The organism is Pseudomonas donghuensis (assembly GCF_000259195.1).
In the GTDB taxonomy this organism is placed as follows: Bacteria; Pseudomonadota; Gammaproteobacteria; order Pseudomonadales; family Pseudomonadaceae; genus Aquipseudomonas; species Aquipseudomonas donghuensis.
The window spans coordinates 1-57174 of the sequence record NZ_AJJP01000155.1 but is presented as its reverse complement, the minus strand read 5'-3'; the positions used below and the strand labels follow the sequence as shown (position 1 = coordinate 57174).

Sequence of the window (57174 nt, the reverse complement as noted above, 5' to 3'; positions counted from 1 at the left end):
CCAGGTAGGTGTCGTAGAGCAGGGTCTGCACCTGCTCGGGGTCGATGTCCAGGGGGAACACCAGCTCCAGGGTCGCCACCCCCTGGGCACTGCCGCCGAGGGTGACGTTGCGCAGGTTCTGCGAGATCAGTTGCGAGTTGGGCACGATGACGATCGAGCGGTCGCTCAGCTGGATCTCGGTGGCGCGTACGTTGATGCGGCGGATGTCGCCCTCGACCCCGCTGATGCTGATCAGGTCGCCAACCTTGACCGGGCGCTCGGTGAGCAGGATCAGGCCGGAGACGAAGTTCTTGACGATCTCCTGCAGACCGAAACCGATGCCTACCGACAGCGCGCTGACGATCCAGGCCAGGTTGGTCCATTTGACCCCCAGCGACGACAGGGTCAGGAGGATCACCAGGGCATAGCCGATGTTGGCGAACAGGGTGCTGAGCGAGGCGCACATGCCCGGGTCCATGTCGGTCTTGGGCAGGAACTCGTTATCCAGCCAGCGGCGCAGGGTGCGGATCAGGTAGATGCCCAGCATCAGGGCCAGCGCCGCATTGAACAGGTGCCCCGGAATGATGTTGAACTGGCGCAAGCCGGCGCCGCTGAGAAACGCGGCGATGTTGCTGATCAGTTGGCCGAGGGTGGTCCCGATACCACCGACGAACAGGGTGATGACCGCCAGCAACAACAACCCAGCCCGACCGAAACCGCAAATCAGGGTCTCGATCTGATCCAGGCGCCGGTCACCGATGCCCAGCAATTCCTTGAGCGCCTTGCCGCTGGCCTGCCTGGGCGAGAACAGGTATTCGCAGCCGTCCTTGAACGCCTGCATCAGCAGGTAGAAACCGGCCAGCAGGATAAACACCCAGACCACCTCATAGGTGACAAAGCGCGCCAGCGACACATAGCCGGTGAGCAGGGCAATCACCGAGGTGAGCATGGCGATGCTGGCGATGGTGTAGATCACCCCGGCCATGGTCGAGGCGGCTTCCGGCGCGTCACCGGCGGCAGCCATCGCCCGGCGGGTGCTGCTGGTGCGCACCAGCAGGGCGATGATCAGGCCGGTGATCACCGAGGCGGCGATGCCGCGCCCGGCAATGACCAACGGGTTGCTCATGCCGGCGGCGTTGCAAATCTGCACCAGGGTCACCAGCACCAGCAGGGCGCCCGCCAGCCAGCGGGCAAACGGCTGCAAGGCCAGCGCTACCGGGTCGGCGATATCGGGTAGCCGCCAGGAGGGATGCTGGGTCGACAGCAACGCCCGGCTCAACCCTGTGATCAGCACACAGGTATACGCGAGCTTTTCGAATTCCTCCGAGAATGTCGCCAGCATGGCAGGCAACGGCAGGTGGCGGGTGCAGGCGTAAAACAGCAGCTCCAGGGCAACGCCGGTGGCCAGCAGGGTTGCCAGTACCGAGGCCAGGGCCAGCGAGCTGCGGCGCAAGCGGCCCTCGGGCACGCGGTTCATGCAGGCCCAGGCCAGCCAGCGCTCCACCAGCCGGCGGCCCAGGGTCCAGACCAACAGGGCGAGCAACACCAGCACCACGGTGGAGACGCGCTGGCCGGGTTGCCAGACGGCCCCGGCGGTGCTGCCAAGCTCAGCGAAGAACGCCTGCAGGCGCTGGCGGTCGTCGGGCAAGGGGTTGAACACCGGCAACCAGAATGCCGGGTTGAGCAGGCTGTGGGTGCTCAGGGTCAGTTCGCTTTCGAGCATGGTGCGGCGAATGCCGGCAATTTGCGTCAGCAGGTTGGTGGCACTTTCCTTCAGCGTCGCCAGGGTGGTGAGGGTGGCATCCAGGCTGTCCTTCTGTTCGGTGAGTGCCTTGCGTTGCGCGGCAATGTCCGAGGTGCTCGCTACCGGGGCGTCGACCTGCGCCGGGCCCAGCACCTCCAACTGCGCGCGCAACTGCGCCTGTTCAGGTAATAGCGCAGTGGACAGGCGGTCGATATCGACGATCAGCGCCTGCAGTCGATCCTGCGGGCCTTCGAGCTGGTTGTAGTTGTTGGCTTGGGAAATCTGCTGCTTGAGGCTGTCCAGGCGCAGTTGCAAGGCTTGCAGGTCGTTCTGCGTCACCTTGACGGCCGGCGCGGCAGCCGTGGCGGTTGCAGGCGCGGGTGGTTCGGCGGCCTGCCCAAGGGCACTCAGCTGCAGCAGGGCGAGGGTGATGATGCCGATGATCTTAAAAGCATTGCGCATGGTAATGCCCGGTTCGGTAATTGATCTCCCAGCTTTTGAGGGTAGGTCATTACAAGGTATTTGCGCGGGGCATCGGTTGAGGGAAAGCCTTCATTGGCGCTGCTGTGAGGGCTTGCGGGTATGAGAGCGCCGTTCAACCGCCACCACGGCGTTGGCCAGGGCTACCACGCCAGCTTGTAAAAAATATTAATAAGTCATGTCCTTTTAGCCCCGTTTATCAGGGACTTTCAATAACCGATCATCTCGACATCCGTCCCAGGCCTTGCGAGGTGCTCAGCATGTCCCTTGATTTTCAGTTCGATCATTTAGCCTTCAACACATCCGCCGACGGCGATCTTCAGGCTGCGCTGCAAACCTTGCTGGGCGTCGAGCCTGGGCCGAGGCCGGCGTTTCCGTTCCCGGGGCACTGGTTGTACCAGGGTGGCCAGGCGCTGGTGCACCTGATCGAAGGTGAGCACACGCGCTTCAACCACCTGGCCTTGCGCACCGCGCATCCCGCGTCGGCCGTGCTTGAGCGGGTGCGTGCCAGCGGCTTGCCGTACCAGGTCGCGGTGTTGCCGCAAGAACGTGTCTGCCAGGTCTTTGTCAGCCTGCCCGGCGGTCTGGTGCTGGAGCTGGACTGCCCGCTCGACCGGGACGACATCGGCATCAGCCACCACTACCAGCACAGTACCCATGCCCCGGTCTGAATCCAGGGGCCGCCAGCCATTAAAAAAACCGTGCCTCAGGCCCGGATTAGATCGTTTTTCAGCCTGACCGGGCTTCCCTATAGTCCTCGCATCCCCAATCGGAGCACTGCGGTGCTTCTTCGATGCGAGACCACTATGAACAACAAGACAAAGCTCGATCAGGGCGCAGGATCCGGAACCCGGGTGGTGTGGGGTGGCGAGCAGGGCGGGCACCCCTACAACGCTACTCAGACGCCCATTGTGTTGAGCGCCGCCTATGGCTATCAGGACATCGATGCCTGGTATGACGTGGCGTTGGGCAAGGCGCCGGGCTTTATCTACAGCCGCATGAGCAACCCCACGGTCTGCGTGCTGGAAGACAAGCTCTGCGAACTGGAAGCGGCCGAAGCGGCGGTGGCGTTCAGCTCCGGGATGGCAGCGATCAGCGGCGTGCTGCACAGCTTCCTGCGCCAGGGCCAGCGCGTGGTGTCGACCCGCGACAGCTATGGCGGTACCAACAAGATTTTCGAAGAGTTCCTGCCACGCATGGGCGTTGAGGTGACGCTGGTCGACACCCTCGATACCCAGGCCATCGAGCGCGAAGTTGCGCGTGGTTGCGCGCTGCTGTACCTGGAAACGCCGACCAACCCGACCCTCAAGGTCCTCGATATCCAGCGCCTGGCCGCAGCCGCCAAGCGTGTCGGGGCGCTGGTGGTGGCCGACAACACCTTTGCCACGCCGCTGAACCAGAACCCCCTGGCGCTTGGCGTCGACGTGGTGGTGCACAGCGCTACCAAGTTCCTTTCCGGCCACGGCGATGTGCTGGGTGGCGTCGTCTGCGGCGCCGAACCGCTGATGGCCCAGGTCCGCCATTATCGCGAGATCAACGGCGCCGCGCTGGACCCGTTCTCGGCCTACCTGATCATCCGTGGCATCAAGACCCTGGCCTTGCGTGTCCGTCAGCAACAGGCCAGCGCGCAGGTGCTGGCCGAGTACCTGTGCAGCGAAGCGCTGGTGGAGTCGGTGAATTATCCGGGGCTGGCCCAGCATCCGGGGCACGCCATTGCCTGTGCGCAGATGCGCGGCTTTGGGGCGATCGTCAGCTTTGTGCTCAAGGGTGGCATGGAAACGGTGGTGCGTCTGCTGCCACACCTCAAGTACGCCCACCGCGCCGGTAACCTGGGCGCGGTCGAGACCATCTACGGGCCGGCGCGCACCACCAGCCATGTGGAAAACACCCTGGAGGAGCGCCAGGCCCTGGGCATCTCGGAAGGGCTGGTACGCATTTCTGTCGGTATCGAAGATACCGACGACCTGCTGGCCGACTTGCGCAATGCCTTTGCTGCGGTGCGCCGCGAGCAAGGCCAGGGTAAACCGGTACAGCCGCAGGCTCAGTGCCCCGGGGTTGAAGCCTAGTTGAGCGAAGACGTTCGATCTAACCGTCGCTCGGTCTCTTCATGAAAATTCAAAACAATAAAACCTGACGGCCATTCAACGCCTGCTGCCCCGTCCGGGGTGGCAGCGAATGTCCCTTTCATGAGAACAAGAAAAATGCAGACTCAGCTCAAAGAAGGCCAGCCCGCATGCGGGGCCGAGTTTCACAAGCAGATGCAGACCCGTCACATCGTCATGCTGGCCCTGGGTGGCGTCATCGGCACCGGCCTGTTTCTGACCACCGGCTACACGGTTAACCAGGCAGGGCCACTCGGCGCGGTGATTGCCTACATCATTGGCGCCGTCATGGTCTACCTGGTGATGGTCTGCCTGGGCGAGCTGGCAGTACAAATGCCGGAAACCGGCTCGTTCAGCAGTTACGCCACCCGCTACCTGGGCCCCGGCACCGGCTATACCGTGGCCTGGCTGTACTGGCTGACCTGGGCCGTGGCAATCGGTTCGGAGTTCACTGCGGCGGGGATCCTCATGGTGCGCTGGTTCCCGGACACACCGGTATGGAGCTGGAGTGCGCTGTTTGCCATCGCCGTGTTCGTCAGCAATGTGGTGTCGGTGCGCCTGTTTGCCGAAACCGAGTTCTGGCTGTCGCTGATCAAGGTCATCACCGTGTTGACCTTCATCGTCATCGGCGGCGGGGCCATCTGCGGGGTCTTCGAGGTTCAGCAGCTACAGGGTGTTGGCCTTGGCAACTTCACCCGCGAAGGGTTGTTCCCGACCGGATTCTTGCCGATTGCCATGACCCTGCTGGCGGTGTCGTTCGCCTTCTCCGGCACCGAGCTGATCGGGATTGCCGCCGGTGAAGCCCAGGACCCGCAAACCAGCGTGCCCAAGGCCATTCGCACCACCATCTTGCGCCTGGCGCTGTTTTTTGTCGGCACGATCTTCGTCCTCGCCACGCTGCTGCCGCGCGAGCAGGCCGGCCTGGTGGAAAGCCCGTTCGTGGTGGTGTTCGAGCTGATCGGCATTCCCTATTCGGCGGACATCATGAACTTCGTGATCATCACCGCCTTGCTGTCTGCCGCCAACTCTGGCCTGTACGCCGCATCGAGGATGCTCTGGACCTTGAGCGACCAGGGCCACATGCCCAAGTGCTATGCGCGCCTGTCCCAGCGCGGTACGCCGGTCAACGCGATCATCCTGAGCATGGCCGGGGCGCTGGCCTCGTTGCTCAGCAGCGTGCTTGCCCCGGACACCGTGTACCTGGCCCTGGTCTCGATCTCCGGGCTTGCGGTCGTGGTGGTGTGGATGAGCATTGCCGCCAGCCAGATGGCCTTCCGGCGGCAGTACATCGCCGGCGGCGGCCGGGTGGAAGATCTGCACTTTCGCGTGCGTGGCTACCCTTGGGTGCCGCTTGGCGCCTTGCTGTGCTGCTTGCTGGCGTGCGTCGGCATTGCCTTCGACCCGGCCCAGCGAATCGCCCTGTACTTCGGCCTGCCGTTCATTGCCTGGTGCTATTTCGTCTACTGGGTCACGCGCAAGAAGCGTGAACAACGCCTGGGCATCAGCGCTGCAGTCAAGGGTTCTGCTGGCGCGGCATGAGCGGCCGGGGCCATAGTGAGCGCCGATAATTGCCGATGAGGTTGCCTTGATGAGTCAAAAATCCCTACCGCCGCTGAACTGGCTGAGGGCGTTCGAGGTCTCGGCGCGCCACCTGAACTTCACCCATGCGGCAGAAGAGCTGTTTCTGACCCAAGGCGCGGTGAGCCAGCAGATTCGTCAGCTTGAAGGGCACCTGGGGGTGGCGCTGTTCAAGCGCCTGCCGCGTGGCCTGGGCCTGACCGAAGAAGGGCAGTCGTACCTGCCCGTGGTGCAGGACGCCATCAGCCGCCTGGCAGTGGGTACCAATGAGATCTTCGGCCAGCACCACCGCCGGCCGCTGAAGGTGCGCGGCAGCCTGAGTTTTCTTCAGTACTGGTTGGCGCCGCGGCTGGCGGAGTTTTGTCGCGAATACCCGCACATCGACATCCGTTTTATCAGCAACCTCTGGGTCAAGGCGCCCGATGGCGAGGACGACCTGGAGATTCGCTGGGGCTGTGGCAGCTGGCCCGGGCTGATTGCCCAGCGCCTGACCTGGGATGTGCTGCAGCCGGTGTGCTCACCGGCGCTGATGGCCCAGTCACCGATCCATCAACCTCGCGACCTGGCCCGGCATGCCTTGCTGCATGTACTGGGCTACGAAGAAGGCTGGGGCTATTGGTTGAAACGGGTCGGTGCCGATGAGGTGGATTACTCCCGAGGCCTGCAGTTCGACACCCTGGTCTCGACCTTGCGCATGGCGGAACTGGGCCAGGGCGTGGCCCTGGCGCGGTCGTCGCTGGTGGAAGATCAGCTCAAGGCCGGACAACTGGTCGCCCCCTTCGATTACCGCATAGAAGCCAGCGAGTCCTTTTATCTGGTGCGCGCCCAAGGCGAGGCGTTGTCAGCCGATGCCGCGGCGTTCTCCACCTGGTTGGTGGCGCAAGCGCATCGTCATCTGTCGTACTGATCTGGAGTGAACATGCACTATGTAAGCACACGGGGCGCAGCGCCCGCGGCGGATTTTCGCAGTGTGGTCCTCTCGGGGCTGGCCACTGACGGCGGGCTGTATGTCCCGCAAACGGTTCCAGTGTTCACCCAGGAGCAGATTGCCAGTTGGTCCTGGCTGCCGTTCGATGAGTTGGTCTGGCGTGTGGTGTCGCCGTTCGTTGGCGAGTCCCTGGACGAAGGCACGTTACGGGCGTTGCTCAGCGACAGCTACCGCGACTTCAGCCACCGCGCCATTACGCCGCTTCAGCAAATTGGCCACAACGAATGGATTCTTGAGTTGTTTCACGGCCCGACCCAGTCTTCCAAGGACTTTGCCGCGCAGCTGCTTGCGCGCCTCGCGGCGCATTTTCTCCAGGAGCTTGGCGCCAGGGCGCTGGTGGTCGGTGCCACCAACGGCGATACCGGGCTTGCTGCCATCGAGGCATTCGCCGCCTACCCAGGCATGCGCCTGGCGGTGCTGTACCCGTGTCACGGGGTGCCGGCGCAACAGCTGCACGCCCTGCAGCGGGCAAACCCGGAGCAGGTGCAGTTGCTGGCGGTGGAGGGCAGTTTTGACGATTGCCAGACCCTGCTGTCGCGCCTGCTGCGCGACTGGCCATTGCCCGGGCTGATACCGGTGTGCTTCAACTCCAGCAACTGGGTCGGCGTGCTGGCGCAGATCGTTTATTACTTCCATGCCGCCTTGCAACTGGGCGGCGGCACCCGTCCTGTCGCCTTCAGTGTGCCGGCGGCCAGCTTTGCCGAGATCTACGCAGGCTTCATCGCGCAGAAAATGGGCTTGCCGATCAATCAGGTGATCGTTTCGACCAACAGCAACGATGCCCTGCATCATTTTATCCAGCGTAACCGCTACTCCATGCGCCAGAGCAACCGGACACTGGCGCCGGCCATGGACTTCTCGCTGTACTCCAACCTGGAGCGCTTTATCTGGGAACTGTATGAACACGACGGCGCTGCGGTCAGGTCGTTGATGGAGCATTTTGAAGCGTGCGGCGAACTGAGTATCGGCAATCCTCAATGGCTTCGCGCCCGCGTGCTGTTCGACTCCCACGCGGTCGAGGAGGCACAGGTGCGCGAAGAAGTGCTCAAGCTGTTCCATGAAACCGGCGCGGCGGTCGACCCGCATACCGCCGTCGGTGCCCTGGCAGGGCGCCTGCACCGGCGCAGCCTGGGGGCGCCAATGGTCACCCTGGGGCAAATCGCCCCGGCCAGATCAGCGGCGCTGCTGGCAGAGCTGGGCGCCTGGCGCGACAGCGTGGCCGCGCCGCCCGAAGCCCTGGCGCGACCACCGTACCTGCTGCCGGGGGACCTGGCGGGCCTGCGCCAGGCCTTGTGCGTGAGCCAACAGGAGGGCGCATGAAACGCATCCTCGACCCGCTGGACGAACGCATCCTGGCCGAGCTCAGCGCCAATGCGCGCATTGCCCATGCCGAGCTCGGCGCCAAGGTCAACCTGTCGCGCAATGCCGTGCGCCAGCGTATCGAACGCCTGGAGCGCGACGGTGCGATCCAGGGGTATACGCTGCGCCTGGGCGATTCGCGGCGGGCGGCCTCGATGATCAGCGCGGTGATCTTCGTCTACCGCCATGACCGCATGCGCGGTGAAGAGGTGCTGGCCGGGTTGCGCTCGATCCCCGAGATCGTCCAGTGCGAGGTGCTCAGCGGTGAGTTCGACCTGATGCTGCGCGTCAACGCGGCATCACCCGAGCGTGTGCACCGGGTCTGGAAAGAAATCGCCGCCATGGCCGGCGTTGAAAACACCGTGACTTCGTTCGTGCTGTCTGCCGAGCACTAGGCGCGGCACAGCTGCGCGTCGCGGTGCAGATTGACCAACGAATACAGCACTTTGCCCTATTCAACTGCCCAGGCCGACCTCTTAGGCTGGTTCCATCAAACAACGCCTGAGACGAGAGCTGTCATGACTGAATATAAAATTGCACTGGTGGGTTTTGGTGGGGTGAACCGGGGCCTGGCCCAATTGATTGCCGAGCGCAATGCGGCCTGGCAAGCCGCCCTGGGCTTGAGCCTGAAGATCGTCGGCGTCACCGACCTGTTCCTTGGCTCCATCGTTGATCGCAATGGCCTGGATGCCGGGCAACTGGTTGCGCTGCCGGCCGAAAAGGGTGCCTTCGCAAGGCTGCCGGGCGGTACTGCCGAGGCCTTCAACGAGACCGTGATCAAGCAGTCCGGCGCCGACATCGTCGCGGAGGCCACCTTCACCAACCCGGTCGACGGCGAGCCGGCTGCCACCTTCTGCCGCTGGGCACTGGAAAGCGGCATTCATGTGGTGACCACCAACAAGGGCCCGATCGCCCTGCACGGCAGCGAGCTCAAGGCCCTGGCCCGGCGTCACAATGTGGCCTTTGAGTATGAAGGCGCGGTCATGAGCGGCACGCCGGTGATCCGCCTGGCCCGGCAAGCCCTGGCGGGTGCCGAGATCCAAGGTTTCGAGGGCATTCTCAACGGCACCTCCAATTACGTGCTGACGTGCATGAAAGAGGGCCTGAGCTTCGACGCGGCGGTCGCCCAGGCGCAGCAACTGGGCTATGCCGAGGCTGACCCCAGCGCCGATGTGGAGGGCTACGACGTGCGCCTGAAGGTGGTGATCCTGGCCAACGAACTGCTCAACGCGCAGTTGCGGGTCAGCGACGTTGCCTGTTCCGGCATCAGCGCAATCACTGCCCGCGATATCGCCCAGGCGAGCGAGAACGGTCACTGCTGGAAACTGATCGGGGCGGCGCAGCGCGAGGCGGATGGCTCGATTCGCGCCAGTGTCGAGGCCCGGCTGTTGCCTGCTGCCCATCCGCTGGCGGCCATCAACGGCGCGACCAATGCCGTGTCTTTCAACACCGCGCTGGTGGGTGCGGTGACGGTGTCAGGCCCGGGGGCAGGGCGGATCGAAACCGCCTTCGCCCTGCTGTCGGACATCATCGCCCTGCACACCACCGACCGTCAGTAAGCGGAGCACCGTCATGAGCGTATCCAAGCAAGTCAGTGTCAAGCTGGTCGATGCCAAGCAGATCGATGTCTTCAGCCCTTTCGACGGTCGCCGGGTCGGCAGTGTTGCCAACCTCGATGCCAGCGCCGTGCCTGGCATTCTCGAACGTGCCCGTCTGGGCGTACGCGAGAGTGCGGCGATGCCTCGGCATGCCCGGGCACGGGTGCTGGAAACCGCGGCCCGGCGCGTCGAGGAACAGGCGCACGCCTTTGCCGGGCTGATCGTCGCCGAAGCGGGCAAGACCCTGCGTCAGGCCGAGAAGGAAGTCAAACGCTGCGTCAACACCCTGAAGCTGTCTGCCGAAGAGGCGCGGCGCAACGCCGGCGAGGTGCTGCCGTTCGACGCCTACGAGGGCTCCGAGTCGCGTCAGGGGTGGTTCAGCCGCGAACCCTTGGGGCTGATCGTTGCCATTACCCCCTACAACGACCCACTCAACCTGGTCGCGCACAAACTGGGCCCGGCGATTGCCGGCGGTAACGCGGTGATCCTCAAACCTTCGGAACTGGCGCCGCTGTCGGCCTTGAAGTTGGTGGAGTGCCTGGTCCAGGCCGGCTTGCCTGCCTCGGTGGTCACCGTTGCCACCGGTGGCGTCGAGTTGGGCCAGGCCCTGGTCGAGCTGCGCGAGGTGCGGATGATTTCCTTCACCGGCGGCTTTGCCACAGGTGAGGCCATCGCCCGCAGCGCCGGCTTGAAAAAACTCGCCATGGACCTGGGCGGCAATGCCCCGGTACTGGTGCTGGACGATTGCGACCTGGCACCGACGGTAGAGTCCTGTGTGTCCGGGGCGTTCTGGGCGGCGGGACAAAACTGCATTGGCACCCAGCGCATTTTTGTACAGCGCTCGATCTATCCGGCGTTTCGCGAGCGCTTTGTCGCCTTGTCGCGTGCCCTGGTGCTGGGTGATCCGGCCAAGCGGGAAACCGATGTAGGCCCGATGGTCAGCGAGCATGCGGCGCGGCGCACCGAGCAGTTGGTCAATGAAGCGCTGGCTGAGGGCGCTCAGTTGCTGTGCGGGCACCTGCGCCAGGGGTCAAGCTATGCGCCGACGGTGCTTGAACAGGTGAGCCACGACAGCCGGATCTGGCAGCAGGAAGTGTTCGCGCCGGTGGTGATCCTCGAACCGTTCGATATGCTGGAGGATGCCGTCGCCCTGGCCAACGCGCCGGAGTACAGCCTGCATGCCGGCCTGTTCACCCGCGACCTGTCCAAAGCCTTGCAACTGGCCCGCCAGCTGCAAGCCGGCGGGGTGATGATCAATGACTCGTCGGACTATCGCTTCGACGCCATGCCGTTTGGTGGCTTCAAGTACGGCAGCCTGGGCCGCGAGGGGGTACGGTTTGCTTACGAGGACATGACCCAGCCCAAGGTCGTGTGTATCAACCAGCCCGGCTAGGCCCGTCAGAACACTAGGGTAACCCGCAGCCCGCCAACGTCACGGTTGTGCAAGCGGGCCTGCGGTTTGGGATGTGTTTGGATCTATGCTCAAGCGTATGCTAGCCAAGCGCCAGGCACATGCATGGATCGAGCATGTGGCGGCCACCTTGTTTCTAACTGGCAGAGAGGAATGCGCATGACCATCGATTGGAGCAACTTCACCCCCTGGACGGCATTGCTCGGCGGTCTGTTGATCGGTGGCGCGGCCAATTTGTACATGCTCTTGAATGGGCGCGTGGCGGGTATCAGCGGGATGCTCGGCAGCCTTCTGGAAAAACACGGCGAAGGCAAAGGGGAGAAAGCGCTGTTCCTCCTCGGGGTGGTGCTATCGCTCTTGCTGTGGTGGGTGTTCGCCGAGGGGCCGGTCGTGCAGTTTGAGACCGGTTGGCTTGGCTTGCTGGTGGCCGGCGTTCTGGTCGGGGTGGGTACCCGCTACGCCGCCGGTTGCACCAGCGGGCACGGTGTCTGCGGCGTGGCGCGGCTAGCGCCTCGTTCACTGCTGGCCACGCTGTGTTTCATGTCCGCAGGCTTTGCTGTGGTGTTCATCGTTCGTCATCTGCTCGGAGCCTGATCATGCTACGGCTTATGGCCTTTATTTGCGGCGTACTGTTTGGCCTTGGCCTGTTGCTGTCAGGCATGGTCAATCCGGCCAAGGTGCTGGGTTTTCTGGATCTGGCCGGGCAATGGGATCCATCACTCGGGATGGTCATGCTCGGTGCGATCGGGATTGGCTTGATCCCCATGCAATGGGGCCGCAAGCAAACACGCTCGCTGCTGGGCGCGCCGATGTGCATGCCGACGTCGCGGACCCTGGACCGCAGGTTGGTGGGCGGCAGCCTGCTGTTCGGCATCGGTTGGGGGATTGCCGGTATTTGCCCCGGGCCATCACTGGCGCTGTTACTGAGCGGCCACTGGCAAATCATTATTTTTGTGCTCGCGATGCTGGCGGGCATGGTGCTTTTCAATGCCCTGGAAAGCCGGCGTACGCGCTGATCTATTGCAACAGCAGGCCTGCCCACATCGAGGTGATAATCAGCAGCTGTCCAACAATGACATAAGCGCCGAACCTGGGCCCACCGCTGGTCCAGGCCAGCACGCACTTGGTCAGCGTATTGCTGCTCATGGCTGTCAGTGCGGGGATCGCGATGTCTGCCACTGGCAGTTGCCCTGACTTCACCACCGAGGCGATCGACGCTGCCGTTGCATGCGCATCGGCCAGGCCGCTCAGCAACGCGGCGATCAGTACACCTTTGTGTCCAAGGCTGGCTAGAAGCGCCGATGAGAGCAGGGTGATGCCGGTCACTGCCGCCGTGACCACAAGGGCGACCTTGAGATTGAAAGCGCCGTCCCCAACCTTGCTTGCAGCCGGCACAAGCGAAGGATTCCAGGGGGCTAGCAGCAGGGAACCGCAGACCACTGTCGTCAATGCCGCCAACAGCATCGGCGCCCATAACGCCCCCACGTACGCCGGGTCGACGGCCCCCAGCACCAGACCGAGCAAGGCAACAGTCGCCAGGTTGGAAAACAGCGCTGCAGCGCTGAGCGCTTTGACAGATGATGGTTCCCTTCGGGCTAAATGCCCCATCAGGGCGATGGTCGCCGAGCCAGAAGCAAATCCTGATGCAATGGCACTCAAGGTATAGCCATAGCGCTCGCCCACCATGCGCATGGCAATATGGCCCAGTGCCCCGGCCCCCATCAGCAGCACGGTCAGGGTGCAGATGGTGCGCGGATTGATGGCGCCAAACGGGCCGAAGAAGCGATCTGGCGTCAAGGGCAGGATGACCAATGCCCCAGTCAGCAGGATCAACCCGTCGCGAACTTCGGTTTCGGTCAATTGCTGGAGGGCAAAACGGTGCAGTTCTTGCCTGAGCGCCAAAACAACCGTAAGCACCACGCCGATGGCGATCGCCAATTCTGGCTGCTCATGACACAAGGCACCGAGCAGCAAGACGAACAGCAGGGCGATTTCACTGGTGATGCCTGGATCCTTGCCAGCGTGTTTCCAGTAGGCGACGGCAATGATGAGAGCCAGCGCGATACTCATGACAGCCACTAACATCGCCCCCGCGACGGCCATGCAGACGTAGCCCAGCACCGAGGTGATGGCAAAGGTCCTGAGGCCGGCAAATGCGCGATGCTCGCCGCTGCCTTTCTTGCGTTCACGCTCAAGGCCAACCAGCATTCCTATGCCCAAGGCTGCAGCGAGGTGCGTAATGTCCAGGGTTTCAAGCATGATGGCGGCATCGAGGCACAGGGGAGGGCAGGCGTGCTAACCGCTTGGGTTGAGCTGCAGTCCTTCCCGGATTATAGCGTTGTCGCCGGGCCTTCACCGTAGCGTTGACTTACCAACTACCTGCGCACGCTCAGCTAGCATCGTCAGGGAGTGCGGGGCGTTGACTCGAGCATGGAGGCGATCGACGAAGGTTGTCGCTTCTTCAAGACTTTGAAAACTCACCCTCCAGACATCCAGGTGCACCCACCAACGGTTCTGACGTGGATGGCTTTCAATGTAGATGTTCATTGAGGCTACTCCGTTCATTCAGGGCGTAATGGCGACCTTCATGACGCCGTCGCGTTGATGGGCAAACAGGTCGTAGGCGGCTTCAATGTCGTCCAGCTTGAAGCGGTGGGTCACCAATGGCGCCAAGTCAATGCGTGCGCTGGCGATGACTTCCATCAAGCGTCGCATACGCTCCTTGCCACCGGGGCACAGCGTGGTAACGATGTTGTAGTCACCCAGGCCGGCCGCAAAGGCATCGAGGGGAATGCGCAAGTCTGAAGCGTAGACACCGAGGCTGGACAAGGTGCCTGCGGGCCGTAACACCCGCAGCGCGGATTCAAACGTCGATTGGCTGCCAAGTGCTTCAATCGCGACTTCGACACCACGGCCGTGAGTTATCGCCATGATCTGCTCGACGACATTGCCCTGGGTGTAATCGACCAGGTGTGAAGCGCCAAGCTGGCGGGCCACGCTCATGCGCGCGCTCACGCTATCAACACCGATAATCGTGCCGGCACCTTTCAAGCGGGCACCGGCGACCGCACACAAGCCAATAGGGCCCAGGGCAAAGACCGCGACCGTATCGCCGATTTTCACATCACCGCGTTCGGCACCGCTGAACCCGGTGGACATGATGTCCGGGCACATCAGAACCTGTTCATCACTGAGGTTATCGGGTATCAACGACAGGTTGGCCATGGCGTCGGGTACCCGAACATACTCGGCCTGGCAGCCATCGATGGTGTTGCCGAACTTCCAGCCACCGATGGCCTTGAAGCCATGGAGGGTGCCGGGCCCATCCTGGGAAGAGCACCCACACAGGCAGGCATTGCTATAGCCGCTTGGGGTGATTGCGCCGGCAATGACCCGCTGTCCTTCGCTAAAGCCTTGAACCTGGGCGCCGAGCTTTTCAATGATGCCAACGGGCTCATGACCGATGGTCAAACCCTTGGCGACAGGGTATTCACCGCGCAGGATGTGGACATCGGTGCCACAGATGGTGGTGGTTGTGAGGCGCACCAACGCGTCACTCGGGCCGATGTCGGGAATAGGCTTTTGCTCCAGCACTATCCTGTTTTTCTCCACAAAAACTGCAGCTTTCATGGTCGCCATGGCATCGGTTCCTCTTCGGGAGCGTGGCATTCACCTTGGTTTAGCCTGCGCGCAAAACCAGCGAATCGATTGACCCGGATCAAGGATCCAAGGCTATTTTCACTAGTCGGGTTACCGTGCGTCGGACGACATCGCCTGGTATGGCCTTCAGCAACGCAGTGGGCCATTGCGCGTTGCATTGCATCGCGAGCTTGATGCAAATCAATCGTTCAGCGTTGGACGGATGCAGGATGGTATGTACCTGCTCATTACTTCGCCCGAGGTGAGTCATGTCTGACGTTCAACGCTTGTTGCTGATTGCTCCGTCCCTGATGCGTCGCACTGACGCTTATGACCGTGCTGCAGCCTTGGCCAAGGCTAAAGGTAGTGCGCTGCATATAGTGGCGTTTGATTACCTTGAAGGGCTTGCGACTGCGGGCCTGGTCAATGAACAGGCGCTGGCGGTGATGCGCCAGGCCTATGTCGAGAAACATCATCAATGGCTTGAAGCCCAAGCCGCTCCCCTGCGTAGAAATGGGCTTACGGTCACAACTGAAGTCGTGTGGGTAGAGAATGTCCTGGAGGAAATGCTGACTCACTTGAAAGAACAGCCCTTTACCATGCTGGTAAAGGATATCGAGCAGGAATCGCGCCTGATGCGGGCGATGTTCAGCACGCTGGATATCCGGCTGTTGCGCGAAAGCAGAACACCGTTGCACTTTGTCAGCGAGGCCAGCCACGCCCTACCGCGCAAAATACTGGCAGCGGTTGATCTGTCACGCCCTGAGGATCAATTCCAAGGGTTCAATGACCGTATCATCAATGAAGCGTTGAAATTGGCCATGCAATGCCAGGCGCAAGTGGAAATCCTGTATGCCTACGACCTGACCGCTATGCAAACGGATGCAGAAAACCTGGGGCGTAGCGCCTTTGTGTTTGGCTCCAATGTGGCCGAACGTCTGCATGAAGCCCAAAGCGATGCCTTTCGCCAGCTGGCCGCGCGCAATGGTATCGATCCAGAGAGTTGCCACATGATCATGGGCGACCCGACAAAAGTCTTGAGTGCCTTTTGCCGGGATCACGGCACCGATATCGTGGTGATGGGGCGGGTGCACCACCGTGGTTTGGCCAAGTACATTGGTAGCACGGTTGAAAGGGTACTCTACAAGATGCCCAGCAGTGTCCTGGTGATCACGCCGGATGTTCCGGTGGCCTGACAACGGCGTACCTCAGCGTGGTTCCGCGGCCCGGATGCTGCCTGGCAACGCTCATCACAGCAATGAAAGCCGATGGATAACCTGGCACGCATCGCTGGGGTCACGCACGGTCGAGAAACCAAACTCGCGAGCCAGATCGCGCATCGCCGTATTAGCCGCCGAGTCGATCGAGAACAGGCTTGTGTAGCCGTTCGCCCGCGCCTTGTCGATGAGGTGGCCAAGTAGCAGTGACCCCAGGCCGCGATGCTTCCATTGATCATCAACGGTAACCGCGCATTCACACTCATCCGCTTCAGGGCTGGCTGCATAGCGACTGATACCGACCTCCAGGAGTTCGCCATTGACGTGTGCCAACGCCACGTACGCCACATGCTGACGCATGTCGATGGTCATCAACTGATCCAGCATCGCTTGCCCCGGCTCTGTGATTTGCGACAAAAAGCGAAAGTGCCGCGACTCTGGAGAAAGGCGCATGATGAAGGCTTTTTCTCGCTCGCGATCCTCGGCGCGCAACGGCCTGATGAGGACATGTCCACCCTCCTTTAGCGGCTCGATCCAGTGTTCGCCTTGTACAGGCGCAAAGGCGGGGGTAGAGGGTGTTTGCGCAGAGGGCTGGGGTGCCATGGGGGTTACTCCGAAGCGATCGAGAGGTTGGAAAGCACCTCCCTTGTCTACACCTGTCACAAGCTGCGTGTTTGATTTACGTCAAGTGAAGATGCATCGACGACTGCCTTATGAGCGCTCGGCAGAACCGCGCCATCGCCGCGCACGCTGCGAGCAGCGATGGGGCGTCCAGGGCGTAGGCAATGCGCAAGTAAGGTCCAAGGCCGAAGGCGCTGCCATGCACCACGGCAACCTGCGCCTCTTCCAGCAAGGCCAGCGCCACGTCTTCATCACTGGCCAGATAACGGCCAGCCGGGGTGGTCTTGCCGATCAGCGCCGCGCAGCTGGCAAAGGCATAGATGGCAGCATCCGGCGTTGCGCAATGGATCCCCGGCATGCCAGCGAACTTACGCCTGCCTCATGCGATAGGTCGTGGCGCTCCAGTAGCTATTGCCATTGCGCTGTTGGCGAACCCAGCCGGCAGCTTCCAACTGCTTGGCGATCAGCTGATTCATGATTCCGTGGCCAAGCAGTAGTACGGGCCCCTCATCCGCAAGGGATTGAAGTCGTTGCGCTGCTTGGTTGGCCCGCAGTTTGGCCTTGCGGGCAGACTCAACCGTGCCTGAGAAACCGCACAACCATAAGACACGAAGAATGAATGCCCAGGTGAAGGGGGAAAGACGCGGCAGCGCCCAGCGGCCATGAGGCAGTTGCGCCTCGCAGAAAACCGCGTCGACCAGAATGGGCTGCAAGCCCAGCGCTCGCACGGAGGTCAGTGCCCGGGGCGCGGTGCTCGAGACAATCACTTTGGCGGTAGCCGCCAGCTCAACGCTAACCTGTGGTGCGGGCTGGTTTTTGACTTCGGAGCGTTCGTACTGCTCGATCCAGCGCTGCATCTCGAGCGCTGAAATCTTGCCGGAGGTGGCCAGGTCTGGCTGACCATGACGCATCAAGATGATTTCCCTATGCACGGTGTTCCAATCCTTGATTTGTTCTTGCGTGAGAAGGCGTTACCTACAGGTTTTCTCTCAGTTGGGAGAGCTGTTCAGCTTCTGCAGCTCAATTTGCTCGGCGGCACTGCGTTCAAGGTTGATGCGCTCCTCATCGAGATACTGATAAATACTCTGGAGGCTGACGATTTTCTGTTTGATCTCTGCCATCTTCTTTTCAATCAGCTTCGCGCCGGCCGCACAGTCGATCAGCTTGTTGCGCTGCGCATCGAGAATCTCGCCAATTTCCCCGAGGGAAAACCCCATGCCCTGTGCGCGCTGGATAAAGTCCAGGTCCTGCAGTGTTTGCGTGGTGTAGACGCGGTAGTTGTTAGTCCGCCGCTGGGGCGAGATCAAGCCGATTTGTTCGTAGTAACGAAGGGTGTGCCGACTTGCTCCGCTACGGGCCTCCAGTTCGCCGATTCTCATGAAAACACCGCTTGACTGTAGAGTTGGGTCGATAGTTTACGCTTGATTTCTCACCTTACCAAGGAGCAGGAAAATGAGCGTGGAGTGCTTTGTCACAGGGGGTACCGGCTTCATCGGTCAGCATCTGGTGGCGCTCTTGAGTGCACAAGGGCATACGGTCCGGGTCTTGATGAGGCGCCCGGAGCGACTGGCCGCATTGCGTGAGCACGTCGCCAGCCTGGGGGGAAATGCCGCCCAGGTGTTCGCCGTATCTGGCGATCTGCAGCGGGATAACCTTGGCCTGAGTCATGTCGACCGAGCCGTGCTAAGAGGTGCCCGCATCGTGTTTCATCTGGGGGCCCACTTCGCCTGGGGGCTTTCGCTGCAACAGTCACGGGCAGTGAACGTCGAGGGGGCGAGGCAGGTGGCGCTGTTGGCCGCTGAACAAAACAGCCGGTTGGTGTTGATCGGCGGCTATATGCTGAAGAATCACCAGCATCTGCGCAACATCGGTATTGATCCCCGTCGTCCAGAGCTGACCAACTGGCCCGCCGTTTACCGCAAGGTCGGTGGTTACGAGGCAAGCAAGCTGGAGGCGCATTTTGCGACCCTGCAGGTTATGGCGGCCCAGGGCGGGGAGATTACCGTTGTCCACCCTGCGACAGTCTGCGGCCACAGCCGCACCGGACACATCCTCGAGGGGCAGCCCCTGATGGAGCTGATACGCAACCTGGTGCAAGGAAAGCTGGCGGCAGTGCCGGGGACCCCCGAGCACTGGCTGCCGTTGGTCAGCGTGGATTACCTGGTCGAACTGGTGGCGGCCTGTGCGTTTGATCCCGCCATGGTGGGGCAGGAACTGCTGGCGCTTGATGACCAGACGCCCAATTTGCGAGAACTCCTGGCCCAGGCGGCACACCCGCTTGGCGTGAAAGCGCCGAAGCATCACATGCCGCTGCGACTGATGAAGTTGCTACTCAGCGTTCGTCCCATTGCGCGGTTGTTGAATACAAACGTCGAGGCCTTGGACTTCATCCAGACCACCCGTTTTGATACCGCGGCGGTCGAGCAATTTGCTGGCAGGCATGGCATTGCCAAACCGGATATCCGCGAAGCGCTGCGACACACCGCGACGTTCGTCAATGCGCATTGTCTGGGCAAGGATATCCAGTGACACCTGAAGCGAACTCGCCGCTCAGGCTGGGAACTGCTCTATGTATTGCTCCACCCATTCGTACAGGCGCTCGTCGAGCTGCGGCCGCTGCTGGCTGAAGCTGTCCTGGCAGGCGTTGAACAACGGATCCTGATTGACCCGCACGGCCAGCTCAATGGGGCTTTCGCGCTCGGTATGGGCTGCCCGTAGCCGTTGCTGGTGCTGATCGGCCTGTTCCAGGGTGTCCGCCAGGGCATCCAGTTGCAGGTGCCTGAGTTGGGCGATGGCCTGCGGCAGATGAAAGTGCAGGGCACTGTCAAAGCCTTCCCAGTCCTCAAAGGCCAGCCATTCGTGGAGCACCATGAAGCAACGCGGTGCCGGGGCCAGTTGTTCCAGCCGCTCGAAGGCCAGCCAGTACTGGCGCGGCAGTTGCTCGGCGGTTTCTATCGCCTGGGCGATCAGGTCCAGGGCCCGGGCCTTGTCCTGGTGATGTGTGCGCAGGATGCGCTGGGTCAGGGTGAAGCGCGCTTGCTCTACCGCGCTCAAGGCGCGATTCAGGTCATAGCCTGCGTTGTGCAGATGCGCCTGGGCTTGATCGGCGGGCAGACCGGACTTGTCCACCAGCACCTGCAGCAGCTCGGTCTTGTAGCGCTCGGCGGCCTGCTGGGGGTTGCCTGCGCAGTGTTCCAGCAGGGCCTGGGCGTGGCGCAGGCTGATGGGGAGCACGCTGCGTAGCTGTTGAAGGGCCTGGATGTGCGTCGGGTCCATCGACTGCGGTGCCTCGGTGTTTGCTGGCGTTGGGGATGGCGGGCCGAACCTGTCACGGCTCGACAGCGTCAATGGGGGGCGGTGTTTGCGAGGTATTGGTGGTAAGTCACGAATTCGCCTTCCCGTTGATAGCCCAGTGACTCGTACAGGGCTTGCGCGGCCTTGTTCGAGGTAGCGGTGTCCAGGCTGATGCGGTCCGCGCCTTCGGCGCCGAGGAGGGTGGTCAGGTGGTTCATGAGATGGCGGGCGTAGCCGGCTTTTCTCGCGTGCGGGGCGACGAAGAGGTCGTAGAGCCAGTAGAAGCGCTTCATTGCCAGGGAGCACATGGCTGGGTAAATCTGAGCGAAGGCTACGGGGTTTTGCTCGTTGTCGAGGGCGAGGAATATTCGCGAGAGGTTGTTGTGCAGGTTTGATTGGAGGAAATCGCGGGATTTCTCCAGATCGTCCGGCAGCTCATAAAAGACCCGGTATTGGTTGAACAGAACGGCGGCCTGTTCCACGTCCTTGAGGCTGCATTCGATGATATGCATATGAAACTCCAAAAAAACGGATAGTGCGGTGTGAGTGTAAAAAATGCCAGCCCATACCTTCTTACATCCGCATTCGTTAGCACTCTGTTGATCCGTTAAGGTCAGCCGGGGTGAGTGAAGGGGGAGAGCGCTATCCAGTTGTTTGCATGGAGTACAAATGTACTCTTTGCGCTGCGCTTCCTGTTCGAATCGCCACCGCGAGCGTTTGTATGCTGTTTCAGCTCTAGGTTGAACGCTCGTGCACGGTAGGTGTTGCACAAATATTTGACGTGGGAGCAATATTTGCAGCCGCAGGCTTGCGGCCGAGCAATGCAGCGACACACCGGTTGACCCAGGACGGGCGACCCGACAACAAAAACAAGAGAAGTCATCGACATGGATGTGAGATGTGATCAGCTCAAGACGCTGACGGGCACCCTGTGCCTGGCGTTCGCCACCGGACTGCCGCTGTCGGCTGCGGCGGCCTATCAGGAGACCGGCCGCCCGGGCGACCCCGCCAGCTGGCGGTCGGCCGAATACCAGCAGGACTGGGGCCTGGAGCGCATGCAGGCGAGCCAGGCCTATGCCGCCGGGATCACCGGCGCCGGGGTCAGCATCGGCGCCCTGGACTCCGGGTTCGATGCCGCCCATCCCGAGGCCAGCCCCGGACGTTTTCACTCGGTTACCGCCACCGGCCAGTACCTGGACGGCACCCCGTTCAGTGTGTCCGGGGTGCTCAATGGCGCCAACGACAGCCATGGCACCCATGTCACCGGCACCATGGGCGCGGCCCGTGATGGCGTTGGCATGCAGGGCGTGGCCTTCAATGCCCAGGTTTACGTGGGCAACACCAACCACAACGACAGTTTCCAGTTCGGCACCGGCCCCGATCCGCGGTATTTCAAGGCGGTCTACGGTGCCCTGATGGATGCCGGGGTACGGGCCATCAACAACAGTTGGGGCAGCCAGCCCAAGGGGGTCAGCTACCAGACCCTGGGCGACTTGCGCGCGGCCTACGCCCAGCATTTCCAGCAGGACACCTGGCTCGACGCCGCCGGCGACGTGGCGCGCCGTGGCGTGATCAACGTGTTCAGCGCCGGCAACAGCGGGTATGCCAATGCCAGCGTGCGCTCGGCGCTGCCGTACTTCCAGCCGGAGCTGGAAGGCCACTGGCTGGCGGTGTCGGGCCTGGACAAGAACAACCAGCAGAAATACAACCAGTGCGGCATCGCCAAGTACTGGTGCCTGGCGACCCCGGGTGCGGCGATCACCAGTACCGTGCCCGGTGGCGGCTACGCCACCTACAACGGCACCTCGATGGCCGCGCCCCATGCCACCGGGGCCTTGGCCCTGGTCATGGAGCGTTATCCCTACCTGAACAACCAGCAGGCCCTGCAAGTGCTGTTGACCACCTCGCGCCAGCTCGATGGCTCGCCGACCCAAGGGCCCAGCGACCGGGTGGGCTGGGGCGTCCCGGACCTGAGCCGGGCGTTGCACGGCCCCGGGCAGCTACTGGGTGAGTTCGACGTCAACCTGGGGCGCGGGCAGGGCGATATCTGGATCAACGGCATCTCCGACCAGGCCCTGGTGCAGCGTCAGGCCGAGGACGCCGCGGAACGCCAAGCCTGGCAGCAGACCCTCAAGGATCGCGGCTGGGAGAATGGCCTGGCACCGGGAGCCAGCCAGCAGGATCGCAGCGACTATGCCCTGGGCATGGCCCGGGACGCGGCTGCCGCGCAGCGGGTCTACCAGGGCAGCCTGGTCAAGTCCGGGGCCGGCTGGCTGGTGCTCACGGGTGACAGCAGCTACCGCGGCCCGACCCGGGTCGATGACGGGTTGCTGGCGGTCAACGGCAACCTGCAATCAGCGGTGACGGTCAACGCAGGCGGTACCCTGGGCGGCAACGGCCGGATCGGTGCCCTGACCGCCAGCGCCGGGGGCGTGGTGGCCCCGGGTAACTCTATCGGTACCTTGAATGTCGCCGGCAACCTGGACTTGCAGCCGGGCTCGACCTATCGGGTGGAACTGTCGCCCACGGCCAGCGACCGGCTCGTCGTGGGCGGCCAGGCCAGTGTCGGTGGCGCCAATCTCAGCCTGGTGCCCCAGGCTCAGCCGAACCTGTTGGCCGGTGGCCCGGTATCCAGCCTGGTGGGGCGCCAGTTCGACATCCTGCAGGCAGCGGGTGGCGTCAACGGGCGCTTCGCCCAGGTCCAGCCCGGCTACCTGTTTCTGGGGACCGTACTCGATTATTCGGCCAACGGCGTGCAGCTGGACGTGACGCGCAGCGGCACGACGTTCGCCAGTGTCGGTGCCACGGCCAACCAGCGCTCCAGCGGCGGCGCCGTGGAGCGGCTGGGACCGGGCAATCGCGTGTATGAAAGCCTGCTGCTCTCGACCTCTGTGGACCAGGCCCGGGACGGCCTGCGGCAGCTGTCCGGGGAGATCTACCCGGCGCTGGACTCGATGCTGCTCAGCCAGGGCTCGGTCTTGCGCGATGCCCTGGGCGAGCGTGTGCAAGGTCCTGCACTGAATGCCAACGCGCCTGGAACGACTGCGAGCGAGCCAGGCTCGACCCAGCTCTGGCTCAAGGGCCTGGGCAGTTGGGGACGCATCGAGGGCGTGCAGGGCCGCGAGTCCTATACCAGTTCCCTGGGCGGGATGCTGCTGGGCCTGGACCATGACCTTGACGAGCAGACCCGCGCCGGCCTGGCCGCAGGCTACAGCGACAGCTCCCTGGGCATGGGTGGCAGCCACTCCCGGGCCACGGTCGACAGCTACCACCTGGGCGCTTATGCCCGCCACGACCTGGACCAGCTGCGCTTGAGCCTGGGCGGCAGCTACAGCTGGCACCGTGCCGAGGTCCGGCGCGACTTGGCCTATGCCGAGGTGTCCAGCCGCCAGCGCGCACGGGTCGATGCCCGCAGCCAGCAGCTGTTCGCCGAGGCGGCCTATCGCCTGGCTTTGCCAGCGGTACAGTTGGAGCCCTTCGCCAACCTGACCTACCAGCACCTGGATCGCGATGCCTTCCATGAGAAGGGCGACGCTGCGGCGCTGCAGGCTCGCGACGAGCAGCGTGATGCCTGGCTCAGCACCCTGGGCCTGCGTGGGCGCCAGCAATGGCAACTGGGCCCGCAGCAGGACCTGCAACTGGCGGCAAGCCTGGGCTGGCAGCACCGCCTGAGCGGGACCCAGGATCGCGAGCACCTGGCCTTTGCCGGTAGCGACCTGCCGTTCCGGGTGGAGACTGCGCCGGCCTTGCGCGATGCCGCGCTGGTGGGGCTCCAGGCACGGGTGGGGCTGACCCGCGACCTGGACCTGAGCCTGGACTACCAGGGGCGCCTGGCCAGTCGTGAGCAACAGCATGGCGCGGGACTCAACCTGCAATGGCGTTTCTGAAGCGCCGTGGCGCTGGTGGTGCCAAGGGCTCGCCGGCCAGGCGTTGCAATACGGAGTTTGACCAACGCGGTTTTTCATCAATGCAACTAAGGAAGGTCGTAGTGAAGCAAGTCAGAAAGGATGACAGCGTGCTCGGGCAGGGCTGGCCCCTGGCCCCACTGGGTCGCGCATTGGTGGGCTGGGCGGCGCTGATGGGCACGGCCCAGGCCGCACCCTACGTGGAGAGTGGGCGCCTCGGCGACGCCAGCAGCTGGCGCAGCAGCGAATTCAAGGCCGATTGGGGGCTTGGGGCGATCCACGCCGACAGCGCCTATGCCGCCGGCTACAGCGGCAAGGGGGTGAAGCTGGGGATCTTCGACCAGCCGGTATACGCCCAGCACCCGGAGTTTGCCGGCAAGGACAAGATGGTGACCCTGGTCACCACCGGTATCCGCCAGTACACCGACCCCTACATCCCGGTGAAGGTCGGCGATGTTTTCCGCTATGACGGCAGCCCGTCGGTGGGCTCGGATGGCAAGCTCGGTTCCCATGGCACCCACGTCGGCGGGATCGCCGCCGGCAACCGTGACGGCGTGTCGATGCACGGCGTGGCCTTCGATGCGCAGATCATCAGCGCCGACAACGGCGACCCCGGCCCCGAGGATGGCATCGTCCTGGGCAACGATGGCGCGGTGTACAAGGCCGGCTGGGACAGCCTGGTGGCCAGCGGCGCGCGGATCATCAACAACAGCTGGGGCATCGGCATCACCGATCGCTTCGCCAAGGGTGGGCGCAATCCGGAGTTCCCGCATTTCACCGTGGACGATGCCCGGGCGCAGTTCGCGCAGATCCAGCCACTGCTGGGCACCATGCCCGGTGGCGCCTATGACGGGGCCATCGCCGCCGCCCGCAGCGGGGTCATGACGATCTTCGCCGCCGGCAACGACTACAACCTGAACAACCCCGATGCGATTGCCGGGCTGGCCTATTTCGTCCCGGAGATTGCCCCCAACTGGCTGACCGTGGCGGCGTTGCAGCAGAACCCCGACACCAGCAGCGCCAACCCGTACCTGATCAGCACGTTCTCTTCCCGTTGCGGCTATACCGCAAGCTTCTGCGTATCGGCCCCCGGCACCCGGATCTACAGCGCGGTGATTGGCGGCACCAGCCTGGAAGACCTGACCCAGGGCTATGCCAACAAGAACGGTACGTCCATGGCCGCGCCCCATGCCGCCGGTGCGGCGGCGGTGCTGATGGAGCGCTTCCCCTACATGAGCGGCGCACAGATCGCCAGCGTGCTGCGCACCACCGCCACCGACATGGGCGCACCCGGCATCGATGCCTTGTACGGCTGGGGCATGATCGACCTGGACAAGGGTCTGCGGGGCCCGGGCATGTTGGTCACCGAACAGGACATTCCCTTGGCGTTCCGCATCGCCGGTGGCTACGGGCCGAGCCAGTTCGTGGTCGATCTGCCGGGTATCGGCGCCCTGGTGGATGCCGGCAAGCCGACCCAGCGGCGCTGCAACGACCTGGGCTGCGGGCTGGACCTGTGGAGCAACGATATCGCTGGCCATGGCGGCCTGACCAAGCAGGGCATCGGTACCCTGGTGCTTACCGGTGACAGCACTTACTCCGGCCCGACCCTGGTCAACCAGGGACGGCTGGCGGTCAATGGTTCACTGCAATCGGCGGTGACGGTCAATGACGGCGGCGTGCTGGGCGGCAATGGCCGGATCGGCGCGCTGGTGGCCAACGCCGGCGGCGTGGTGGCGCCAGGCAACTCCATCGGCACCTTGCACGTGAGTTCCGATGTGACCTTCCAGCCGGGCTCGACCTATGCCGTGGAGGTGGATGCCGCTGGCAGCGACCGCCTGGTCAGCGATGGCAAGGCTTTCCTGGACGGTGCGAACCTGGCCCTGGATCTGCAGAACCCCGGGGTTTCGCTGCAGTCCCAGCGGACAACCAGCCTGGTGGGGCGTCAGTACGACATCCTGGAGGCCGCGGGCGGCGTGCAGGGCGGTTTCGCCAGTGTGCAGTCCAACTCACTGTTCCTCGGTGGTGGCCTGGCCTATACCGGCAGCGGGGTGCAGCTGGCAGTGCAGCGTAACGCCACTTCTTTCGCCAGTGTCGGCTTGAACGCCAACCAGCGTTCGGTGGCCGCGGCCGCCGATCAGCTCGGCGCGGGCAACCCGGTCTACGAGAGCCTGCTGTTGTCGGCCAATGCCGGCAGCGCCCAGCAGGCTTTCGATCAACTGTCCGGGGAAATTCACCCGGCGGTGGGCAACCTGCTGCTCAACGACAGCCGCCAGTTGCGCGACGCCGTGGGCGAGCGTACCCGCCAGCAGGGCGTCGCCGCCGCGCCGGCCGTGGAAGGCCAGGGCAACGGCCTGTGGGTCAAGGCCCTGGGGGCCTGGGGCAAGGCCGAGGGTGATTCCGCTCGGGCGCGCTATAGCAGTTCCATTGGCGGCATGTTGCTGGGGATCGACGGGCAGATGAGCGAGGACACTCGCGTCGGGGTCTTCACCGGCTACAGCGACAGTTCGCTGAGCATGGGCGATGGTCGTCATTCCTCGGCCAGCGTCGATAGCTACCATCTGGGTGCCTATGCAGGCAAGGAACTGGAGCAGATGCGCCTGAGCCTGGGCGGCAGCCACAGCTGGCACCGGATCGAGACCAAGCGCGAGCTGCAGTACAACGAGGTCAGCGATCGCCAGAAGAGCAAGCGCGATGCCCAGAGCACTCAGGTGTTCGGCGAGGCCGCCTGGAAGGTCGCACTGCCGAGCATGGCGCTGGAGCCGTTCGCCAACCTGGCCTATGTGCATATAGCCAGCGACAGTTTCAAGGAACATGGCGGCGCTGCTGCGCTCAAGGGTGGGCAGGATAACCGGGATGCCTGGCTCTCGACCCTGGGCATGCGCGCCGGCAAGCAACTGCAATTGTCCGGCGGCCAGGCGGTGGAGCTTTCCGCCACCCTGGGCTGGCAGCACAACCTGAGTTCCACCGGGGCCGACCAGCACCTGGCCTTCGCTGGCCAGGGCGATACCTACACGGTCCAGGCGCTGTCCCTGGATCGTGATGCGGCGGTGGTCGGTGCACGGGCGGGGATCGCGCTGGGTCGCCAGGCCCGGGTCAACCTGGACTACAACGGACTGCTGGGTAGTCGCGACAAGAGCCACGGGGTCGGCCTGACCCTGGACTGGGCGTTCTGAAGCCCCGGCAACAGACATGCAAGGTGTTGTACCCGCCCCGCGAACCTGGAAACGGGTTCGCGGGTGCAAGCTACCTCGTTCAGGTTGTGCTTGAATGGGCGTCAACGCCGCGTCGTTGCAGGCTGCGAATGAACATTGATGTCGGTCCAGAACCGGTGCTTCAATGCGCGGCCCGTTTATCAAGGACTGGATAATGCTGCTCAGAGGAATACATCGGCTGTTGGTACTGCTGCAACTGGCCATCGGCATTGCGGGTTTTTTACTGTCGGCGCTCATCCTTGGCGAGAGCATCAAGGTCGGTTTGCAGCCGTTTTCAGCCATGTTCATGGCCTGCATCCTGGGCGTGGTCAGCCTCTGCGTGCACGAAGGCGGGCACTATCTGGGCGCCAAATGGGTTGGCATGACGGTGCTGGCGGCGCGGGTGCTGGCCTTGGAGATTCAGCCGCTGCAGCGTGGCTGGAAGGCTCGCTGGTCGCGCCTTGGCAAAGGCCAGCCACTGGCCGGCTATGTCATGGCAGCGCATGCCCCGCACCAGCCATTGCGTCGGCCCATGCTGGTTTTCACGCTGATGGGGCCGTTGCTCAACCTGTTGTTCGCGGGCCTGTGCCTGGTGCTGTATCCGCTGCTGGGCGGCGAGTTTGCGGCGCTGGTACTGGCGCTCGGGGTGTGCAATCTGACCACCGGCCTTGCCAATCTGCTGCCCACGGTCGCGCCGGGCCGGGTCAGTGATGGGGCGGTATTTCTGGCCTGGCTCTACAAGCCTGATGAACAGGGGCAGGCACTGGCCGGTGTGCGCCTGATGGCCTTGGGGGCTGCGGGTATGCAAGCCGAAGACCTGCCCGGCGCCGATCTTGATCACCTGAGTACCCAGCCGATGCCGGCGCCGTTGAGTGCGCTGGGCTATCGCTTGTATGCCCGGCAGAATCAGGCGGATTGGGCGGGCGCCGTAGCGCTTGGGAAGGAGCTGGAGGCCATGTTGGCGTCGCCATCCCTGGTGCTCAAGCAGTGCATGGTGCTGCTGGCGATTCTGCGGGCGGAGCTGGCCTTCTCCCGAGCCATGCTTGAGCGCGATGCCCGCGAGCTGCATGACCATTTGTTCAACGAAGAAACCGACTGGTACGCCCCAAGCTTCCGGCCGCGCTGCCTGGCACTGCGCGCTGCTCTTGCCGGCGATGCCAACCACCTGGCGCACCCTGTTGAGCAGGCCGTGCGCCTGGCCGGTAACAGTCAGGATCGGTCCCAGGGCCCGCGTGAAGAACGGCTGGCCGGTTACATCCAGGCGTTGCTCACGGCACCTGCAAGCTTGGCAGCGCTGCCCGACCCTGTGCCGAGAGCAGCGGCTCCACCTGCTTCCAACTGAAGGTCACATCTACGTCACAGCCATCGCCGGTGGCCTGGTTGGCCAGGCGCATGCCCTGGGTGTCGAAGCTCAGGTCGTAGGAGGCGTAGCTCGCCACGCCGGGGCAGTCGCTGTCCGCTGTGGCCTGGGTCTGGAGCCAGGTGGCGAATTTTTTCGGCAGGTTGACATGCCCGGAGAACGGGCTGTACCACTCAAAGCGCGTACCGATCCAGGTCCAGGGATCGACGCTTTCACCGGTCTGCAGGTTCCAGGTGTGCAGGCCCCAACTGATGCCGCCGCGACCATAGCCTGCGGTCCAGCGGTAGAACTTGACGGTGATCCACTGAGACGACCAGTACGTGGGGGTAACGCTGATCTCGCTGGTTTCGGCGGAGCCGCCGCGGCCCAGGTATTCGCGTCGCTCGCTGAAGAACGCTTGCTGGCCCTCGGGGCTGACGGCTAGGCGTGCCAGGTGTCGATTGATCTTGTGGATGGCTGGGCCATCTCCCTCCAGCTTCAAGGTGACCTGGGCGCCTTGGGTCCTGACCTGATAAGCGTGTTCGCCGAAGGTATTTTTCTCTACCTTGACGGGCAACGGTGCCGCTTCCATTGGCGCGTTATAGGCGTCGCCACCACAACCTTCGGCACTCGACCGCGTCAGCGCCAAGGGCAACGGCGTGCCGCCTGCCGCCTTGGTCCAGGTTCCGGTCAGCGTCTCGCCCTGGAGGGCGTCCAGTTGCCAGAACCCGGTCTTGCCGTCTTCGGCCCAGGGTTCGCCGGACTTTTCCCGGGTTAGCTGGATCGGCGTGAGGAAGCGTTGGTAGTAGTAGCTGCCGTTGCTGTCGGGGGCGGCGTTAAAACAGGCGGTGATCGGGGCCTTGCCGAGGGTGCCTTTCCAGACGCCGGTGAGGTCGGTGGGCGCGGCGTTCGCGTAGCCAGAAGCACAAGCGAGGGTCAGTACGGCCAAGGGCTTGAGCATGAGGATCGGACTTCCAGTTGTCTGACGGGTAAGCATCATAATTGCTGTCGCCTCATTTGGGCGAGGCGATGCTCATAAGCGGCTGTAGCCCGAGATTTTGAGACCTGTCAGCCAGAAACCAGTAGAGTGTTCATCACTGTCTGTTCATCACGGCCCTTCATTCGATTCGCATAGTCGCGCCAAGCGCGTGCAGCGAGCGAACTGGGCAAAAAACTGTATATCAAGCGTTGTTTGAAGAATGAATCGTCCGCTGTTTGTTTCTCTCGATGGGCCCAAGGGCACCGGCAAAACCACACTGTTGGAGGCCGTGACGAAAGTACTGCGGGCAGACAACAAAAAGGTGATCCGACTCTGCGAGAAAAAAAGCGACCCTTATCGGGGTGAAACAATGGCCCTGGTTAACACGCTCGTCAGAAATCCCAGCCGGGATCTGGAGTTGGGGGTGTGTGAGCGCTTTGCTGATAGCCGTACCTGGATTTCCCAGCACGTGCTGACCAAACAACCAGCGGACAGCATCATCCTGATCGATCGCTGGTACCCGTCCGATGCCGCGTTTCGCCGGATGGTCCCGTTTGCAGAGATTCTACAGTTGAACATGGATCGCAACGTGCGAGTGCCAGACCTGCATGTCGGGGTCGTCACCCCCCCTGAGGTTTCATGGGCGAGGGCAGCGGCACGTACCCGTGGGCTGAACAGTACGGTGATGCATAAGCTGGAGGAACATGTGGCTAGTACCAAGGCGTTCGAGCGAGCAGTTGCAGATCACGGCTGGGTTTTATGCCGTAATGAAGGAACGGTCGAAGACGCAACGATGCAGGTGGTTTCTGAGATTTATAGCGTCCTTCGTTAGGGAAACGGACAGGGCCTACGGCCGCTTTTTGTACCGGTCCGACTAGAAGGCGTCAGCCTGGAATGGAGGCATTGCTCCAACAATAAATTTGTACCCTTTGCGCGTGAACCTTGTGTTGAGGATCGCAGTCTTAGCCGAGCCCTTTTTTCGGCATTACCGCCGTCATCCCATCAGAGCTGTTCGCCCCATGCGCCAAGCCGTCCGCTGCTCCCGCTTTGTCTCGCTCTGCCTCATGCCTTTGTTCCCCTTGCTCGCCAGCCCCGCCCATGCCAGCGGAGAAAGGCAATTGGTGGAGGCCATCAACGATTACCGCGCCCAGCCCCAGCGCTGCGAGAGGCGCGTGGTTCGGGTCTCGACGCCGCTGACGTTGAAGTCGAACCTGGCGTTGCCGATCGGCTATAGCGGCGGTTTGCGGGAAAGGTTGAAGGCTGCCGGCTATCAGGCGGTGACGGTGCGAACCATCCGCCTGGTCGGCGCGCAAGATGCCGAGGAGGCCTTTGACATGCTCCAGAGCGACTACTGCGCGGCCCTGCTCGATAGCCAATTTGCCGATATCGGCGTCAGTCGCGCCCGGAACGAGTGGCGGGTGGTGCTGGCGCGCCCCTTGCTCGATGCTCAGCTTGGCGATGGGCGATCTGCGAGCACAGCGTTGCTGGCACAGGTCAACGCAGCACGGGCGAAGCCGCGCCTGTGTGGTCGCCAGCGCTTCGCCGCGGCACGTCCGTTGACCTGGAATAGCGCCTTGGGGACGGCGGCGCAGAGACACAGCCGGGCGATGGCCAACGGCAATTACTTCGCGCATCGTGCCCCCAACGGTGATTTGCCGGCAGATCGGGCGTGGGATGCGGGCTACCGTGGCCGTCAGATCGGCGAGAATATCGCCGCAGGGCAGGGCTCACCGAGCAAGGCGATGGCAGGTTGGCTGGCCAGCCCCGGGCATTGCGCCAATCTGATGAACCCGATGTTTACCCAGGTGGGCGCGGCCTATGCCGCGAACTCGCGTAGCGACGAGGGCGTGTATTGGACGATGCTGTTCGGCGCGCCTTGAGGGGGCGCGAGCCCCGGCGGGTCCGTTTATTTTCGGCGGGGAGGGTGAAGTGGCGGGGGGTGGGAGCGTTTCATTAGCGTGTGTTCTTCTGCTTTTGTAATCGTCTTTTCATGGTGGACAATCCAAAACCTTGCGCTAGCCTGAAAGTTCTCCTCTAGGGAGCAGATCAATGCCGTGCTTTGGCGTGGTGCTGATACCGGCACTGCACTCCATCAGGCGTTTGATGTGAACTTTGAGTCAGCGCGGGCCATGTACGGCCCTCATACAGTTCTGAAGGAATAGAACAATGTCTACGATTGATTTTTCATTACTGAAGTCCAACGTAAATGATTCAGCATCATTGATGCCTAGTATTGCCAATAAAAAAATCCTCATGGGTTTCTGGCATAACTGGCCAGCCGGCCATAGTGATGGCTATCAAGGTGGGCAGTTTGCCAATCTGAATTTGGTGGATGTACCCAAGGACTACAACGTTGTTGCTGTAGCGTTCATGAAAGGCCAAGGTATTCCTACCTTCAGACCTTACAACCTCTCCGATGAAGAGTTTCGCCGTCAGGTAGGCGTGCTGAACAGCCAGGGACGGGCGGTGTTGATCTCATTGGGCGGCGCCGACGCTCATATTGAGTTGCACAAGGGGGATGAGCAGCCACTGGCGAATGAGATCATTCGCTTGGTTGAAGTCTACGGTTTTGATGGGTTGGATATCGACCTGGAGCAAAGCGCCATTGATTTTGCTGACAACAAGACGGTGCTGCCGGCGGCCTTGAAACTGGTGAAGGATCACTACAAGGGCGAAGGGAAACATTTCATCATCAGCATGGCACCTGAGTTTCCCTATCTCAGAGTTGGTGGCAAGTACGTTGGTTACATTCAGGCCCTTGAGGGGTACTACGACTTCATCGCGCCTCAGTACTACAACCAAGGTGGCGATGGGATCTGGGTGCAGGAGGCCAACGGTGGTCAAGGTGCCTGGATTGCACAGAACAATGATGAGATGAAAGAGGATTTCCTCTACTACCTGACCGAAAGCCTGGTGACTGGCATTCGGGACTACATCGCCATCCCCGCAGATAAATTTGTCATTGGCTTACCGGCCAATAATGACGCTGCGGCCACTGGCTATGTGATCGATCCTGCTGCAGTTGTAAATGCATTCAAGCGTCTCGACGCTGCCGGCCATTCCATCAAAGGGCTGATGACGTGGTCTATCAACTGGGACGACGGCGTTACCAAGCACAATGTTCCCTACAACTGGGAGTTCTACGATCGTTACTCCCCGTTGATTCACGGCGGGTCGGCGCCTGGTGACCGGCCAACGGCGCCGGCGAACCTGTCCGCCAGGGACGTAACCGAGATCAGTCTGACCTTGAGTTGGGGGGCTTCAAGCGGCCCTCGTCCGATCGAGACATACACGCTATACCGAAATGGGGCTGCGATAGGCCATGCGGCAGCTTTAACGCTGAAGGACTCAGGCCTAACGCCGAACACTCAGTACAGCTACTTTGTCACGGCAACAGACTCTCAGGGAAATGAGTCGCTGCCGAGCAAGAGCCTGAGCGTTCGAACTGCTGGAGACATCCCTGATCCAGAGTTCCCCGAGTGGCAGTTGAACCATCGGTATCGCAAGGAGGATGGCGTGACTTACGAAGGCAATCATTACGTGTGCCTGCAAGAGCACGTATCAAACTCAGGCTGGACACCACCAGTCGCCTTTACCCTGTGGTCGAAGGTCGCAATCAAACGGCGCGCTTAGAGCGCTATGCAAAGCCCGGCTTCAATGCCGGGCTTTCATTGCTTGCGGATAAGCGGTCAAAGCTAGCCAGTCATGGCCGCGCCATGCCTACTCCACGGCTTGGGCCAGCCCCTGATCCTCGCCCAGAAACCCACCACTCTGGTGCTGCCACAGGCGAGCATAGGTGCCGTTCCTGCCGAGCAATTCGGCGTGCGTACCTTGCTCGATGATGCGCCCCTCATCCATGACGATGAGTCGGTCCATAGCCGCGATGGTGGACAGCCGGTGGGCGATGGCGATGACGGTCTTGCCCTCCATCATTTCGCCGAGACTGTCCTGGATAGCGACTTCCACCTCGGAATCCAGCGCGCTGGTGGCCTCGTCGAGCAGCAGGATCGGGGCGTTCTTGAGCATCACCCGGGCAATGGCAATGCGTTGGCGCTGGCCGCCCGAAAGCTTGATGCCGCGCTCACCCACCAGGGTGTCGTAGCCGCGATGACCCTGCTTGTCGCTCAGCTGGTTGATAAAGCCATCGGCCTGGGCATGGATCGCGGCAGTGCGAATTTGCACATCGGTTGCATCGGGACGGCCATAGGCGATGTTGTCGCCAATGGAGCGATGCAGCAGGGAGGTATCCTGAGTGACCATGCCGATGGCGCTGCGCAGGCTGTCTTGCGTTACCTCGGCGATGTTTTGTCCATCGATGCGGATCACCCCCTTGTCCACGTCGTAAAAGCGCAGTAGCAGGTTGATCAGCGTGGACTTGCCGGCGCCGGAGCGACCCACCAGGCCGACCTTTTCACCTGCGCGTATCTTCAGGCTCAGGCCATCGAGCACCTGGCGCTCACCGTTGTAGTTGAAGCTTACATTGTCGAAGCTCACCGCGCCGCCGCGTGTCTGCAGCACACCCGCGTTCGGCGCATCCTGCACCTTGGGGCCACGGGTGAGGGTGGCCATGCCATCCTGAACGGTGCCGATGTTCTCGAACAGTGAAGTCATTTGCCACATGATCCAGTGCGACATGCCATTGATGCGCAGGGCCATGGCGGTAATCGCCGCCACCGCCCCGGTACCGACTTCACCCTGGTGCCACAACCACAGGGCATAGCCGCCTGCGCCCACAATCAGTGCTACCACCAGCATCTGGTTGACGATCTCGAACTGGCTGACCAGGCGCATCTGGCGAAAGCCGGTTTGCTTGAAATCCTCCATCGCCGCACGCGCGAAGTGCGCCTCACGTTTGGAGTGGGAGAACAGTTTCACCGTGGTGATGTTGGTGTAGGCGTCCGAGATGCGACCGGTCATCGATGACCGCGCATGGGCCTGTTCCTGCCCGACTTGCCCCAGGCGCGGCACGAAGTACAGCATGGCCAGCCCGAACAACGCGACCCAGGCAATGAAAGGCAGCATCAGCTTCAGGGCGAAGCCACCGGCCAGGGCGATGATGGCGATGAAATACACCCCGATCCCGGGGGCGATCTCGATCACCGTGAACAGCACTTCGCGCACGGCGAGTGCCGTCTGCATCACCTTGGTGGTCACCCGGCCGGAGAACTCATCGGAAAAGAACGAAAGGCTTTGCCGCAACATCAGGCGATGGAAGTCCCAGCGCAATCGCAGCGGTAGATTGATCGCCAGTATCTGGTGCTGCACCAGGGTGCGCAGCGCCACCAGCCCGATGCTGCTAAACAGCACGATAGCGATACCCCAGAGCACGCGACGTTCCTGGCCGTCGGCAGCGCCGCCTGCCTGCCAGGACGAGAGCAGGTCGACGACCTGGCCAAGAAAGGAGAACAACCAGGCTTCGTAAATCGACACACTGGCACTGAGCAGCGCGAGCGCAAGCACATAGCCACGCGCGCCGCGCGTGCAGGCCCACATAAAGCGCAACAGGCCCACCGGCGGGGGTGGTACTTCGTCGGGCGGGAAAGGGTCGAGGCGTCGTTCAAAAATCTGAAGCATGGCGGTTTCCGAGTGATGATGGACATCGTTGAGCAGAGATTGTTGTATTTGCTTTAAATGTAAAGTATTCGCATTTATGCTGCGCGAGCACGCCTTCCAGGCATTCGCTCCCCCCTTCGCGCAGGTCGAGCCTAGCAAACCCCCACTCCTGGCAACATTGGTTCGCCATTATGACGAGCTGGTGGATCATGTTCGCCGACGTTTCGGTGAACGGGTCTCCGTAGCGAGCGTCGACGCCAGATCCGCTCTACAGTCAACTGATGCGTAACAGCAACAACACCAGCCACCTGCCAGCGCCGGGTACGGTGTTGACGGCGACTTATACGCATCAGTGGTAATGAACAAACCCTCTGCGCCGATCGGTGTAGCGAACTGTGTGGTGATCATGGGTGGAAATGCCGCTCCAAGCAGATACGGCGGCGCCGATAAAAGCAATAACATGCTTGATCTCCAGCAATTGCCTGGCGATGGCACTGAGGGGAATGGATGTTCCCCGTTGGGTCTCTCCGATCAAGGGTGGTGGCGGTTAGCCATGACGGCAATGTACGATTCAGGTTTCGTCTCCGACATGGATAGCGGCACATGGAGCTTCTAGCATTAGTCGCAGGGATAAGCGCCTGCGTGTTCCTCGTTCAAAGCATCAAGGCCAAGGGATTGATCAGCCAGCTCAAAATGGAGCTGGCGGCCAGACAACACGACATAAAAGTTATCGAAGAGGCATCAGCTGCGCTGAAGTCGAGACTGGAGCAAACGCTCAGTGAGTTGGAGCGCTTCAGAGACATCCTAGATGCTGAGGCTGAAGCAGCGAGGATCTTGGGCGAGACAAGGTCTGAGCGAAATCAACTCCTGCAGCAAGCCCAGGTAAAAGTGCAGGAGGCCGAAAACCGCCTGAAACAGGCCATTTCAGATGCGGAAGCTGAGAAATCTCAGATCCTGGGGAAAACCAGGCTGGAGCGCGATCAGCTCTTGCAGCAAGCACAGTCAAAGGTGAATCAAGCTGAGAGCCGACTGCAGCAGGCCATTGCTGATGCCGCCAAGATCATTGCCGATGCCCAAGAACGTGCCGAGCAGGTGGCTGGGGATGCCTTGGCCGCTATGGGCAAAGCCAAACATTACGCTGATGCAGCCCAGGCCATGAAGAATGTCGTAGAAGGGTATGGCGACGCGTACATCGTGCCGACCTACAACCTCCTGGACGACCTGGCGGAAGAATTCGGCTTCACTGAGGCTGGCCAGAAGCTCAAAGCAGCTCGGGACTTCACGCGTTTCATGGTCAAGGCGGGAAGGGCGGCTGCGTGTGATTATGTTGAGGCAAACCGTCGCGATACCGCGGTTCGGTTCGTCGTAGACGCATTCAACGGAAAGGTCGACTCCATCCTTTCTCGTTCCAAATCTGACAATCACGGCAAGCTTGAGCAAGAGATCCGCGATGCCGCTGCCTTGGTCAACCTCAATGGAGCACCGTTTCGCAACGCGCGGATCACAGAGGAGTATATGAACTCCCGCCTGGAGGAGCTGCGTTGGGCGGTAACGACAAAGCTGCTCAAAGACCAGGAGCGTGAAGAGCAACGTCAACTGCGCGAGCAGATCCGCGAGGAAGAGAAGGCTCGCCGGGAGTATGAGCGAGCGATCAAGGATGCCGCTAAAGAAGAGGCCACCTTGCGCAAAGCCCTGGAGAAAGCACAGGAGCAAGTTGCCGCCGCCAGCGCCGTTGAGCGTGCCGAATTCGAGGCTCGGCTGGCTCTTCTCCAAGAGCAGTTACAGGCTGCCGAGGACAAGAACCAGCGCGCGCTCTCCATGGCGCAGCAAACACGTGCAGGCCATGTTTACATCATTTCCAACATCGGCTCGTTCGGAGAGCAGGTGTTCAAAATCGGCATGACGCGCCGGCTCGAACCGCTGGACCGGGTGCGCGAGCTCGGCGATGCCAGCGTGCCCTTCGAGTTCGACGTCCACGCCATGATCTTCAGCGACGATGCACCTGGCCTTGAAAAACAGCTGCACCGTCACTTCCTGCGGGAGCAGGTGAACAAGGTCAATCCGCGCAAGGAATTCTTCCGCATTGGGCTGCCTGCCATCCGCGCTGAGCTCGAGCAATTGCGAGTCGAGACGCAATGGACGATGAGCGCCAAGGCGCTTGAGTTCAAAGAGACTCAGCGCATCGAGCAGCAGATCCTCGAGAATCCTGCCATCGCCGCAGAGTGGACGCGCCATCAGCTTGAGATTGAAGAAGCCATTGATCACTCGGAGGAGGAAGCTTTGGCTTCAGCCTAAACGCTCCTTGCCAACATCGGAAAAGGATTCATCACTCCAGTAACCTCCGGTACGACGTATGACGATGTACTCTTGGGAGTTAGATGAAACCCATCGGGGGCTACGGGCTTGCCGCTAGAGGACTGCAGCGCTAAGCCCCATCCACTGGATGTCCTTCAAGAAGGCTTAGGTGATCAAGAATGGCATATCGCCCGGATTCAGTTGGGGAGGTGAGATTTTCCAAACTCCCGTATTAACGTTTCAGGATGGAAGTCAGGGGCAGGGCCGATGGTACAGCTCTGGTGGCCAGCTTTCCGCCTTCTACGATGACCTTCAGCAGGAGGTGCACGCACTCCTCGTTGGTTATCTGACCTATCGAGCGACAGAAGAGCCTGAGGTTGCAGCGGTTGAGATTCTCGCTCAGATGTCTAGGCATGAGCGTATGGCATGTGAGAGAGGCAAAATGCTGCTGGAATGGTACGGCAAAGTGCTGGAAGAGGCTGGCACAGCAAATCAGCAAAGCCAGGTTGGCGCTTGATCCCTCCCGCGCTCTGCGGCTTCACAGATCTTAATATCATCCTGGAGGCGGCATTACTCCGCAGCAAGCTGTGCGCACCTGATAACTCCAAAAATGGCCGTAGCCGGCTGCGGCTGTCGGCTGTCGGCTGTAACGGATTCAGATCTGTGTAATTGATCCTCACCATCTGTTTAGGCGAGACCAATGGCTGATCTCTCCATTTTCCTCCAAAGCCTCGTAGGCTTGGTATTGAGCACCCGTGGCGCAGGCATGGTTGGGCAGAATACGCAGCCGGGTTCCAATAGGAAACTGCTGCTCGATTTCTACCTTTTGGCCTTCCTCGAAAGACGCCACACCGTGCTCTTGGTTGGCTGAGCGCAACTGAAGCCCGTCGATGAGCTTGCCCTCAGCATCGCAAACCAGGCCGTAGCCGACATCGCATTGCTGGGACGTCAATGACGCAGGCCAGTGTCTCGGAAGGCTCGCTACCCAGGTGGCCAGTTACGACGTAAGCAGCGGCGCGCGCCAGGCCAGCGGCATAACCGGCCGTCGAGAAATTTTCAGATGTCGTCAAGCGTGATCGCCAGAGTCTCTTGGCTAGGTAAACCGCGGACTCCTCCAGCAATCAGCTCAGCGTATACACCGGAAAACATTCACACAAATGCATTACCCGGCGCCGGGTGTTATCCAGCCGCGTCGCGTTGTTCGGCTGTTCCAGCAGGTCGGCGATCAGGTTCGCCACTTCGGCACATTCCGCTTCACCAAAGCCACGCGTGGTCAGCGCCGGCGTGCCGATGCGAATGCCGCTGGTGATCGCCGGTTTCTGCGGGTCATTGGGAATCGCGTTCTTGTTCAGCGTGATGTGGGCGCTTTCCAGCAGTGCTTCGGCATCTTTGCCGGTGATGTTCATCGAGCGAAGATCGAGCAGGAACATGTGGCAGTCGGTGCCGCCGGACACCACTCGCAACCCCCGCCGGGTCAGGATGTCGGCCATGGTCCTGGCGTTGTTGATCACCCGCTGCTGGTAAAACTTGAACCCATCGTCCAAGGCTTCGTTGAACGCCACGGCTTTGGCGGCGATGACGTGCATCAGCGGGCCACCTTGGTAAACCGGGAAAATCGTCTTGTCGAGCAGGGCGGCGTATTGCGCCTTGGCCAGAATTAAACCGCCGCGCGGGCCGCGCAAGGTTTTGTGGGTGGTGGAGGTGATGAAGTCAGCGATTCCGACCGGCGACGGGTATACGCCCGCAGCGATCAGTCCGGCGTAGTGCGCCATGTCCACCATCAGGTAAGCGCCGATTTCATCGCAGATGTTGCGAAAGCGTTGGAAGTCGATGGTCCGGGAATACGCCGAGGCCCCGGCGATGATCATCTTCGGCCGGTGCTCCCTGGCCAGGGCTTCCATTTCTTCGTAATCGAGCGTCTCGGTTTCCTTCTCCAGTCCATAGGAAAACGTCCGGTAGAATTTGCCGGAAAAATTCACGGAGGCGCCGTGGGTCAGGTGACCGCCGTGGGCCAGGGACATGCCTAGAATCGTGTCTCCGGGGTCAAGTACCGCCAGGAAAACCGCTTGGTTGGCCTGGGACCCGGAGTGCGGCTGAACGTTGACGTATTCGCAGTTGAACAGTTTGCGGGCGCGTTCGATGGCCAGGTTTTCGATCTCGTCGACGACCTTGCAACCCCCGTAGTACCGCTTACCTGGATAGCCTTCGGCGTACTTGTTGGTGAGCACCGAGCCCTGTGCCTGGAGCACTTCTTCGCTGACATAGTTTTCTGAAGCGATCAGCTCCAGGTGGGTTTCCTGGCGATTGCGTTCGCGGTCGATCAGGCGTGCGATGGCGGGGTCGAAATTTTGCAGGCTCATGGTGTGATTCCTTAAGTAAGTGCTTCGGCCGACGGCGCAGGCACGTGATGCCGCAGCCCTCGTGACTGGCTTGCGGTCGAGCCGGAGAGAAAAATGGAGGTGTCTTTCAAGCCGCTAGCTTTCCATCGAGATTGCCGCCGAACGGCCAGTGGTGTGATAGGCCAGTTGCTGTTCCTGTTTGTGCCGTCATGGTCGGCTGCCCTCGGCGATGGCGGCCGCTTTGTTTTCCCGGGTGTAGGTCAGTACGAAATGCGCCACAAGGCCGAAGATCAACCCCCAGAACGCGGCGGCCAAGCCTAGGAAACTCATGCCCGAGGCCGTCACCAGAAAAGTGATCAGCGCTGCTTCCCGTTGTTTTTCGTCGACCATGGCGCCGGTCAGCCCGGCACTGATCGCGCCGAACAAGGCCAAGCCAGCGAGGGAAGCAATCAACTCTTTCGGCAGCGCGGAAAACACTGAGGCCAGGGTCGCGCCGAAGGTGCCCATCAGAATGTAGAACACCCCGCAGGCGATCCCGGCGATGTAGCGTTTGTCGCGGTCTTCGTGGGCTTCGCGGCCGGTGCAGATCGCGGCGGTAATGGCTGCCAAATTAAAGCCGTGGGAGCCGAACGGTGCCATCAGGATCGAGCCAATCGCGGTGACCGAAATGATCGAGCGCGCCGGCGTGTTGTAGCCCGAGGTGCGCAACACGGCCATGCCCGGCACGTACTGACCGGTCAAGGTCACCAGTGCCAGCGGCAGGCCAATGTTGATGATTGCGTGCCAGCTCCATTCAGGGGCGATGAAGACTGGGTGGGCCACTACGATGGTGATCGAGCTGCTGTTGAGTTCACCGAACGAGGCGGCCACGGCGCAGCCGACAATCAGTACCGACAGAATCGCGTAGCGCGGCGAAAAGCGTTTGAAGATCAGGTAAACCGCGATCATTGACAGCACCAGCGCCGGTTGCAGCTTGATCGAAGTGAACAGTTCAGCGCCGAAGCGGAACAGGATGCCAGCGAGCATGGCTGCTGCGATGGCTTTGGGCAGGCGACTCATCAGTTTGTCGAACGCCCCGGACAAACCGATCAAGGCAATGATCACCGACGCCACCACATAGGCGCCTATGGCCTGGGGCAGGGTGACGGTGGGCAGCATCGACACCAGCAATGCTGCGCCCGGTGTCGACCACGCCGTGATCACCGGAATCCTCAGACGCCAGCTCAGGAGCAGGCCGGTAATCCCGCTGCCAATGGAAATGGCCCAGATCCACGAAGACACCACGTCATTGGGCAGGTGCGCTTCCTTGGCTGCCTGAAACACGATGATTAGGGGGCCGGCATAGGAAATGATCACGGCGATAAAGCCCGCAATGACGGCTGACAGGGATAGATCCTTTCTGAGTGCGTCCATGATGTCTCGACTTGGCGCGGCAGAGGCGCGCAGTTATCAGGGGAGGATTGACTCGATTGATGCGATTCGAGGCGAGTGTATTTGAAAGAATTGAGTTGATTCAATAGGCTGGGTGATTGTTGCGAGGCATATTTTTGCTATCAGCGCCTTTTTTTTGGCTATGGTGTAGCTAAACAATTGATTTATATGCTTATTTACTAAAATAGAAATATATTTCCATTACGATGCATAGCGATTCAAAAATCGATTCAATCGACTCAATGTCTTGATTTGACCGATTTATTAATTGCCTAACCTCCATGTGATATGCTCGCATATTCATCATTTCTACGATTGGCAGTGATCATTCATGTGGGTTCCCCAGCTAAGCGAGTTCAGCCAGCCGATGTACTTGTCGATTGCCGACGCGTTGGCGCGCGATATCAGCAACGGCGTGTTGAACGAAGGTGATCGCCTGCCGACCCTTCGGGAGCTGGCCACCACGCTGAATGTCACACCGGGCACCATCAGTCGGGCCTATAGCGAAGCCCATCGACGTCGTCTGGTTCAGGGGGAAGTGGGGCGTGGTACTTATGTGCTCAACCAGAAGCAGCTGGAACTGCCGGCGAGCAATAGCGCCGCGCCGCTGAATCTGGGGCAATCCGAATTAATCGATCTTTCAATCATCAAGCCCTACGGCGAAACCCTGGAATACTGGTTGCGCGGCGCTCTGGTGGATATGGCCAAGAGCACCGATTTCGCTAGAACCCTGGATTACGCGCCGGACGGCGGTCATCCGGCACATCGCGAGGCGGGTGCGCAGTGGTTGCGCCATTCGTTTCCCGATGCGCAATGGCAGCAAGTGGTGATTACGGCCGGGGCCCAGCATGGCTTGATGGTCGCGATGAGCGCCCTGACCAACGCCGGTGACCTGGTGCTCTGTGAAGAGCTTTGCTACCCCGGCATCATTTCCATGGCCCATGGCCTTGAGCGCCGCCTGCGTGGTGTGCCGATGGACGACGAAGGCATCATTCCCGAAGCGTTGCGCGAACTGTGCCTGCGAGAGAAACCGGCGATGCTGGTTTGCGTGGCGACCTGCCAGAACCCGACGGCGGCGATCATGTCGCAAAAACGTCGGGCCCAAATTGCGGCACTGGCCGAAGAGTTCGATTTCATCATCCTGGACGATGACATTTATGGCTTCCTCGCCACCGATCCGTCGATCAAGCCGCTGTCGGCGTTTGCGCCGGATCGTTCGGTGTACCTGACCAGCCTGTCGAAGTCGGTCATGCCGGCGCTTCGCATCGGCTATATCTATAGTCCGCCGAAACTGCTGTCGCGCCTGACCTCGATGGTGCGCAGCAGCGTCTGGATGCCGTCGCCGTTGACTGCGCAACTGGCCAGCAATGTGATCACCGAGGGCCTGGACAAAAAGCTGATCCGCATCCAGCGCAACGAAGCCTCCGGGCGGCAAGCGATTGCCCGGGAAATTTTTGCCAATTTCGAGCTCAAGACCCAGCCCTATTCGTACCACGTCTGGTTGACGCTGCCCGAACCCTGGACCAGTGACGAATTCAGCATGCTCGCCCGGGCCAACGGTGTGCTAGTGCTCAGTGGCACCCAGTTCCAGGCTGAACGGTCCGGGAGCACCCGTTGTGTGCGACTGGTGTTGATGTCGCCCACCAGCCAGGACGAACTGCGCTTTGCCCTGACCAAACTGGCCAGCCTGATCGATTCCGATCCGCGACGTTACTACTGAGTCGCCGCAGGCTGCAATATTTCTCGTTTCCAACGAAGGTCCGAAAAACCACTCAATGTGGTGAATCGGTTCTCCGGAGGTGGTCGTGCCCGGGTTCAGGCGATCTGAAAATCCGACTTTTTCAACAGAATCGGCCGATTGCTGCCTGTGAACGGCGTTAGTTATGAGGCGACTGTTCCTTCTGGTTTGGGTTCAGTAACGACTCTTGATTCTGGTACACGCATTCCACATCGATGGCTCAGTTCTACGGCTGCGCGCGCAGAAGGTGCAAGGGAGTTGATCGCCCAGCAGCTTGAGACGAAGACAAAAGAGGCGATCGAAGCCCATTTGGTCGCAGCAGTAGCACAGCGCAGGGAGGGGGATTTGCAGGTGCAACTCGAACGGTCTGAGGCAGAGCTCGGAGCACTGCGCACCTCGATCGAAGCCAATGGATCGGTGAAAGAGTGGCAAAACTCATGTGACGATGACGCCACATGAGAAGGAGTACAAATGTACTCCGTCGGTGTTTCAAGCAAATGAGTTTCTCTGTGCTTCAACGTAGGGGTAGTTACCTATGAATTCGCAGTTCTCATGCTTGATGATGACAGCCTCGCCTTCTACCGGAGCCACCTCTTTTTTGATTCCATTCCAGGGGCCATGAACGTGATAGCTGGAGGTGGGATTCTTTTCATCATGCTTTACATGAAGGACTGACCAGCCATTTGATCGCCAGTGGCGCAGAAGACGTTGGATCACGGACAAATAACCAGGATGGCTTTTGCCATCCCAAACCGGGCGATCAATGGCATCCTGAACATCGAGGATAATCAGGGGGGAGGCTAGGTGTGTCCTTCATGTGGGGTCGTCTCCTTACGATGGAGGCTTAGTGTGCTGCGACTCCCTCAGCCCCGATCAAGGGCGGAGCGGCGGTGACGCTTCGTCAGCACAAGAACCACGCCTCTATCAGCAGAGCACTGGATTACAGCCTGAAATGTTGGACGACGCTATCGCGCCATCTCGATGGCGAGGCCGTATCCATTGACAATAATTGAGCGGAGAACCAGATCCGGCCGTGGGCGTTGGGACGCAAGAACTGGCTCTTTGTAGGATCGTTGCGCAGCGGCAAGCGGGTAGCGGCGATCATGAGTTTGATCCAGTCGGGGCGGCTCAACGGGCATGAACCGTACGCCTATTTGAAGGACGTCCTTACGCGCGTGCCGACCAGCGAGCGAGTGAAATCGGTAACCTTTTACCGCATCAATGGGTGCCGGCCTAACTTACACAAGGTAAGTTGGGTAGACGCATACCCTAATTCCATCGGAGCGCCTCATGTTCAGCCATGTCACAATCGGCACTAACGACCTCGCCCGTGCGACAATCTTCTATGGGCGGCTACTCGCACCGCTAGGCATCACGTTGCTTGCCCTCAAGCACAATCCTGAACGCGCTCTATTTACCCAAAGTACGACTGACTCAGGTACGGCGTTCTGTATCTATAGCCCGCTAAATGGCGAACGCGCGACACCAGGTAACGGGTTGATGGTTGCGTTCGAAGCCCAAACGCGGGCGCAGGTTGATGACTTCTACGCGATCGCTATGGCTAACGGGGCATCAGACGAAGGCACACCAGGGCTGCGTCCTCAGTACTCTCCGGATTATTACGGTGCTTACATCAGAGACCCCGATGGCAACAAAATATGTTGTGTATGTCACAGCGCTGACTGACCTTCGACCTCTGCGCTGATGAGGTTGCCGATTCAGCGGGTTCTTACCTGAGTCACGCAAGGTGACTTGGGTAGACGCTTACGGTATCTCGCCATCTGGCCCAACTGCGCATTTGTGGTTTGCTGGAGGATCGTCGCCAAGGTCAATGGGTCTATTGCCGGCTGCATCCGAGCCTGCCGAATTGGGTGCGCGAGATCCTGATGGCGACATTGGAAGCTAATCGTCAATGGCTGAGTGACAGCTCCACCTGTCTAGACGACATGGGTGATCGTCCTCAGCGTATTGCCACCTGCTGCTAATCAACAGTTGGGACGATTCGATGAAAGTTCTTTTTATCTGCACCGCCAATAGCTGCCGCAGCATAGTGTGCGAAGCAATGTTCAATCACCTATCTCAACTCAGGCCAGCGGGAAGGGTGAGGTTATTTCTCCCACTGTTCCAGCAGTATCGAGACGAATTTTTCCGCAGCCGGGGAGAGGGAGGCGCCTCTTCGGTAGACCAGTCCCAACGATCGGTTAACCACGGGCTCTATCAACGGGACGCTCACCAATGTTGGATGATCCACAGCAGGCATTGCGAGGCTCGGCATTGCCGATACGCCTAATCCAGCCTCTACCAGACCCAGCGACGTTGATAGGTGTTGCACCTCATAGAACCACTGTGGACGCCAGCTCAAGCCCGACAAAGCATGGTCAAGCAACATGCGGTTGCCGCTCAGACGACCGACTCCGATCAGGCGGTAATTACTGAGTTCAGACCAGGTGACGGCGCTTCGTTTGGCCAACTCATGATCGCGTCGACACGCCAGGACAAAAGGTTCGTTGACCAAAGGTACGAACTCTATGTCCGGGTGCTGGCCGCTCATCATGTTGATGCCAAAGTCGGCTTCGCCACGCAGGACAGCCTCCAGTCCTTCGTTCGCACTCAGGTCAAGCAAGCGAATGCGAATTTGTGGATAGCGCTCGTTGTAGAGGCGGATGACCGATGGCAAAAAGTAGAAGGCTGCGGTGGGGATGCAGGCGAGGGTTACCCGGCCGCTCTGGCGCTCCGCCAGCTCTCGGATGTTGAGTATCGAGTCATCGAAATCATCCAGTAAGCGTCGTGCCTTGGGCAGGAAATCTCGCCCCACGCTGGTGAGGCTGACCCTTCTGGTGGTGCGATCAAGAAGCGCTGTTCCCAATCCCTCTTCCAGTTTTTTCATTCTCCGGCTCAACGCCGGTTGAGAGAGATGCAATGCATCGGCAGCTTCGTGAAAGCTGCCAAGCTCTGCGATCTTCACGAAAGATCGGATGTCATTGAGTTCATAATTCACTTTTTTATCTCAGCAGACGGGGGTGGTTGCGCCTGGGAATCCTAGAATCTTCATTCGTTAAACGCAATAATCAGGCTGATATTTGCATTGGAAACAATTTTCAAAGCCTGCGACTCTTGCTCTCAGCACATCAATTACCCCGATTGATCAATAAGAGTCAGTATTCATGCAACGAATTCCCTGTGTGCTCATGCGCGGTGGTACTTCCAAGGGCCCGGTATTTCTCGCCTGGGATCTACCTGTTGCGATCGAAGAACGTGATGAGCTGCTGCTCAACCTGATGGGTTCCGGCCATGAGCTGGAAATTGACGGCATCGGTGGCGGAAGCCCACAAACCAGCAAGGTGGCGATCGTCAGCCCGTCGCTGCATCCCGACGCCGATGTCGACTATCTGTTCGTTCAAGTTATGGTTTCCCAGCGTCGAGTCGACACCGCGCCCAATTGCGGCAACATGCTCTGCGCTGTTGGCCCCTTCGCCATCGAGCAGGGGTTGGTAAAGGCCGGCAAAGACCTGACCTGCGTGCGTATTCGCAACCTCAACACCGGGACGTTTGTGAACGCCGAAGTCCAGACCCCAGGCGGCAAGGTCAGCTATGAAGGCGATACCGCCATCGATGGTGTGCCAGGTACCGCCGCGCCTGTGCAACTGACCTTTCTCGACGCTGCAGGCAGCAAGACCGGAAAACTGTTCCCGACGGGTCAAACACAGGATGTGATCGACGGTATTGCGGTGACGTGCATCGACATGGCGATGCCAATGATGATTGTCGAAGCCGGCCAACTGGGTAAACGTGGTGATGAAAGTCCTGCTGAATTGGATGCCGACAAAGAGTTCCTGCGTCGCCTGGAGTCCTTGCGACTGCAAGCCGGCCTGGCAATGGGCCTGGGTGATGTCAGCGACAAAGTGATTCCCAAGCCAGTACTGGTGTCACCGGCCAAGGCTGGCGGCACAATCCAAGTGCGCTACTTCATGCCACACAACTGCCACCGGGCCTTGGCGATCACCGGCTCCATCGGCCTTGCCACCGCTTGTGTCACTGAAGGCAGTGTGGTCGCGCAATTGCTCGGCGGGGTTAGCGAGCCACGCTTGAAGCAAGTACGCATTGAACATCCAAGTGGCGGGATAGATGTCGTATTGTCCTACACCGGCGATCAGGGTGAGACAATTCGTGCTTCGGTGGTGCGTACATCGCGCCGGTTGTTCTCCGGTTTTGTCTACGCCGCGGCTTCCCAACGACTTGCCGGATAATTTCCCTAGTCATTGCCGTTATTGCATCAGCACAATTCTAAAAATGGGTGATGCCATGAAAGTTGTAAAATCGCTCTACTTCCAGATTCTCTTCGCCGTGCTGTTGGGTGTGCTGGTTGGGCATTTTTGGTCGCAACAGGCCATTGCCTTGAAACCGCTGGGTGATGCCTTCATCAAGCTGATCAAGATGATGATCGCTCCGGTGGTGTTCTGCACCATCGTCACGGGTATCGCCGGCATGAGCGACAAACACTCCCTCGGGCGTCTGTTGAGCAAGACCATGCTGTTGTTCCTGGCGCTAACCGTGATCAGTCTGATCATCGGCCTGGTGGCGGTCTACCTGTTCAAGCCCGGTGTGGGCATGAACATTGACCCCACCCAGTTGAGCACCAAGGGCCTGTCGCAGTACACCGATTCCGCCGCGAAGCTGGGCGTGGTCGAGTTTTTCATGCACATCATCCCCGACACATTCATCGGTGCTTTCAATAAAGGTGAAGTGCTGCCGGTGTTGTTCATCGCGGTGCTTTGCGGTTTTGCGCTTTCGGCCATAGGTGAGCGTGGCAAGCCGGTACTGGATGTACTGGAATCCGCCTCGCACATGGTGTTCAAGATCTTCTCCTACTTGATGCGCTTCGCTCCGATCGGTGCCTTTGGCGCTTTGGCCTTCACCGTAGGCCAGTACGGTATTACCTCGTTGGGCTCGTTGGCCAAGCTGATCATGACCTTGTACATCGCCTGTGCCTTCTTCGTCTTTGTGGTGCTGGGGAGCATTTGCCGGGCGAATGGCTTCAGTCTCTGGAAGTTGCTGCGCTACTTGCGCGAAGAATTCCTGGTGGTGCTGGGGACTTCCTCCACCGAGCCTGTGATGCCACGGATGTTGGAAAAGCTGCAAGCCCTGGGTTGCAAAAAAGGTGTGGTGGGGCTGGTGCTGCCAACGGGTTATTCGTTCAACCTCGACGGTACGGCGATCTACCTCTCGCTGGCAGCGGTGTTCATTGCTCAGGCCTGCAACATTGAGCTGAGCCTGACGCAGACCGTGACCATGCTGGCAATCATGCTGTTGTCCTCGAAGGGCGCGGCAGGCGTCACCGGCGCCGGTTTTGTCGCGCTGGCTTCGACACTGACTGTCATCCATGACATTCCCTTGGCCGGCCTTGCCCTGCTGATCGGCATCGACCGCTTCATGTCAGAGGCCCGGGCTTTGACCAGTCTGGCAAGCAACGCCGTGGCCACCGTAGTGATGTCCATCTCGGAGAATGCCTGCGATCGCGAAACACTGATGCGGACACTGGACGGCAAACCTTCGCCCGCAGCGACCCCAACCCAAGCCCAGAGCGAAAACTGGGATGGCCTGAAGGTTACGGAACACGTCTGACCGGTCACGGCTGAATCAAGCCCCCCTAAATACCTCAATGAATACCCCCGCCAGGCACCGTTGATCGTGCCGTCTGGCGGGTACGGGGTCGTGCGCCTGTGCGTCGGCCACGCTACTCATAAGAACAAGAGAACTTACCTATGCTCGCATTGCTTGGCTTGGCCATGGTGGTGGTCTTCACCGTCCTGATAATGACCAAACGGTTGTCACCGATAGTCGCTCTGACGGTGGTGCCGATTGTCTTTGCCGTCATTGGAGGCTTCGGTGGCACTACCGGCAAGATGATGCTCGATGGTTTGAAAATGGTCGCTCCTTCGGCCGCTCTCCTGCTGTTCGCGATCTTGTTTTTTGGCTTGATGATCGACGCCGGCCTGTTCGACCCGCTGATTCGCAAGATCCTCAAGCGCGTCAACGGCGACCCGATGAAAATCGCTGTCGGCACAGCGTTGCTGTCGCTGCTGGTTGCCCTGGACGGTGATGGCACCACCACCTACATGATTACCTGCGCGGCAATGCTTCCCCTATACAAACGTATCGGGATGAATCCGATGATTCTGGCGACCATTGCCATGCTTTCTCTGAGCATCATGAGTGGTATGACCCCTTGGGGTGGCCCAGCGACCCGGGCGATCGCGGCGTTGGGCCTGGATGCCGGTGCCTACTTCGTTCCCTTGCTGCCGACCATGATTGGCGGTGCTATGTGGGTGGTGTTCACCGCGTTTTTGCTGGGCCGTGCGGAACGCAAACGGATCGGAAATATCCAGTTGGAAAGCGGCGGGGGAGATTGCTACATCAAGGCGATTCTTGAAGACACTCCGCACAAGCGACCGAAACTGGCCTACGTTAACCTGTTGTTGGTTATCGCGGTGATGGTCGCACTGGTGATGGGGATCATGCATTCCGCGATCCTGTTCCTGATCGGGTTCGTACTGGCGCTGATGATCAACTATCCGCAACTGGATATTCAGAAGGAACGCATCCTTGCCCATTCGGGCAACGCCATGACCGTCGTACTTTTGGTGTTTGCCGCCGGTATCTTTGCCGGGATCTTCTCGGGCACCAAGATGGTCGATTCTCTGGCGCAAACCCTGGTTGACTGGATTCCACCGTCCTGGGGGCATTTGTTCCCGCTGGTAGTGGCGATTACCAGCATGCCGCTGACCTTCGTCCTGTCCAACGATGCTTATTACTTCGGTGTGGTGCCCATCTTGGCGAATGCCGCTGCGGCCTATGGCATTGATCCGGTGGAGATCGCCCGTGCATCGATTCTCGGCCAGCCAGTACACCTGATGAGTCCGTTGGTAGCTTCAACCCTGTTGCTGGTGGGTATGGTTGATCGCGATATCGGCGACTTCCAGAAAGCCACCGTCAAATGGGCGGTGCTCACTTCCCTGGTGATTACCGCGCTAGCCCTGCTGACCGGGGCGATCAGTCTCTTCACCTGATTCCCCAAAACCACCTGCTTTTTCCTGACGTGCCTCGCCAGTGAGGCGCGCGCTGTCCTGCACTCTAAATAACAACAATGAGTAGTTCGCTATGAAGACTTTGTTTACCCGTGGCGTTTCATTCCCTCTTCTTGCACTTTTGCCATTGGCCAGCGTTAGCGCTGAAGGTTTTATCGACGACAGCAAGCTCAAGCTGCAATTGCGCAACGTCTATTTCAATGAGAATTTCCGCGACGAGCATGGCTTGAGTACCAAATCGGCAAGGACGGCGAAGAGCGAGCGAACCGAGTGGGCCCAGGGATTTCTGTTGGATTACCAATCGGGATTTACCCCCGGCACCATTGGGTTTGGTGTGGATGCCCTTGGCCTGCTCGGGGTCAAGCTCGACTCCGGTCGTGGCCGCAGCGGCACGGGCTTGTTGCCCGTCCATGATGACGGTCGAGCGGCTGACGAGTTCGCAAGTCTGGGCATGACTGCCAAGGCCCAGCTGGCCAAGACCACGGTCAAATACGGCACCTTGCTACCCAAGACTCCGGTGCTGATCTACAACGATGCGCGTCTGTTGCCGCAAACGTATCAGGGCACACAGATCAGTAGCGTGGACATCGAGAACCTCACCCTCACCGGCGGCTACCTGGATCGATTCAAACTGCGCGATTCCACCGACAGCATGCCGATTGTGCCCGACGGTTATGGCGGGGATAAATCAGGGGACTTCAGCTACGCAGGGGCCGAATACAAGCTGGGGAAAAACGTCCGCTTGAGTTACTTCTACGGCGAACTGGAAAACTTTTACCGTCAGAATTTTGCAGGTATCCAGCACGACCTACCCTTGGGCGGCGGTGTGCTGACCAGTGATTTGCGCTACTTCAACAGTGTCGATACCGGCTCGGCCTACGGTGGCAAGATCGACAACAACATGCTGAGCGGACAACTGTCCTACGCCATCTCCGGCCATACTTTCGGTGGTGGGTACCAGACCCTCAGCGGCGATGCCGGTTTGCCCTTCATCAGTGGCGCGACTGTCTACTCGTTCAGCAACGCCGGGATAGGTAAGTTCGTCGAGGAGGATGAAAAAACCTGGATGCTTAATTACGGCTATAACTTTGCTGCCCTCGGCGTGCCGGGCCTAACGTTCTCCACCCGTTATCTGAGCGGCAACGATGGTAAGTCCACCACCACGGTCAAAGAGTGGGAGCGTGACGCTGAACTGGCTTACATCGTGCAACAAGGTACCTTCAAAGGTCTGGGGGTGCGGTTGCGTAACTACGTTTATCGCTCTGATTATTCCCGTGGCCGTGACAGCAACCGGATCTACTTTACCTACGACATCGCGCTCTGGTGATTCCCTGATCGCGGCCTCGCGATGTTCGCAGGCCGCCTCTTCAGTGGCGGCTGCATAGGATTGGGTGAAGGATTTCAACGATGTCATTCAAAACCAAAATACTGTTGCTGACCTTACTACCAGTGATGTTGTTTGCTCTGGTTTTAGGTTTGAGCACCCGCGGCACTTTGCAGTCCCAGGCTGAGCAAGAAGTCGCTCACACCCGCGAGCGACTGCTTGAGGACAGCCGCATACGGCTCAAGGATTACGCGAGCATTGCTCGCACTTCTGTAGCCGAGCTTTATGATCGGGCAGCTCCCGGAGATCCCACCAGCCGAGCCTTGGCGATCAGTCGTTTGTCGAAAGTGAAGTATGGTGATGACGGTTATTTCATTGGGTATGACAGCCAGGTTGTACGCCTGTTTCGTGGTGACAGCAGCGAAGGCGTCGGCATTAACATGAGTGATCGCAAGGACATCAACGGGATTTTTTTGAACCGTGAAATGGTTGCAGCGGCAAAAAATGACACTCACTTCGTCAACTATTCAGGTGGCGTGGTCAACACCGATAAGGTGGTGCCTAAGCTCGCATACAGTTTTTATTTGCCCAAGTGGGACATGATCGTGGTCACCGCGGTCAACCTGGACAGCATTGAGGTTCAGGTCGCCAAGGTACGGGCCGATGTTGATCTACGGGTACGCAACTTGATGTACAGCATAGCCATCACCGCTACCGCACTGATTGGCATTATTGGGGCACTGACTCTACTGCTGGTCAGGCGCAGTTTGCGTCCCCTGACCCTGATCCGAATCCATCTTGACGAAATCGCTGCGGGTGAGGGTGATCTGACAAAGCGTCTGCCGCTTGTAAGTCGAGATGAGCTGGGACAACTTGCCGGTTCGTTCAATGCGTTTATCGAAAAGATTCACAGCCTCGTCAGCCAAATCGTTGCCATGAGCGAGCAGTTGAATGGATCTGTGAGCCATGTGGCCGAGCAGAGCAGGCAAATCGACCGCACTATGGATAAACAGCGCCAGGAAGCCGACCAGGTGGCCGCGGCGATAAACGAGATGTCATCGGCAGCGCAGGAAGTGTCGGTCAGTGCGCAAAATGCTGCAGACGCAGCCGTCGAAATCGACAGACAGTCCCGACACGCGGGGCAAATAGTCAATGGCAGCATGACTCGAATTCAGGCGCTGACCGTGGAGCTTGATGAGAGTGGTATCTCCATGAAGAGCCTTCAAAACGACGTAGCTTCTATCGTCACCGTGCTGGATGTCATTCGCTCGATTGCTGAACAGACCAATCTTCTGGCACTCAATGCGGCCATTGAAGCAGCCCGTGCCGGTGCTGCCGGGCGCGGGTTTGCGGTGGTTGCAGATGAAGTACGAGCCCTGGCCAGTCGTACTCAGCGCAGTACCCAGGAAATCCAGGCAATGGTTGAGCGTCTCAAGAGCACTACGGGTGGCGTAGTCAGTGCCATGCGCCAATCCACTCAAGCCGCTCAAGGCGCTAACGCTCAGGCCAATCAGGCGGCTGAATTTCTGGGCAATACGGTCGAACTGATTGCTACCATCAATGCGATGAACGCACGGATCGCCAGCGCTGCGCAGGAGCAGACCTCAGTGGCTGAAGAGATCAACCGCGGGGTGCATCAGATCGCGCGCGCAATTGACAGCGTAGCCGGTCAGACTCAGCTCGGGGTCAAGACAGTCGATGAGATGTATATGATCGGCAATCGCCTGCAAAGCTTGCTGGGGCAATTCAAAATTTGATGCCGTCCTGCACAGCACTTATCAGGGCCTATGCTGGCCCGGAACCAAGGCGATCAAGACCGTGCCCGCGGCCATGATCGACAGCGTCACGATCAGCCCTGATGTAAGTTGCATAGAACCCGAACAAAAAGAAGTCGAATTGTCCGCGCTAGTGACCCGCAGGATGGCGCCCAGTTTCGACCCCTTGGATCGGGTGTCTTGAGTTGTTGTTTTCATCATGGCTACCGTGGTGATCAATATTGTTTTTGGAATGAGTGGATCGCCGATCAGTCGCTACCTCCGTTGATCGGGCTGGGTTGGCGTTTTTCGATGGAGTGCTTGAGCAGCGCGGCGCTGCGGAAGATGCCATGGGCGAATTTGCTGTAGGGCATAGTCAGGAAAAACGCCATGACCAGGCCGAGATGGATCGCCAGCATCAAGCCTAGGGCCGCGCTTTCGCGAAACGCCAGGAGTGCCAGGCCGCTGGCACTGACTAGAAACAGCAGCGCGATAAAGCCACGATCCATGGGTTTCTGATTTTCGTCGCCGTGCTCAGGGTTGCGACGCAGGTTCAACCACAACAGACCTGCGGGGCCTATCAGCAGGCCGACTCCACCTGCGATGCCCAGCATCACCGGCAAGCTCAGAACGGGGTAGGGCGCCGACCAGTCCAGCAGGAAATGGTAAAGCGTGGCGACACCGGTGGCGGCGAAGCACAGCATGAAGCCGTAGAAGGTGAAGTGGTGCAAGCGCCGCCGCCATAGGGTGAACTGATCATCGGCATTATTGCAGCCCTCGCCATGCCCCCCGTCCAGGTATTTGAGTCGGGCGACGTTGGCCGCGGCCTCCAGTGCAGCGGCTGTCTTTTCCTGCCGGGGGGCATCCGCCGGTGAAACGTTGCGCCAGAAGCGCCGCACGCCAATCGTCAATGCAAGTACCGAGAAACCGAAAACCGCACCGAACATCAGTGCCAGGGTGTTATGCGGGAAGATCCCGTAGAAATTCCCCCCGGGCATTGCGGTAAATAGATTGCCCATCACCATCAGCGTGAGGCAGAGGAACAGTGCCAACCCCGCACCGGATGCCAGCGCCAGCGCCAGCCCGTTGCGCCGGTACAACTTGCCCATCACCTGTGGCCAGGCGTACTCGGCATAAGTGTCGAGGCGGACTTTGGCCATGGCCTTGGGCACATTGATTCCGAATTCGTGAGGGGCAGCGTACTGACAGGCATGCAGGCACGCACCGCAGTTATGGCAAAGGTTCGCCAGGTAATGGATATCCGCCTGAGAAAACTCCAGACGCCTCGTCATGGCTGGGAATACAGCACAGAAACCTTCGCAATAACGGCAGGCATTGCAAACACTCATCTGTCGCTGAACTTCGCTTTCATCAAGGTTGAGTACGGGAATCAAATTACCCGGTGCCTTGGGATCAAACAGCTGCATGTTGGGGCTCCGTGGATGAAGGGGTCAGGAAGCCGGCCGCAGCCGCGGCTTGCACACCGGCGATGCGACCGAATGCGGTACCAATGGCCATACCGATGCCGGCGGTATAGCCCTTGCCCAATACGTTGCCCGCCATCATTTCTCCTGCGACAAACAGGTTGGGGCTAGCCTCACCGTTGAAGTGAACGGCCGCGGTATCGTCGGTAGCCAGCCCCAGATAGGTGAAGGTCACGCCTGGCTTGAGTGGGTAGGCGCAGAAGGGGGGCTTTACCAATGGGCGGGCCCAATGGGTTTTGGCGGGTGTCAAACCTTCGGTGTGGCAATTGTCCAGCGCGGTGTGGTCGAACGTGCCGACGCGGCAGGCGGCGTTGTATTGCTCGATGGTTTTGACGAATTGCGTAACGGGAAGCTTCAACTGGCGGGCCAGATCTTCCAGCGAGTTGGCTTTAGTGCCCGGAAATACCGGCGGCATGAACCGTCCGAGGGCTTGTTGGTCGATGATCGAGTAGGCCTGTTGGCCGGGTTGACCCGCGACCAGGCGCCCCCAGATCGCATAGCGCTTGGGCCAGAAGTCTTCGCCCTCATCGTAGAAGCGTTCGCCGTCGCGATTAACCACCACGCCCAGCGATACGCAATCGATACGGGTACAGATACCTCCGTCATACAGGGGCGCGCGGGCGTCGATGGCCACCATGTGCGCTTGCGTCGGGTCACCAATGAAATCGGCGCCCAGGTTCTGCATGCGCCGAAGCAGTACGCCGGTATTGAAGCGCGTCCCGCGAATCAGAAAATTGTCTGAGGGCCATTCTCCGCGCTCGTTTTGACCCCAAGCTTCGCGGAGCCATGCGCGGTTCGACTCGAAACCGCCAGCTGCCAGAACGCAGGCTTTGGCCTGAATACGCTCGGCGGGTAAACGCTGACCATCGACCTCTCGTTCACCGATGTACGCCGCGACGAACTCTGCGCCCTTCAACTCAATGTCAGTGACTTGAGCGTTGTAGCGGATCTTGATGCCCAGCCGCTCGGCGCTGCGGAAGTACGCATTAACTAACGCTTTGCCGCCGCCCATGAAAAACGCATTGGTGCGCGCAACATGTAGGGCACCCGACAACGACGGCTGAAAATGCACACCATGGCAGCGCATCCAGTCACGGCAGTTCGACGAGGCGCGGATGACAATACGTGCAAGCTTTTCGTTGGTAATCCCACCGGTGACTTTCAGCAGATCCTGCCAATATTCTTCTTCGGGATAGGCATCGACCAACACATCTTGCGGTGCGTCGTGCATGCAGCGCAGGTTTCGGGTGTGTTGCGAGTTGCCGCCGCGCCAGATTTTTGGTGCACCTTCCAGCAACATGACGCTAGCGCCGGCCTCTCGAGCCATCAACGCTGCACACAAGGCGGCATTGCCACCGCCAATCACCAATACATCGATCATCATCACTCCTCAATCGCAAGGAGGCATGAACGAAGTGCTCCTCGCGAGTGGGGAGAAGGTAGAGCTGTCAGCTTATTGTCGAAAGGCGCGAAATGAATCTGGGTGTTTAGTTTTCGTAAAGGCTTTGGCGCGGATACCCCAGTATTGGAAACCGGGAAGAGGATGCGCCGGGATCATGACGCGACGTCCTCAATCCACGACGCTCCTGGCCATTGTTGATCAACGACCAACTGTCGAGCGACATCGGTGATGACCAATCGCGCCGCCAGAGCAGCGGGAGACAGCTCATCATCAGGCAGTGTCGCCAGCAGGTTCCGTCGACCTACGTGAGCATCGGAAATTTCCACCACTGAAAGTCCCGACTCACCTTTGAGCGCCGCTGCCGCACCGGGCTGGATGGTGGCAGCATGACCTGCGCGTACGGTGTTCATCAATACGGCAAGGCCATCCACTTCCATGATGATGTTGGGAGCCAATCCCGAACGTTCAAACGCAACCATCAGGGTAGAACGCAAACCGTGTTGCGCACTCGGCATCACCAGTGGAAGTTGCCCCAGATCCGACAGTTGCACGCTGATTCCTTGTGGTGCGTGGGGCAGGTGCGGTGCGCTGATGACAAATAGTTTCTCGTCGAGCAGCGGTGTCACGCTCCAGCGCTTACCACCTTCAAGTTGAGACAGAATGGCCAGGTCGATCTGGCGAGCATTGAGTTGCGTGGCCAAATGCCCGGACAGCATCTCGACCAGGTGCAATTGAATATCCGGGTAGCGCTCTCGCATCGCATTGATCAATGGCAGGGCAAGAACAGTGGCAGTCGTGGGCGCCATTCCGACGGTGACATATCCACTCATTCGCCCACGGTGAGCGGCCATGATCGCATTTTCGGCTTGCCGCAAACATAGCTGGGCATGGTGCAGGAACGCCATACCGGAGCAGGTCGGTGTGACGCCAGTAGTAGTGCGATTAAGGAGGCGGGTTGACAGTTCACTTTCAAGTTTCGCGATCTGTTGGCTAAGGGCTGATACGCCGACGTCCAGTTCAAGAGCTGCGCGTCCCAAGCTGCCGTGTTCGAGGATTTTTACGAAATAGCGCAGTTGTCTCAATTCCAAGCGTTGCTGCTCCACGTCAAATTGTTGTTGGAGTGCCTATCGATCCTCACATCAGTGCCTTATGAGGCTCATGAACATTATTAACATGGCACCTCGTTTAACAAGTGGGCGATCTCATATGTTCATAAGCCACTCACGGGCCGGAGATTGCGGACTCAAAGTCCTCGAAACGAATGCGGCCGTTCATCGATTGATGTTCATAAACCTAGCTTTATTGGCCTCAGTACATGGACTACCCCCATTCCAATAGACATTTT

Annotated in this window: 46 protein-coding genes and 7 pseudogenes (1 of these 53 only partly in view); 32 read left to right on the top strand and 21 right to left on the bottom strand. The window is 60.3% G+C overall.

Going from position 1 to position 57174, the window contains the following annotated elements:
• Nucleotides 1-2185 carry the 5' portion of a DUF3772 domain-containing protein gene (locus UW3_RS0100235; RefSeq protein WP_010220112.1) on the bottom strand. The gene continues 200 nt to the left of window position 1, outside the view, so the window shows 2185 of its 2385 coding nt (coding positions 1-2185); its start codon is at nucleotides 2183-2185; the stop codon falls past the left edge of the window.
• Nucleotides 2186-2463: 278 nt separating this feature from the next.
• Here UW3_RS0100235 and UW3_RS0100230 point away from each other — a divergent pair, with 278 nt between their 5' ends.
• The 10 genes from UW3_RS0100230 (at nucleotide 2464) to UW3_RS0100185 (ending at nucleotide 12255) form a co-directional block, all read left to right on the top strand.
• Nucleotides 2464-2874, top strand: coding sequence for a VOC family protein (locus UW3_RS0100230; protein WP_010220111.1), 411 nt, complete (start codon nucleotides 2464-2466; stop codon nucleotides 2872-2874).
• Nucleotides 2875-3009: 135 nt separating this feature from the next.
• Complete coding sequence (locus tag UW3_RS26330) at nucleotides 3010-4269, top strand: cystathionine gamma-synthase family protein (protein ID WP_050989978.1); 1260 nt, start codon at nucleotides 3010-3012, stop codon at nucleotides 4267-4269.
• Between the two features lie 135 nt (nucleotides 4270-4404).
• A complete protein-coding gene (locus UW3_RS0100220) occupies nucleotides 4405-5844 on the top strand; it encodes an amino acid permease (RefSeq protein ID WP_010220109.1) in 1440 nt (479 codons plus the stop codon).
• 49 nt (nucleotides 5845-5893) lie between these two features.
• On the top strand, nucleotides 5894-6790 hold the full coding sequence (gene gcvA, locus UW3_RS0100215; RefSeq protein WP_010220108.1) for a transcriptional regulator GcvA: 897 nt from the start codon (nucleotides 5894-5896) through the stop codon (nucleotides 6788-6790).
• Between the two features lie 12 nt (nucleotides 6791-6802).
• Complete coding sequence (thrC, locus tag UW3_RS0100210) at nucleotides 6803-8191, top strand: threonine synthase (protein ID WP_026001127.1); 1389 nt, start codon at nucleotides 6803-6805, stop codon at nucleotides 8189-8191.
• Entirely contained in the window at nucleotides 8188-8625 is a 438-nt protein-coding gene (locus UW3_RS0100205; protein WP_010220105.1) for an Lrp/AsnC family transcriptional regulator, read from the top strand. The genes thrC and UW3_RS0100205 overlap by 4 nt, the downstream gene beginning before the upstream one ends.
• Nucleotides 8626-8748: 123 nt before the next feature.
• Nucleotides 8749-9789 carry a homoserine dehydrogenase gene (locus UW3_RS0100200; RefSeq protein WP_010220104.1) on the top strand — a complete coding sequence of 347 codons (1041 nt, stop codon included), beginning with the start codon at nucleotides 8749-8751 and terminating at the stop codon, nucleotides 9787-9789.
• 13 nt (nucleotides 9790-9802) lie between these two features.
• Nucleotides 9803-11221, top strand: a complete 1419-nt coding sequence (locus tag UW3_RS0100195; protein WP_010220103.1) for an aldehyde dehydrogenase family protein — start codon at nucleotides 9803-9805, stop codon at nucleotides 11219-11221.
• Nucleotides 11222-11398: 177 nt separating this feature from the next.
• The gene (locus UW3_RS0100190; RefSeq protein WP_010220102.1) at nucleotides 11399-11833 is read left to right on the top strand and encodes a YeeE/YedE family protein; all 435 of its coding nucleotides are present in this window, start codon (nucleotides 11399-11401) and stop codon (nucleotides 11831-11833) included.
• A 2-nt stretch (nucleotides 11834-11835) separates the two neighbouring features.
• A complete protein-coding gene (locus UW3_RS0100185; protein ID WP_026001126.1) occupies nucleotides 11836-12255 on the top strand; it encodes a YeeE/YedE family protein in 420 nt (139 codons plus the stop codon).
• A gap of 1 nt (nucleotide 12256) precedes the next feature.
• Here the strand turns inward: UW3_RS0100185 and UW3_RS0100180 are convergent, their stop codons facing one another.
• From UW3_RS0100180 to UW3_RS0100175, 3 genes are all read right to left on the bottom strand, one after another.
• On the bottom strand, nucleotides 12257-13498 hold the full coding sequence (locus UW3_RS0100180) for an MgtC/SapB family protein (RefSeq protein ID WP_026001125.1): 1242 nt from the start codon (nucleotides 13496-13498) through the stop codon (nucleotides 12257-12259).
• 93 nt (nucleotides 13499-13591) lie between these two features.
• Entirely contained in the window at nucleotides 13592-13786 is a 195-nt protein-coding gene (locus UW3_RS27995) for a hypothetical protein (protein ID WP_081492750.1), read from the bottom strand.
• A gap of 18 nt (nucleotides 13787-13804) precedes the next feature.
• Nucleotides 13805-14878, bottom strand: a complete 1074-nt coding sequence (locus UW3_RS0100175) for an NAD(P)-dependent alcohol dehydrogenase (protein ID WP_010220099.1) — start codon at nucleotides 14876-14878, stop codon at nucleotides 13805-13807.
• Between the two features lie 269 nt (nucleotides 14879-15147).
• On the opposite strand from UW3_RS0100175, the gene UW3_RS0100170 reads away from it, so the two are divergent.
• Nucleotides 15148-16074: a universal stress protein gene (locus UW3_RS0100170; RefSeq protein ID WP_026001124.1), complete on the top strand. Its 927-nt coding sequence runs from the start codon at nucleotides 15148-15150 to the stop codon at nucleotides 16072-16074.
• A 54-nt stretch (nucleotides 16075-16128) separates the two neighbouring features.
• On the opposite strand, the gene UW3_RS0100165 is transcribed toward UW3_RS0100170, so the two are convergent.
• The 4 genes and pseudogenes from UW3_RS0100165 to UW3_RS0100150 form a co-directional block, all read right to left on the bottom strand.
• Complete coding sequence (locus tag UW3_RS0100165; protein WP_010220096.1) at nucleotides 16129-16698, bottom strand: GNAT family N-acetyltransferase; 570 nt, start codon at nucleotides 16696-16698, stop codon at nucleotides 16129-16131.
• A 76-nt stretch (nucleotides 16699-16774) separates the two neighbouring features.
• Nucleotides 16775-17071 (bottom strand): annotated as a pseudogene (locus tag UW3_RS0100160) (aminotransferase class I/II-fold pyridoxal phosphate-dependent enzyme); the annotation flags it as partial.
• A 13-nt stretch (nucleotides 17072-17084) separates the two neighbouring features.
• Nucleotides 17085-17648 (bottom strand): histidine phosphatase family protein, encoded by a 564-nt coding sequence (locus tag UW3_RS0100155; protein WP_010220094.1) that lies wholly within the window; start codon nucleotides 17646-17648, stop codon nucleotides 17085-17087.
• 57 nt (nucleotides 17649-17705) lie between these two features.
• The gene (locus UW3_RS0100150; RefSeq protein WP_010220093.1) at nucleotides 17706-18095 is read right to left on the bottom strand and encodes a MerR family transcriptional regulator; all 390 of its coding nucleotides are present in this window, start codon (nucleotides 18093-18095) and stop codon (nucleotides 17706-17708) included.
• 73 nt (nucleotides 18096-18168) lie between these two features.
• Between UW3_RS0100150 and UW3_RS0100145 the strand changes: the two genes are divergently transcribed.
• On the top strand, nucleotides 18169-19245 hold the full coding sequence (locus UW3_RS0100145) for an SDR family oxidoreductase (protein WP_010220092.1): 1077 nt from the start codon (nucleotides 18169-18171) through the stop codon (nucleotides 19243-19245).
• Nucleotides 19246-19266: 21 nt separating this feature from the next.
• Here the strand turns inward: UW3_RS0100145 and UW3_RS0100140 are convergent, their stop codons facing one another.
• Together UW3_RS0100140 and UW3_RS0100135 are read right to left on the bottom strand one after the other, a co-directional pair.
• Nucleotides 19267-19992, bottom strand: a complete 726-nt coding sequence (locus UW3_RS0100140) for a hypothetical protein (protein ID WP_010220091.1) — start codon at nucleotides 19990-19992, stop codon at nucleotides 19267-19269.
• Nucleotides 19993-20060: 68 nt separating this feature from the next.
• Complete coding sequence (locus UW3_RS0100135) at nucleotides 20061-20522, bottom strand: GNAT family N-acetyltransferase (protein WP_010220090.1); 462 nt, start codon at nucleotides 20520-20522, stop codon at nucleotides 20061-20063.
• A 375-nt stretch (nucleotides 20523-20897) separates the two neighbouring features.
• On the opposite strand from UW3_RS0100135, the gene eprS reads away from it, so the two are divergent.
• The 3 genes from eprS (at nucleotide 20898) to UW3_RS26325 (ending at nucleotide 28448) form a co-directional block, all read left to right on the top strand.
• Nucleotides 20898-23897 (top strand): autotransporter serine peptidase EprS, encoded by a 3000-nt coding sequence (gene eprS, locus UW3_RS0100130; protein ID WP_010220089.1) that lies wholly within the window; start codon nucleotides 20898-20900, stop codon nucleotides 23895-23897.
• 191 nt (nucleotides 23898-24088) lie between these two features.
• Nucleotides 24089-27088, top strand: a complete 3000-nt coding sequence (locus tag UW3_RS0100125; RefSeq protein WP_148276779.1) for an autotransporter serine protease — start codon at nucleotides 24089-24091, stop codon at nucleotides 27086-27088.
• A gap of 193 nt (nucleotides 27089-27281) precedes the next feature.
• Nucleotides 27282-28448 carry a M50 family metallopeptidase gene (locus UW3_RS26325; protein ID WP_145959310.1) on the top strand — a complete coding sequence of 389 codons (1167 nt, stop codon included), beginning with the start codon at nucleotides 27282-27284 and terminating at the stop codon, nucleotides 28446-28448.
• Here UW3_RS26325 and UW3_RS0100115 read toward each other — a convergent pair.
• Nucleotides 28375-29406, bottom strand: coding sequence for a hypothetical protein (locus UW3_RS0100115; RefSeq protein WP_010220086.1), 1032 nt, complete (start codon nucleotides 29404-29406; stop codon nucleotides 28375-28377). The genes UW3_RS26325 and UW3_RS0100115 overlap by 74 nt on opposite strands.
• A gap of 238 nt (nucleotides 29407-29644) precedes the next feature.
• On the opposite strand from UW3_RS0100115, the gene UW3_RS0100110 reads away from it, so the two are divergent.
• From UW3_RS0100110 to UW3_RS0100100, 3 genes are all read left to right on the top strand, one after another.
• Nucleotides 29645-30256, top strand: a complete 612-nt coding sequence (locus UW3_RS0100110; protein WP_010220085.1) for a dTMP kinase — start codon at nucleotides 29645-29647, stop codon at nucleotides 30254-30256.
• A gap of 187 nt (nucleotides 30257-30443) precedes the next feature.
• Nucleotides 30444-31304, top strand: coding sequence for a CAP domain-containing protein (locus UW3_RS0100105; protein ID WP_026001122.1), 861 nt, complete (start codon nucleotides 30444-30446; stop codon nucleotides 31302-31304).
• 286 nt (nucleotides 31305-31590) lie between these two features.
• Nucleotides 31591-33057, top strand: coding sequence for a glycosyl hydrolase family 18 protein (locus tag UW3_RS0100100; RefSeq protein WP_010220083.1), 1467 nt, complete (start codon nucleotides 31591-31593; stop codon nucleotides 33055-33057).
• Nucleotides 33058-33144: 87 nt separating this feature from the next.
• Here the strand turns inward: UW3_RS0100100 and UW3_RS0100095 are convergent, their stop codons facing one another.
• Nucleotides 33145-34998: an ABC transporter ATP-binding protein gene (locus UW3_RS0100095; RefSeq protein ID WP_010220082.1), complete on the bottom strand. Its 1854-nt coding sequence runs from the start codon at nucleotides 34996-34998 to the stop codon at nucleotides 33145-33147.
• Between the two features lie 242 nt (nucleotides 34999-35240).
• Between UW3_RS0100095 and UW3_RS30135 the strand changes: the two are divergent.
• The 3 genes and pseudogenes from UW3_RS30135 to UW3_RS0100085 all read left to right on the top strand — a co-directional run.
• Nucleotides 35241-35336, top strand: a pseudogene (locus UW3_RS30135) (hypothetical protein); the annotation flags it as partial.
• Between the two features lie 244 nt (nucleotides 35337-35580).
• Nucleotides 35581-37272: an SNIPE associated domain-containing protein gene (locus UW3_RS0100090; protein WP_010220081.1), complete on the top strand. Its 1692-nt coding sequence runs from the start codon at nucleotides 35581-35583 to the stop codon at nucleotides 37270-37272.
• Between the two features lie 169 nt (nucleotides 37273-37441).
• The gene (locus UW3_RS0100085; RefSeq protein WP_010220080.1) at nucleotides 37442-37789 is read left to right on the top strand and encodes a hypothetical protein; all 348 of its coding nucleotides are present in this window, start codon (nucleotides 37442-37444) and stop codon (nucleotides 37787-37789) included.
• 159 nt (nucleotides 37790-37948) lie between these two features.
• Here the strand turns inward: UW3_RS0100085 and UW3_RS27985 are convergent, their stop codons facing one another.
• The 3 genes from UW3_RS27985 to UW3_RS0100070 all read right to left on the bottom strand — a co-directional run bounded on the left by UW3_RS27985 (nucleotide 37949) and on the right by UW3_RS0100070 (nucleotide 41024).
• Nucleotides 37949-38224 (bottom strand): type III PLP-dependent enzyme domain-containing protein, encoded by a 276-nt coding sequence (locus UW3_RS27985; RefSeq protein ID WP_237716713.1) that lies wholly within the window; start codon nucleotides 38222-38224, stop codon nucleotides 37949-37951.
• 169 nt (nucleotides 38225-38393) lie between these two features.
• Nucleotides 38394-39632 carry a serine hydroxymethyltransferase gene (gene glyA / locus UW3_RS0100075; RefSeq protein WP_010220079.1) on the bottom strand — a complete coding sequence of 413 codons (1239 nt, stop codon included), beginning with the start codon at nucleotides 39630-39632 and terminating at the stop codon, nucleotides 38394-38396.
• Nucleotides 39633-39818: 186 nt separating this feature from the next.
• Nucleotides 39819-41024, bottom strand: a complete 1206-nt coding sequence (locus tag UW3_RS0100070) for a benzoate/H(+) symporter BenE family transporter (protein ID WP_010220078.1) — start codon at nucleotides 41022-41024, stop codon at nucleotides 39819-39821.
• Nucleotides 41025-41373: 349 nt separating this feature from the next.
• Here UW3_RS0100070 and UW3_RS0100065 point away from each other — a divergent pair, with 349 nt between their 5' ends.
• Entirely contained in the window at nucleotides 41374-42762 is a 1389-nt protein-coding gene (locus tag UW3_RS0100065) for an aminotransferase-like domain-containing protein (protein ID WP_010220077.1), read from the top strand.
• Between the two features lie 276 nt (nucleotides 42763-43038).
• Nucleotides 43039-43239: a hypothetical protein gene (locus UW3_RS0100060; protein WP_010220076.1), complete on the top strand. Its 201-nt coding sequence runs from the start codon at nucleotides 43039-43041 to the stop codon at nucleotides 43237-43239.
• Between the two features lie 72 nt (nucleotides 43240-43311).
• Here the strand turns inward: UW3_RS0100060 and UW3_RS27980 are convergent.
• Nucleotides 43312-43597: pseudogene (locus tag UW3_RS27980) on the bottom strand (isochorismatase family protein); the annotation flags it as partial.
• Nucleotides 43598-43709: 112 nt separating this feature from the next.
• Between UW3_RS27980 and UW3_RS27975 the strand changes: the two are divergent.
• The 4 genes and pseudogenes from UW3_RS27975 to UW3_RS27965 all read left to right on the top strand — a co-directional run.
• Nucleotides 43710-44017: pseudogene (locus tag UW3_RS27975) on the top strand (IS66 family transposase); the annotation flags it as partial.
• Nucleotides 44018-44070: 53 nt separating this feature from the next.
• Nucleotides 44071-44466: a VOC family protein gene (locus UW3_RS0100050; protein WP_010220075.1), complete on the top strand. Its 396-nt coding sequence runs from the start codon at nucleotides 44071-44073 to the stop codon at nucleotides 44464-44466.
• Between the two features lie 83 nt (nucleotides 44467-44549).
• Nucleotides 44550-44765 (top strand): annotated as a pseudogene (locus UW3_RS29170) (metalloregulator ArsR/SmtB family transcription factor); the annotation flags it as partial.
• Nucleotides 44766-44785: 20 nt separating this feature from the next.
• Nucleotides 44786-44878: pseudogene (locus UW3_RS27965) on the top strand (arsenate reductase/protein-tyrosine-phosphatase family protein); the annotation flags it as partial.
• A 9-nt stretch (nucleotides 44879-44887) separates the two neighbouring features.
• Here the strand turns inward: UW3_RS27965 and UW3_RS27960 are convergent.
• Nucleotides 44888-45778, bottom strand: a complete 891-nt coding sequence (locus tag UW3_RS27960; protein ID WP_010220074.1) for a LysR family transcriptional regulator — start codon at nucleotides 45776-45778, stop codon at nucleotides 44888-44890.
• Nucleotides 45779-45944: 166 nt separating this feature from the next.
• On the opposite strand from UW3_RS27960, the gene UW3_RS0100040 reads away from it, so the two are divergent.
• The 5 genes from UW3_RS0100040 to UW3_RS0100020 all read left to right on the top strand — a co-directional run bounded on the left by UW3_RS0100040 (nucleotide 45945) and on the right by UW3_RS0100020 (nucleotide 52946).
• The gene (locus UW3_RS0100040) at nucleotides 45945-47027 is read left to right on the top strand and encodes a 4-oxalomesaconate tautomerase (protein WP_010220072.1); all 1083 of its coding nucleotides are present in this window, start codon (nucleotides 45945-45947) and stop codon (nucleotides 47025-47027) included.
• A gap of 43 nt (nucleotides 47028-47070) precedes the next feature.
• Nucleotides 47071-48402, top strand: a complete 1332-nt coding sequence (locus UW3_RS0100035; RefSeq protein ID WP_010220070.1) for a dicarboxylate/amino acid:cation symporter — start codon at nucleotides 47071-47073, stop codon at nucleotides 48400-48402.
• Nucleotides 48403-48542: 140 nt separating this feature from the next.
• Nucleotides 48543-49847, top strand: a complete 1305-nt coding sequence (locus tag UW3_RS0100030; protein WP_010220068.1) for a CitMHS family transporter — start codon at nucleotides 48543-48545, stop codon at nucleotides 49845-49847.
• Between the two features lie 91 nt (nucleotides 49848-49938).
• Complete coding sequence (locus tag UW3_RS0100025; RefSeq protein ID WP_026001120.1) at nucleotides 49939-51192, top strand: OprD family porin; 1254 nt, start codon at nucleotides 49939-49941, stop codon at nucleotides 51190-51192.
• Nucleotides 51193-51272: 80 nt separating this feature from the next.
• Nucleotides 51273-52946 carry a methyl-accepting chemotaxis protein gene (locus UW3_RS0100020; protein ID WP_010220066.1) on the top strand — a complete coding sequence of 558 codons (1674 nt, stop codon included), beginning with the start codon at nucleotides 51273-51275 and terminating at the stop codon, nucleotides 52944-52946.
• A 36-nt stretch (nucleotides 52947-52982) separates the two neighbouring features.
• Here the strand turns inward: UW3_RS0100020 and UW3_RS29165 are convergent.
• From UW3_RS29165 to UW3_RS0100005, 4 genes and pseudogenes are all read right to left on the bottom strand, one after another.
• Nucleotides 52983-53165 (bottom strand): annotated as a pseudogene (locus UW3_RS29165) (citrate-proton symporter); the annotation flags it as partial.
• 47 nt (nucleotides 53166-53212) lie between these two features.
• On the bottom strand, nucleotides 53213-54370 hold the full coding sequence (gene tcuB / locus UW3_RS0100015; RefSeq protein ID WP_010220065.1) for a tricarballylate utilization 4Fe-4S protein TcuB: 1158 nt from the start codon (nucleotides 54368-54370) through the stop codon (nucleotides 53213-53215).
• Nucleotides 54357-55808, bottom strand: a complete 1452-nt coding sequence (tcuA, locus tag UW3_RS0100010) for an FAD-dependent tricarballylate dehydrogenase TcuA (RefSeq protein WP_010220064.1) — start codon at nucleotides 55806-55808, stop codon at nucleotides 54357-54359. Before tcuA ends, tcuB begins: the two co-directional genes overlap by 14 nt.
• A gap of 173 nt (nucleotides 55809-55981) precedes the next feature.
• Entirely contained in the window at nucleotides 55982-56917 is a 936-nt protein-coding gene (locus tag UW3_RS0100005) for a LysR family transcriptional regulator (RefSeq protein ID WP_010220063.1), read from the bottom strand.
• Nucleotides 56918-57174 lie beyond the last annotated feature (257 nt).

What these genes read in the sequence shown, in the direction of transcription:
- UW3_RS0100105 (WP_026001122.1), top strand. Translation starts at nt 30,444, where the DNA reads ATGCGCCAAGCCGTCCGCTGCTCCCGCTTTGTCTCGCTCTGCCTCATG.
- UW3_RS0100115 (WP_010220086.1), bottom strand. Translation starts at nt 29,406, where the DNA reads ATGCTCAAGCCCTTGGCCGTACTGACCCTCGCTTGTGCTTCTGGCTAC.
- UW3_RS0100065 (WP_010220077.1), top strand. Translation starts at nt 41,374, where the DNA reads ATGTGGGTTCCCCAGCTAAGCGAGTTCAGCCAGCCGATGTACTTGTCG.
- UW3_RS0100030 (WP_010220068.1), top strand. Translation starts at nt 48,543, where the DNA reads ATGCTCGCATTGCTTGGCTTGGCCATGGTGGTGGTCTTCACCGTCCTG.
- UW3_RS0100200 (WP_010220104.1), top strand. Translation starts at nt 8,749, where the DNA reads ATGACTGAATATAAAATTGCACTGGTGGGTTTTGGTGGGGTGAACCGG.
- UW3_RS0100150 (WP_010220093.1), bottom strand. Translation starts at nt 18,095, where the DNA reads ATGAGAATCGGCGAACTGGAGGCCCGTAGCGGAGCAAGTCGGCACACC.
- UW3_RS0100175 (WP_010220099.1), bottom strand. Translation starts at nt 14,878, where the DNA reads ATGGCGACCATGAAAGCTGCAGTTTTTGTGGAGAAAAACAGGATAGTG.
- UW3_RS0100025 (WP_026001120.1), top strand. Translation starts at nt 49,939, where the DNA reads ATGAAGACTTTGTTTACCCGTGGCGTTTCATTCCCTCTTCTTGCACTT.
- glyA (WP_010220079.1), bottom strand. Translation starts at nt 39,632, where the DNA reads ATGAGCCTGCAAAATTTCGACCCCGCCATCGCACGCCTGATCGACCGC.
- eprS (WP_010220089.1), top strand. Translation starts at nt 20,898, where the DNA reads ATGGATGTGAGATGTGATCAGCTCAAGACGCTGACGGGCACCCTGTGC.
- UW3_RS0100170 (WP_026001124.1), top strand. Translation starts at nt 15,148, where the DNA reads ATGTCTGACGTTCAACGCTTGTTGCTGATTGCTCCGTCCCTGATGCGT.
- tcuA (WP_010220064.1), bottom strand. Translation starts at nt 55,808, where the DNA reads ATGATCGATGTATTGGTGATTGGCGGTGGCAATGCCGCCTTGTGTGCA.
- UW3_RS0100165 (WP_010220096.1), bottom strand. Translation starts at nt 16,698, where the DNA reads ATGGCACCCCAGCCCTCTGCGCAAACACCCTCTACCCCCGCCTTTGCG.
- UW3_RS0100140 (WP_010220091.1), bottom strand. Translation starts at nt 19,992, where the DNA reads ATGGACCCGACGCACATCCAGGCCCTTCAACAGCTACGCAGCGTGCTC.
- UW3_RS0100205 (WP_010220105.1), top strand. Translation starts at nt 8,188, where the DNA reads ATGAAACGCATCCTCGACCCGCTGGACGAACGCATCCTGGCCGAGCTC.
- tcuB (WP_010220065.1), bottom strand. Translation starts at nt 54,370, where the DNA reads ATGCAGCTGTTTGATCCCAAGGCACCGGGTAATTTGATTCCCGTACTC.
- UW3_RS0100035 (WP_010220070.1), top strand. Translation starts at nt 47,071, where the DNA reads ATGGGTGATGCCATGAAAGTTGTAAAATCGCTCTACTTCCAGATTCTC.
- UW3_RS0100125 (WP_148276779.1), top strand. Translation starts at nt 24,089, where the DNA reads ATGGGCACGGCCCAGGCCGCACCCTACGTGGAGAGTGGGCGCCTCGGC.
- UW3_RS0100110 (WP_010220085.1), top strand. Translation starts at nt 29,645, where the DNA reads ATGAATCGTCCGCTGTTTGTTTCTCTCGATGGGCCCAAGGGCACCGGC.
- UW3_RS0100185 (WP_026001126.1), top strand. Translation starts at nt 11,836, where the DNA reads ATGCTACGGCTTATGGCCTTTATTTGCGGCGTACTGTTTGGCCTTGGC.
- UW3_RS0100195 (WP_010220103.1), top strand. Translation starts at nt 9,803, where the DNA reads ATGAGCGTATCCAAGCAAGTCAGTGTCAAGCTGGTCGATGCCAAGCAG.
- UW3_RS26325 (WP_145959310.1), top strand. Translation starts at nt 27,282, where the DNA reads ATGCTGCTCAGAGGAATACATCGGCTGTTGGTACTGCTGCAACTGGCC.
- UW3_RS0100050 (WP_010220075.1), top strand. Translation starts at nt 44,071, where the DNA reads ATGTTCAGCCATGTCACAATCGGCACTAACGACCTCGCCCGTGCGACA.
- UW3_RS0100190 (WP_010220102.1), top strand. Translation starts at nt 11,399, where the DNA reads ATGACCATCGATTGGAGCAACTTCACCCCCTGGACGGCATTGCTCGGC.
- UW3_RS0100020 (WP_010220066.1), top strand. Translation starts at nt 51,273, where the DNA reads ATGTCATTCAAAACCAAAATACTGTTGCTGACCTTACTACCAGTGATG.
- UW3_RS27995 (WP_081492750.1), bottom strand. Translation starts at nt 13,786, where the DNA reads ATGAACATCTACATTGAAAGCCATCCACGTCAGAACCGTTGGTGGGTG.
- gcvA (WP_010220108.1), top strand. Translation starts at nt 5,894, where the DNA reads ATGAGTCAAAAATCCCTACCGCCGCTGAACTGGCTGAGGGCGTTCGAG.
- UW3_RS0100100 (WP_010220083.1), top strand. Translation starts at nt 31,591, where the DNA reads ATGTCTACGATTGATTTTTCATTACTGAAGTCCAACGTAAATGATTCA.
- UW3_RS0100230 (WP_010220111.1), top strand. Translation starts at nt 2,464, where the DNA reads ATGTCCCTTGATTTTCAGTTCGATCATTTAGCCTTCAACACATCCGCC.
- UW3_RS0100040 (WP_010220072.1), top strand. Translation starts at nt 45,945, where the DNA reads ATGCAACGAATTCCCTGTGTGCTCATGCGCGGTGGTACTTCCAAGGGC.
- UW3_RS26330 (WP_050989978.1), top strand. Translation starts at nt 3,010, where the DNA reads ATGAACAACAAGACAAAGCTCGATCAGGGCGCAGGATCCGGAACCCGG.
- UW3_RS0100135 (WP_010220090.1), bottom strand. Translation starts at nt 20,522, where the DNA reads ATGCATATCATCGAATGCAGCCTCAAGGACGTGGAACAGGCCGCCGTT.
- UW3_RS0100095 (WP_010220082.1), bottom strand. Translation starts at nt 34,998, where the DNA reads ATGCTTCAGATTTTTGAACGACGCCTCGACCCTTTCCCGCCCGACGAA.
- thrC (WP_026001127.1), top strand. Translation starts at nt 6,803, where the DNA reads ATGCACTATGTAAGCACACGGGGCGCAGCGCCCGCGGCGGATTTTCGC.
- UW3_RS0100220 (WP_010220109.1), top strand. Translation starts at nt 4,405, where the DNA reads ATGCAGACTCAGCTCAAAGAAGGCCAGCCCGCATGCGGGGCCGAGTTT.
- UW3_RS0100180 (WP_026001125.1), bottom strand. Translation starts at nt 13,498, where the DNA reads ATGCTTGAAACCCTGGACATTACGCACCTCGCTGCAGCCTTGGGCATA.
- UW3_RS0100145 (WP_010220092.1), top strand. Translation starts at nt 18,169, where the DNA reads ATGAGCGTGGAGTGCTTTGTCACAGGGGGTACCGGCTTCATCGGTCAG.
- UW3_RS0100070 (WP_010220078.1), bottom strand. Translation starts at nt 41,024, where the DNA reads ATGGACGCACTCAGAAAGGATCTATCCCTGTCAGCCGTCATTGCGGGC.
- UW3_RS0100090 (WP_010220081.1), top strand. Translation starts at nt 35,581, where the DNA reads ATGGAGCTTCTAGCATTAGTCGCAGGGATAAGCGCCTGCGTGTTCCTC.